Source organism: Roseomonas populi (assembly GCF_024594815.1).
Classification (GTDB): domain Bacteria; phylum Pseudomonadota; class Alphaproteobacteria; order Acetobacterales; family Acetobacteraceae; genus Roseomonas; species Roseomonas populi.
In genome coordinates this window covers 56,679-110,851 of the sequence record NZ_JANJOU010000009.1, presented here as the reverse complement: position 1 = coordinate 110,851, position 54,173 = coordinate 56,679, and the positions used below count along the sequence as shown (strand labels likewise).

57 protein-coding genes (2 of these 57 cut by a window edge) are annotated in these 54,173 nt (G+C 72.0%); 34 read left to right on the top strand and 23 right to left on the bottom strand.

What is annotated here, in order from left to right; all coding sequences use genetic code 11:
* The 12 genes in view from NRP21_RS12835 to NRP21_RS12780 are tightly spaced (at most 32 nt apart) and all read left to right on the top strand, a layout consistent with a single transcriptional unit that may run on beyond the window.
* Nucleotides 1-197: the end of a cytochrome c3 family protein gene (locus tag NRP21_RS12835; protein WP_257716599.1), read on the top strand. The gene continues 457 nt to the left of window position 1, outside the view; only the last 197 of its 654 coding nucleotides appear in the window; the start codon falls outside the window, past its left edge; its stop codon occupies nt 195-197.
* Nucleotides 194-2,995, top strand: coding sequence for a 4Fe-4S dicluster domain-containing protein (locus NRP21_RS12830; protein ID WP_257716598.1), 2,802 nt, complete (start codon nt 194-196; stop codon nt 2,993-2,995). The genes NRP21_RS12835 and NRP21_RS12830 overlap by 4 nt, the downstream gene beginning before the upstream one ends.
* Nucleotides 2,992-4,341 carry an NrfD/PsrC family molybdoenzyme membrane anchor subunit gene (gene nrfD / locus NRP21_RS12825; protein ID WP_257716597.1) on the top strand — a complete coding sequence of 450 codons (1,350 nt, stop codon included), beginning with the start codon at nt 2,992-2,994 and terminating at the stop codon, nt 4,339-4,341. Before NRP21_RS12830 ends, nrfD begins: the two co-directional genes overlap by 4 nt.
* Complete coding sequence (locus NRP21_RS12820; RefSeq protein ID WP_257716596.1) at nt 4,338-4,859, top strand: DUF3341 domain-containing protein; 522 nt, start codon at nt 4,338-4,340, stop codon at nt 4,857-4,859. The genes nrfD and NRP21_RS12820 overlap by 4 nt, the downstream gene beginning before the upstream one ends.
* Entirely contained in the window at nt 4,856-5,374 is a 519-nt protein-coding gene (locus NRP21_RS12815) for a c-type cytochrome (protein WP_257716595.1), read from the top strand. The genes NRP21_RS12820 and NRP21_RS12815 overlap by 4 nt, the downstream gene beginning before the upstream one ends.
* Complete coding sequence (locus tag NRP21_RS12810; RefSeq protein WP_257716594.1) at nt 5,371-6,429, top strand: hypothetical protein; 1,059 nt, start codon at nt 5,371-5,373, stop codon at nt 6,427-6,429. The genes NRP21_RS12815 and NRP21_RS12810 overlap by 4 nt, the downstream gene beginning before the upstream one ends.
* Entirely contained in the window at nt 6,416-6,880 is a 465-nt protein-coding gene (locus NRP21_RS12805; RefSeq protein WP_257716593.1) for a hypothetical protein, read from the top strand. The genes NRP21_RS12810 and NRP21_RS12805 overlap by 14 nt, the downstream gene beginning before the upstream one ends.
* The gene (locus NRP21_RS12800) at nt 6,877-7,659 is read left to right on the top strand and encodes a thioredoxin domain-containing protein (RefSeq protein ID WP_257716592.1); all 783 of its coding nucleotides are present in this window, start codon (nt 6,877-6,879) and stop codon (nt 7,657-7,659) included. Before NRP21_RS12805 ends, NRP21_RS12800 begins: the two co-directional genes overlap by 4 nt.
* Entirely contained in the window at nt 7,656-8,597 is a 942-nt protein-coding gene (coxB, locus tag NRP21_RS12795) for a cytochrome c oxidase subunit II (protein ID WP_257716591.1), read from the top strand. Before NRP21_RS12800 ends, coxB begins: the two co-directional genes overlap by 4 nt.
* Nucleotides 8,594-10,279 (top strand): cytochrome c oxidase subunit I, encoded by a 1,686-nt coding sequence (locus tag NRP21_RS12790; protein ID WP_257716590.1) that lies wholly within the window; start codon nt 8,594-8,596, stop codon nt 10,277-10,279. Before coxB ends, NRP21_RS12790 begins: the two co-directional genes overlap by 4 nt.
* Nucleotides 10,276-10,902, top strand: a complete 627-nt coding sequence (locus tag NRP21_RS12785) for a cytochrome c oxidase subunit 3 (protein WP_257716589.1) — start codon at nt 10,276-10,278, stop codon at nt 10,900-10,902. Before NRP21_RS12790 ends, NRP21_RS12785 begins: the two co-directional genes overlap by 4 nt.
* A 32-nt stretch (nt 10,903-10,934) precedes the next feature.
* Complete coding sequence (locus NRP21_RS12780; protein ID WP_257716588.1) at nt 10,935-11,267, top strand: cytochrome C oxidase subunit IV family protein; 333 nt, start codon at nt 10,935-10,937, stop codon at nt 11,265-11,267.
* A 3-nt stretch (nt 11,268-11,270) separates the two neighbouring features.
* Here the strand turns inward: NRP21_RS12780 and NRP21_RS12775 are convergent, their stop codons facing one another.
* The 3 genes from NRP21_RS12775 to NRP21_RS12765 all read right to left on the bottom strand — a co-directional run bounded on the left by NRP21_RS12775 (nt 11,271) and on the right by NRP21_RS12765 (nt 13,596).
* Nucleotides 11,271-12,728 carry a glycoside hydrolase 5 family protein gene (locus tag NRP21_RS12775; RefSeq protein WP_257716587.1) on the bottom strand — a complete coding sequence of 486 codons (1,458 nt, stop codon included), beginning with the start codon at nt 12,726-12,728 and terminating at the stop codon, nt 11,271-11,273.
* Nucleotides 12,729-12,772: 44 nt separating this feature from the next.
* Complete coding sequence (locus NRP21_RS12770) at nt 12,773-13,117, bottom strand: hypothetical protein (RefSeq protein ID WP_257716586.1); 345 nt, start codon at nt 13,115-13,117, stop codon at nt 12,773-12,775.
* A 119-nt stretch (nt 13,118-13,236) separates the two neighbouring features.
* Nucleotides 13,237-13,596 (bottom strand): hypothetical protein, encoded by a 360-nt coding sequence (locus tag NRP21_RS12765; protein WP_257716585.1) that lies wholly within the window; start codon nt 13,594-13,596, stop codon nt 13,237-13,239.
* 118 nt (nt 13,597-13,714) lie between these two features.
* On the opposite strand from NRP21_RS12765, the gene NRP21_RS12760 reads away from it, so the two are divergent.
* The 4 genes from NRP21_RS12760 (at nt 13,715) to NRP21_RS12745 (ending at nt 18,190) form a co-directional block, all read left to right on the top strand.
* The gene (locus NRP21_RS12760) at nt 13,715-14,368 is read left to right on the top strand and encodes a tetratricopeptide repeat protein (protein ID WP_257716584.1); all 654 of its coding nucleotides are present in this window, start codon (nt 13,715-13,717) and stop codon (nt 14,366-14,368) included.
* Nucleotides 14,369-14,384: 16 nt separating this feature from the next.
* Nucleotides 14,385-15,731 carry an outer membrane protein assembly factor BamB family protein gene (locus tag NRP21_RS12755; RefSeq protein WP_257716583.1) on the top strand — a complete coding sequence of 449 codons (1,347 nt, stop codon included), beginning with the start codon at nt 14,385-14,387 and terminating at the stop codon, nt 15,729-15,731.
* A 49-nt stretch (nt 15,732-15,780) separates the two neighbouring features.
* Complete coding sequence (der, locus tag NRP21_RS12750) at nt 15,781-17,139, top strand: ribosome biogenesis GTPase Der (RefSeq protein WP_257716582.1); 1,359 nt, start codon at nt 15,781-15,783, stop codon at nt 17,137-17,139.
* Nucleotides 17,140-17,218: 79 nt separating this feature from the next.
* Nucleotides 17,219-18,190 carry an FkbM family methyltransferase gene (locus NRP21_RS12745; RefSeq protein ID WP_257716581.1) on the top strand — a complete coding sequence of 324 codons (972 nt, stop codon included), beginning with the start codon at nt 17,219-17,221 and terminating at the stop codon, nt 18,188-18,190.
* Nucleotides 18,191-18,215: 25 nt separating this feature from the next.
* Here the strand turns inward: NRP21_RS12745 and NRP21_RS12740 are convergent, their stop codons facing one another.
* The 3 genes from NRP21_RS12740 to NRP21_RS12730 are packed head-to-tail and all read right to left on the bottom strand — an operon-like array spanning nt 18,216 to nt 20,982.
* Nucleotides 18,216-18,923, bottom strand: coding sequence for an SDR family NAD(P)-dependent oxidoreductase (locus tag NRP21_RS12740; RefSeq protein WP_257716580.1), 708 nt, complete (start codon nt 18,921-18,923; stop codon nt 18,216-18,218).
* Nucleotides 18,920-20,398, bottom strand: a complete 1,479-nt coding sequence (purF, locus tag NRP21_RS12735; RefSeq protein WP_257716579.1) for an amidophosphoribosyltransferase — start codon at nt 20,396-20,398, stop codon at nt 18,920-18,922. The genes NRP21_RS12740 and purF overlap by 4 nt, the downstream gene beginning before the upstream one ends.
* 5 nt (nt 20,399-20,403) lie before the next feature.
* A complete protein-coding gene (locus NRP21_RS12730) occupies nt 20,404-20,982 on the bottom strand; it encodes a CvpA family protein (RefSeq protein WP_257716578.1) in 579 nt (192 codons plus the stop codon).
* A gap of 257 nt (nt 20,983-21,239) precedes the next feature.
* Between NRP21_RS12730 and NRP21_RS12725 the strand changes: the two genes are divergently transcribed.
* Together NRP21_RS12725 and NRP21_RS12720 are read left to right on the top strand one after the other, a co-directional pair.
* Nucleotides 21,240-22,295 (top strand): NAD(P)-dependent alcohol dehydrogenase, encoded by a 1,056-nt coding sequence (locus tag NRP21_RS12725; RefSeq protein ID WP_257716577.1) that lies wholly within the window; start codon nt 21,240-21,242, stop codon nt 22,293-22,295.
* A gap of 116 nt (nt 22,296-22,411) precedes the next feature.
* Nucleotides 22,412-22,954: a DUF2726 domain-containing protein gene (locus tag NRP21_RS12720; RefSeq protein ID WP_257716576.1), complete on the top strand. Its 543-nt coding sequence runs from the start codon at nt 22,412-22,414 to the stop codon at nt 22,952-22,954.
* Between the two features lie 32 nt (nt 22,955-22,986).
* Here the strand turns inward: NRP21_RS12720 and radA are convergent, their stop codons facing one another.
* From radA to NRP21_RS12700, 4 genes are all read right to left on the bottom strand, one after another.
* Nucleotides 22,987-24,426, bottom strand: a complete 1,440-nt coding sequence (gene radA, locus NRP21_RS12715) for a DNA repair protein RadA (RefSeq protein ID WP_257716575.1) — start codon at nt 24,424-24,426, stop codon at nt 22,987-22,989.
* A gap of 87 nt (nt 24,427-24,513) precedes the next feature.
* On the bottom strand, nt 24,514-26,964 hold the full coding sequence (locus NRP21_RS12710; RefSeq protein WP_257716574.1) for a bifunctional diguanylate cyclase/phosphodiesterase: 2,451 nt from the start codon (nt 26,962-26,964) through the stop codon (nt 24,514-24,516).
* Nucleotides 26,965-27,090: 126 nt separating this feature from the next.
* Nucleotides 27,091-28,167 (bottom strand): SPL family radical SAM protein, encoded by a 1,077-nt coding sequence (locus tag NRP21_RS12705; RefSeq protein WP_257716573.1) that lies wholly within the window; start codon nt 28,165-28,167, stop codon nt 27,091-27,093.
* Nucleotides 28,157-29,212, bottom strand: a complete 1,056-nt coding sequence (locus NRP21_RS12700) for a spore photoproduct lyase family protein (protein ID WP_257716572.1) — start codon at nt 29,210-29,212, stop codon at nt 28,157-28,159. The genes NRP21_RS12705 and NRP21_RS12700 overlap by 11 nt, the downstream gene beginning before the upstream one ends.
* Before the next feature lie 110 nt (nt 29,213-29,322).
* Between NRP21_RS12700 and NRP21_RS12695 the strand changes: the two genes are divergently transcribed.
* The 4 genes from NRP21_RS12695 to NRP21_RS12680 all read left to right on the top strand — a co-directional run bounded on the left by NRP21_RS12695 (nt 29,323) and on the right by NRP21_RS12680 (nt 32,092).
* The gene (locus tag NRP21_RS12695; RefSeq protein ID WP_257716571.1) at nt 29,323-29,697 is read left to right on the top strand and encodes a hypothetical protein; all 375 of its coding nucleotides are present in this window, start codon (nt 29,323-29,325) and stop codon (nt 29,695-29,697) included.
* On the top strand, nt 29,694-30,509 hold the full coding sequence (locus NRP21_RS12690) for an ABC transporter permease (protein ID WP_408639620.1): 816 nt from the start codon (nt 29,694-29,696) through the stop codon (nt 30,507-30,509). Before NRP21_RS12695 ends, NRP21_RS12690 begins: the two co-directional genes overlap by 4 nt.
* A 32-nt stretch (nt 30,510-30,541) precedes the next feature.
* Nucleotides 30,542-31,180: a histidine phosphatase family protein gene (locus NRP21_RS12685; protein ID WP_257716570.1), complete on the top strand. Its 639-nt coding sequence runs from the start codon at nt 30,542-30,544 to the stop codon at nt 31,178-31,180.
* A gap of 105 nt (nt 31,181-31,285) precedes the next feature.
* The gene (locus NRP21_RS12680) at nt 31,286-32,092 is read left to right on the top strand and encodes a lipid-binding SYLF domain-containing protein (RefSeq protein ID WP_257716569.1); all 807 of its coding nucleotides are present in this window, start codon (nt 31,286-31,288) and stop codon (nt 32,090-32,092) included.
* Here NRP21_RS12680 and NRP21_RS12675 read toward each other — a convergent pair.
* Nucleotides 32,070-33,287, bottom strand: a complete 1,218-nt coding sequence (locus tag NRP21_RS12675; RefSeq protein WP_257716568.1) for an MFS transporter — start codon at nt 33,285-33,287, stop codon at nt 32,070-32,072. The genes NRP21_RS12680 and NRP21_RS12675 overlap by 23 nt on opposite strands.
* 119 nt (nt 33,288-33,406) lie before the next feature.
* On the opposite strand from NRP21_RS12675, the gene NRP21_RS12670 reads away from it, so the two are divergent.
* Nucleotides 33,407-34,141 carry an SDR family NAD(P)-dependent oxidoreductase gene (locus NRP21_RS12670; protein ID WP_257716567.1) on the top strand — a complete coding sequence of 245 codons (735 nt, stop codon included), beginning with the start codon at nt 33,407-33,409 and terminating at the stop codon, nt 34,139-34,141.
* A gap of 39 nt (nt 34,142-34,180) precedes the next feature.
* Here NRP21_RS12670 and NRP21_RS12665 read toward each other — a convergent pair whose 3' ends face one another.
* Entirely contained in the window at nt 34,181-34,822 is a 642-nt protein-coding gene (locus NRP21_RS12665; RefSeq protein WP_257716566.1) for a VOC family protein, read from the bottom strand.
* Entirely contained in the window at nt 34,819-35,664 is an 846-nt protein-coding gene (locus tag NRP21_RS12660; protein WP_257716565.1) for an NUDIX hydrolase, read from the bottom strand. The genes NRP21_RS12665 and NRP21_RS12660 overlap by 4 nt, the downstream gene beginning before the upstream one ends.
* Nucleotides 35,665-35,891: 227 nt before the next feature.
* Here NRP21_RS12660 and NRP21_RS12655 point away from each other — a divergent pair, with 227 nt between their 5' ends.
* The 4 genes from NRP21_RS12655 (at nt 35,892) to NRP21_RS12640 (ending at nt 39,469) form a co-directional block, all read left to right on the top strand.
* Nucleotides 35,892-37,760 carry an ABCB family ABC transporter ATP-binding protein/permease gene (locus tag NRP21_RS12655; RefSeq protein ID WP_257716725.1) on the top strand — a complete coding sequence of 623 codons (1,869 nt, stop codon included), beginning with the start codon at nt 35,892-35,894 and terminating at the stop codon, nt 37,758-37,760.
* 116 nt (nt 37,761-37,876) lie between these two features.
* Entirely contained in the window at nt 37,877-38,131 is a 255-nt protein-coding gene (locus NRP21_RS12650; protein WP_257716564.1) for a hypothetical protein, read from the top strand.
* Between the two features lie 135 nt (nt 38,132-38,266).
* Nucleotides 38,267-38,563, top strand: coding sequence for a 50S ribosomal protein L28 (gene rpmB, locus NRP21_RS12645; protein WP_257716563.1), 297 nt, complete (start codon nt 38,267-38,269; stop codon nt 38,561-38,563).
* A gap of 141 nt (nt 38,564-38,704) precedes the next feature.
* Nucleotides 38,705-39,469, top strand: a complete 765-nt coding sequence (locus NRP21_RS12640) for a sensor histidine kinase (RefSeq protein WP_257716562.1) — start codon at nt 38,705-38,707, stop codon at nt 39,467-39,469.
* On the opposite strand, the gene NRP21_RS12635 is transcribed toward NRP21_RS12640, so the two are convergent.
* Genes NRP21_RS12635 through NRP21_RS12615 form a run of 5 tightly spaced genes read right to left on the bottom strand, consistent with a single transcriptional unit; the run spans nt 39,454 to nt 44,627 of the window.
* Nucleotides 39,454-40,428, bottom strand: a complete 975-nt coding sequence (locus NRP21_RS12635) for an esterase-like activity of phytase family protein (protein WP_257716561.1) — start codon at nt 40,426-40,428, stop codon at nt 39,454-39,456. The two genes, NRP21_RS12640 and NRP21_RS12635, sit on opposite strands and share 16 nt — an antisense overlap.
* A gap of 25 nt (nt 40,429-40,453) precedes the next feature.
* Nucleotides 40,454-42,331: a cobaltochelatase subunit CobT gene (gene cobT, locus NRP21_RS12630; protein WP_257716560.1), complete on the bottom strand. Its 1,878-nt coding sequence runs from the start codon at nt 42,329-42,331 to the stop codon at nt 40,454-40,456.
* The gene (locus tag NRP21_RS12625; protein WP_257716559.1) at nt 42,328-42,975 is read right to left on the bottom strand and encodes a glutathione S-transferase family protein; all 648 of its coding nucleotides are present in this window, start codon (nt 42,973-42,975) and stop codon (nt 42,328-42,330) included. The genes cobT and NRP21_RS12625 overlap by 4 nt, the downstream gene beginning before the upstream one ends.
* 7 nt (nt 42,976-42,982) lie before the next feature.
* Nucleotides 42,983-43,987 (bottom strand): cobaltochelatase subunit CobS, encoded by a 1,005-nt coding sequence (cobS, locus tag NRP21_RS12620; protein WP_257716558.1) that lies wholly within the window; start codon nt 43,985-43,987, stop codon nt 42,983-42,985.
* Between the two features lie 49 nt (nt 43,988-44,036).
* A complete protein-coding gene (locus NRP21_RS12615; RefSeq protein WP_257716557.1) occupies nt 44,037-44,627 on the bottom strand; it encodes a J domain-containing protein in 591 nt (196 codons plus the stop codon).
* A gap of 104 nt (nt 44,628-44,731) precedes the next feature.
* Here NRP21_RS12615 and NRP21_RS12610 point away from each other — a divergent pair, with 104 nt between their 5' ends.
* Together NRP21_RS12610 and NRP21_RS12605 are read left to right on the top strand one after the other, a co-directional pair.
* A complete protein-coding gene (locus NRP21_RS12610) occupies nt 44,732-45,004 on the top strand; it encodes a BolA family protein (RefSeq protein WP_257716556.1) in 273 nt (90 codons plus the stop codon).
* Nucleotides 45,005-45,050: 46 nt separating this feature from the next.
* Nucleotides 45,051-46,160: a hypothetical protein gene (locus tag NRP21_RS12605; RefSeq protein ID WP_257716555.1), complete on the top strand. Its 1,110-nt coding sequence runs from the start codon at nt 45,051-45,053 to the stop codon at nt 46,158-46,160.
* Nucleotide 46,161: 1 nt separating this feature from the next.
* Here NRP21_RS12605 and NRP21_RS12600 read toward each other — a convergent pair whose 3' ends face one another.
* Nucleotides 46,162-46,707 (bottom strand): DUF2889 domain-containing protein, encoded by a 546-nt coding sequence (locus NRP21_RS12600; RefSeq protein ID WP_257716554.1) that lies wholly within the window; start codon nt 46,705-46,707, stop codon nt 46,162-46,164.
* A gap of 66 nt (nt 46,708-46,773) precedes the next feature.
* Nucleotides 46,774-48,492 (bottom strand): 3-dehydroquinate synthase, encoded by a 1,719-nt coding sequence (gene aroB / locus NRP21_RS12595; RefSeq protein ID WP_257716724.1) that lies wholly within the window; start codon nt 48,490-48,492, stop codon nt 46,774-46,776.
* Nucleotides 48,493-48,579: 87 nt separating this feature from the next.
* Here aroB and NRP21_RS12590 point away from each other — a divergent pair, with 87 nt between their 5' ends.
* Complete coding sequence (locus NRP21_RS12590) at nt 48,580-48,726, top strand: hypothetical protein (protein WP_257716553.1); 147 nt, start codon at nt 48,580-48,582, stop codon at nt 48,724-48,726.
* 14 nt (nt 48,727-48,740) lie between these two features.
* Entirely contained in the window at nt 48,741-49,628 is an 888-nt protein-coding gene (locus NRP21_RS12585) for a tyrosine recombinase (protein WP_257716552.1), read from the top strand.
* 4 nt (nt 49,629-49,632) lie between these two features.
* Here NRP21_RS12585 and NRP21_RS12580 read toward each other — a convergent pair whose 3' ends face one another.
* Together NRP21_RS12580 and NRP21_RS12575 are read right to left on the bottom strand one after the other, a co-directional pair.
* A complete protein-coding gene (locus NRP21_RS12580) occupies nt 49,633-50,370 on the bottom strand; it encodes an SDR family oxidoreductase (protein ID WP_257716551.1) in 738 nt (245 codons plus the stop codon).
* Nucleotides 50,371-50,377: 7 nt separating this feature from the next.
* Nucleotides 50,378-51,379, bottom strand: a complete 1,002-nt coding sequence (locus NRP21_RS12575) for a Bug family tripartite tricarboxylate transporter substrate binding protein (protein WP_257716550.1) — start codon at nt 51,377-51,379, stop codon at nt 50,378-50,380.
* Nucleotides 51,380-51,556: 177 nt separating this feature from the next.
* Between NRP21_RS12575 and NRP21_RS12570 the strand changes: the two genes are divergently transcribed.
* Nucleotides 51,557-52,513: an acetyl-CoA carboxylase carboxyltransferase subunit alpha gene (locus NRP21_RS12570; RefSeq protein WP_257716549.1), complete on the top strand. Its 957-nt coding sequence runs from the start codon at nt 51,557-51,559 to the stop codon at nt 52,511-52,513.
* A 25-nt stretch (nt 52,514-52,538) separates the two neighbouring features.
* Here NRP21_RS12570 and NRP21_RS12565 read toward each other — a convergent pair whose 3' ends face one another.
* Nucleotides 52,539-52,916, bottom strand: a complete 378-nt coding sequence (locus NRP21_RS12565) for a hypothetical protein (protein ID WP_257716548.1) — start codon at nt 52,914-52,916, stop codon at nt 52,539-52,541.
* A gap of 105 nt (nt 52,917-53,021) precedes the next feature.
* Between NRP21_RS12565 and NRP21_RS12560 the strand changes: the two genes are divergently transcribed.
* A complete protein-coding gene (locus tag NRP21_RS12560; protein ID WP_257716547.1) occupies nt 53,022-53,975 on the top strand; it encodes a LysR substrate-binding domain-containing protein in 954 nt (317 codons plus the stop codon).
* A 69-nt stretch (nt 53,976-54,044) separates the two neighbouring features.
* A protein-coding gene (locus tag NRP21_RS12555; protein ID WP_257716546.1) for an NAD(P)/FAD-dependent oxidoreductase crosses the window boundary here: on the top strand, nt 54,045-54,173 show its 5' portion. It continues 1,209 nt past the right edge of the window; only the first 129 of its 1,338 coding nucleotides appear in the window; the start codon lies at nt 54,045-54,047; the stop codon falls past the right edge of the window.

The following is a 54,173-nucleotide window of genomic DNA, read 5'->3' as shown; positions in this document are numbered from 1 at the left end:
GGCAAGTGGCGCCGCTGACCATGGGCTGGTGCCTGGACTGCCACCGCGACCCCGCGCCAAACCTGCGGCCGAAAGAAGCGATCTACGACATGGACTGGAGCGCGCCTGCGAACCAACGCCAGCAGGGGCAGAAGCTGATCCATGACTACCTGATCCGCACCGAAGGCCTCATCGACTGCTCGCGGTGTCATCGATGAACGCGCCGCCTCTCACCCGCCGCCAGGCCGCGCTGGCGCTGCTGGCCTCCGCCGTCAGCCTCACCTCCTGCGACAAGCCGGAGGAGGAGATCGTCCCCTATGTCGAGCAGCCCGACCGCGTGGTGCCGGGCGTGCCAATGCGCTTCGCCACCACGTTGACGCTGAACGGCTACGGGCGCGGCGTGATCGCCACCTGCTTTGAGGGCCGGCCGGTGAAGCTGGAGGGCAATGCCGCGCATCCCGCGAGCCTCGGCGGGACGGACGTGTTCCTGGAAGCGGCGATCCTCTCCCTCTACGACCCCGACCGCTCCCGCGCGGTGCGGCAAGGGCTGCGGATCGGGGCGCTGGAGAACTTCGTCTCGGCGCTGGAGCCGCGGCTGCGCGGTCTGGAGGCGCGGGGCGGGGAGGGGCTGCGAATCCTGACGGGGAACATCACCTCGCCCACGCTGCTGCGGTTGATCGGGGCGGTGAAGGGGCGCTTCCCGGCGATGCGCTGGCACACGCACGAAGCGCTGGGAGAGGAGAACGCGCGCGCGGGCGCGGCAATGGCCTTGGGGCGGCCGCTCTCCACCCTGCCGCGGCTAGATCGCGCGGCTGTCGTGGTGGCGCTGGATGCCGATCCGCTGGGGCCGGGGCCGGACCAGCCCCGCCACGCGCGGGGCTTCGCGGCGCGGCGGCAGGCGCGGAAGGCCGCTGCGGAAGGCTTCTCCCGCCTCTACGCCGCCGAGCCGGTGATGAGCCTGACGGGCGCCAAGGCCGACCACCGCCTGCCCGCACGGCCGGAGGAGATCGCGGCGGTTGCCTCGGCGCTGGCGGCGCGGCTGGGTTTGGACGTGCCCGCGCCCGAACTGCCCGGGCCGGCGCGCGGCTTCGTGGAAATGGCGGTGGCCGATCTGGCCGCGCATCCCGGTGAGGCGCTGGTGCTGGCCGGGCCGTGGCTGCCGCCGGAGGTGCAGGCGCTGGTGCATGCGGTGAACGCGCGCCTCAACGCGCCCGTGGAGTACCGGGAGCCGCCTGCGGAGGCGCCGGAGCCGCTCTCGGTGCTGGTGGAGGACCTGCGCTTCGGGCGAGTGGACACGCTGGTGGTGATCGGCGCGAACCCGGCGCATGACAGCCCGGCGGCGCTCGGCTTCGCCGAGGCGCTCGGGCGTTCCCAGGCCTTCACCGTGCATCTCGGGCCTTACTTCGACGAGACGGCGGCGCTGTGCCGTTGGCACCTGCCGGAGACGCATGTCCTGGAGGGCTGGGGCGATGCGCGGGCGACGGATGGCACGGCTTCCGTCACCCAGCCGCTGATCCGGCCGATCTACGACACGCGCTCCGCCATCTGGCTGTTGAACCTGTTGCTGGGCGACCGTGACACGGGCGACCGGGACGCCGTGCGCGCCACCTGGTCCGCCGGGCGCCCCTCGGGCGAGTTCGAGACGTGGTGGCGGCGCGTGCTGCACGATGGCGTCGTGGAGGGGAGTGCCGCGCCGACGGTGGCGCCGCCCGAGCCGCGCCTGCCGCCCCCGCGCGCGGCCACGCCGGGCTTCACCCTGCTGTTCCGCCCCGATCCCTCCGTGTGGGACGGGCGCTACGCCAACAATGCCTGGTTGCAGGAATGCCCGAAGCCGATCCTCAAGCAGGTCTGGGGCAATGCCGTGCAGATCGCGCCGGAGGAGGCGCGCGCCCTGGGGCTGAGCGCGGGCGACGTGTCCCGCCTGCGGCTGGACGGGCGCGTGGTGGAGGCCACGGTGCTTCTCCAGGGTGGGATGGCGCGCGGGGTGGCGGCGATCACCCTCGGCTATGGCCGCCGCCGGGCCGGGGCGATCGGGGATGGCCTGGGGACGGACGCCTACGCGCTGCGCCCGGCCGATGGCGCCTGGTCCGCGACGGGGCTGGTGCTGGAGGCGACGGGGCGAACGGCGGAGATCCTACGGCCGCAGGACGCGCACCGGATCGAGGCGGACGAGGCCGATCTTTTCCCGAGCCTGGAACTGGCCGAGTTCCGGAAGAAGGCAGAGGGGCCGCCGCACGAGGAGGAGAAGCTCCCGACCTTCTACGAGCCGAAGAACGGCGACACCTATGCCTGGGCCATGGTGATCGACAGCACGCTCTGCATCGGCTGCAACGCCTGCGTCATCGCCTGCCAGAGCGAGAACAACGTGCCGGTCGTGGGGCCGGATGAGATTTCGCGCGGGCGCGACATGCACTGGCTGCGGATCGACACCTATGAGTTGGGACCGGAGGAGAACCCGCGTCCGGGCTTCCAGCCCGTGCCCTGCATGCACTGCGAGACGGCGCCCTGCGAGCCCGTCTGCCCCGTTGCCGCCTCGGTGCATGATTCCGAGGGGCTGAACGTGCAGGTCTACAACCGCTGCGTCGGCACGCGCTTCTGTCAGGCGAACTGCCCCTACAAGGTGCGGCACTTCAACTACCGCGGCTACGCGGACGGGCAGGAATACGCCAACCTTGGTGCGCCAAGCATCGCGGCCCAGCGCAACCCGGAGGTGACGGTGCGCGCGCGCGGCGTGATGGAGAAGTGCACCTACTGCACCCAGCGCATCTCCGCCGCCCGCCGCGCGGCGGAGAAGGAGGGGCGCGCGATCCAGGAAGGCGAGGTGGCGACGGCCTGCCAATCCGCCTGCCCCTCCCGCGCCATCTCCTTCGGGGACAAGCGGAACCCGGGGTCCACCGTGGCGGCCTTGCGGGAGGAGCCGCAGCACCACGAGCTGCTGGGTCACCTGAACACCCGCCCGCGCACCACCTACCTGGCCGATGTCCGCAACCCCCGGCCGGAAGGAGGGGCGACGTGAGCGGCGCGACGAAAGGGCTGCTGCCGGAGGACGCGACCTACGGCTCCCTCGTCGGGACGGTGGCGGACCCGCTGCTGCGGCGGAAGGTCGGGTGGATCTACTGGAGCTTCTTCGCGGCGGCAGGCCTGGGCACGCTGGTCATGATCGTCTCCATCGCCTGGCTCTTCATCGAAGGCGTGGGCATCTGGGGCGTGAACACCAGCGTGGTCTGGGGCTTCGCCATCGCCAACTTTGTGTGGTGGCTGGGCATCGGGCATGCCGGCACCTTCATCTCGGCGGCGCTGCTGCTGACGCGTCAGCCCTGGCGCGCGGCGATCAACCGCTTCGCGGAGGTGATGACCCTTTTCGCTGGCAGCATCGCCGGGCTGTTCCCCATCCTGCATCTTGGGCGGCCCTACCGGGCCTACTGGCTGCTGCCCTACCCGAATACGATGGACCTCTGGCCGCAGTGGCGCTCCGCCCTGGTCTGGGATTGCGCGGCCATCTCCACCTACCTCATCTTCTCCCTGCTCTTCTGGTGGGTGGGGCTGATCCCCGATCTCGCCACCATCCGGGACCGGGCGCAGAAGCCGTCCGGGCGCTTCGTCTACGGCGCGCTGGCGCTGGGGTGGCGCGGGTCGGCGCGGCACTGGCACCTGCACGACGTGCTCTACCGCACTATGGCCGCCATGGCCTTGCCGCTGGTGGTCTCCGTTCACAGCGTGGTGGGCATGGACTTCGCCGCCAGCCTCATGCCGGGATGGCAGGAGACGATCTTCCCGCCCTACTTCGTCGCCGGCGCGCTGTTCTCAGGCTTCGGCATGGTGGTGGTGGTGGCGGCCCTGATGCGGAGCGGGCTGGGGCTGCAGGACGTGGTCACGCCCCGCCACTTCGACGCGATGGCGAAGATTGTCCTCGCCGGCTCCGTCGCCCTCTGGCTCGCCTATGGCACGGAATGGTTCAACGCCTGGTACAGCGGTGACCCGCTGGAGCGGGCGCATGTGGAGTACCTGTTCACCGGCCCCTATGCGCCGGCCTACCTGCTCCAGCTCTTCTGCAACCTGGTCGCGCCGCAGGTGCTGTGGTTCCCCGCCATGCGGCGGCGGATCTGGGTGGTGGTCGTCGTCACCCTCGTGCTGAACCTCGGCATGTGGCTGGAACGCATCCTCATCATCGTCAACACGCTCACCCACGGGCAGCTTCCCACCACCTGGGGGCTCTACATCCCCACGATCTGGGACTGGATGCTGCTGGGCGGCACCATCGCCTTCTTCGTGCTGCTGTTCCTGTGCTTCGCGCGCCTGCTGCCGGCCGTGGCCATGCACGACCTGGGCAAGCTGCTGCATGAGAGGCGGCAGGGCGAATGAGCGCGCCGATCGTCCTCGCCGAGTTCCGCGACCCCGACACGCTGGTGGAGGCAGCGCGGCGCGCGCGGGCGGCGGGGCTCAAGGGGCTGGACGCCTACACCCCCTTCGCGGTGGAGGGGCTTTCGGATGCGCTGGCCCTGGAGGCGCCGCGGCTGCGCCCGGCCATGCTGGGCGCGGCGGCGCTTGGGGCGGGGTTCGTCTACCTGATGTGCTGGTACAGTGGGGTGATCGATTACCCGCTGAACCTCGGGGCGCGGCCGCTGCACGCCTGGCCGGTCTTCCTCGTCCTCGCCTTTGAGGCGGGGATCCTGGCCGCCACATTCACGGGCATCGCGGGCTTCTTCATCGGCACGGGGCTACCCCGGCTGAACCACCCCGTCTTCGCCGCGCGGGACTTCGACCGGGCGAGCCAGGACCGCTTCTTCCTCTCCGTCTCGGACGAGGCGGCGGATGCGGAGCGGCTGAGGGCGCTGCTGGACGGGCTGGGGCCGATCTCCATCCGGGCGGTGCAGCCGTGATCCGGGTCGCGATCTTCCTGCCGCTTCTGGTGCTGGCTGCCTGCAAGCAGGAGATGAACCAGCAGCGGAAGGAGAACACCTACGCCCGCAGCGAGCTCTCCAAGAACGGCAGCGCCGCGCGGATGCTTCCAGAGGGCGCGGTGGCGCGCGGCGACCTGGAGCGGGACAGGATCGCGGCGAACCCGCCGCCCATCACGGCCGAACTGCTGGAGCGGGGGAGGGAGCGCTACGCCATCGCCTGCGTGCCCTGCCACGGCGCGGCGGGGGATGGGGACGGGATGATCGTGCGGCGCGGCTTCCCGCCGCCGCCCTCCTACCACACGCAAAGGCTCCGGGCCGTGCCGGCGCGCTACTTCTACGACGTGATCACGGACGGCTACGGCGTGATGTACTCCTACGCCGCCCGCGTGCAGCCGGCGGATCGCTGGGCGATCGCGGCCTATATCCGCGCCCTCCAGCTCTCCCGCCACGCCACCCTGGCCGAGGCGCCGGAAGCGGCGGGGAGACTGCCATGAGGCCGCTTCCCTGGCTTCGCGCCCATGCCGGGCACTCGGCGATGGCGGGCGGCGCCGCAGCGCTGCTGCTGGCGGTCTGGGCGCTGCTGGCGCCGGCCCGGGCGCCTCTGGCAGGCTGGCTGGTGGGGCTGGTCTTCTGGATCGGCATCGCGCTCGGCGCACTGGGGCTGCTGGCGGTGCGTGCACTGACGGGCGGGAAATGGGCGGGGTCGCTGCGCCCGGCGCTCGGCCCGGCGGCGGCCAGCCTGCCCTTTTTCCTGCTGGCCTGCCTGCCGCTGCTGTTCGGGCTGCACGCCCTCTATCCCTGGGCCGCCGATCCGGGGGTCGTGCCAGTGGAGGATATTCCCCGCCTCTACCTCAACGCGGACGGCTTCGCCCTGCGTACGCTGCTGGCACTGGCCGGGTGGTCGGTGCTGGGCTGGTGGCTGCTGCGGCGGCCGGGGGCGGTGGCGGGCGGGCTGGGGCTGGCCTTCCACCTCGTCGCCCTCACGCTGATCTCCGTGGACTGGATGCTCTCGCTGGAGCCGCGCTTCTTCTCCACCGCCTTCGGGCTGGCGACCTTCCTGATGCAGCTCCTCGCCGCGCTCGCCTGGGCCGCCGTGCTGCGGCCGGAGAGGGAAGGGGATGATCCCGGGCGCGCGGGGGACCTGGCCGGGCTCCTCTACTCGGCGGCGCTGGGCTCGCTCTACCTGGGCTTCGCGCAGTTCCTGGTCTCCTGGTACGGCAACCTGCCGGAGAAGGCGGCCTGGTTCCTGAAGCGGGAGGAATGGGGCTGGATCTGGCTCCAGGCGCTCGCCCTCGGCCTCGCGGCGGCGCTGCCGCTGGGGGCGATGCTGCTGGGGCGGGTGCGGCGCAGCCCGGCGGCGCTGGCGCGGCTGGGGCCGCCCGTGCTGCTGGGCGTCGCGGCGCACCAAGCCTGGATCGTGGCGCCGGCGGTCGGCCCCTGGGCGCTGCCGGCGGCGGCGCTGGGGCTGGTGGCGGTGGGCGGGCTCTGGGTGGGGCTGACCTACGGTCCGGTGGCGGCGCGGCTGGAGGCGAAGCATGGCCAGGCGTGAGCTGAACGAGCGCCGGCAGCGGGAATCGGTCCGGAGCTGGGTTGTGCTCGGCGTGGGCTTCGGCACCCTCGCCTTCCTCGGACTGACCCTGTTCGGGATCAGCTTCTACGTCCGCTGGATCGGCGCCCCGCCGAACGACCCGCCGCGCCCCGTGCCCTTCCCCGAGCCGCGCCTCCAGGCGGATTCGAGCGCGGACATGGACCAGTTGCGGGGCGAGCAGGCGCGGCAGGTGGAGGGCTACGCCTGGATGGACCGGAATCGCGGCCTGATCCGCATCCCCGTCGGGCGGGCGATGGAGATCCTGGCGGCCCGCGGCGCCGCCGGGCTGGACCCGCTGGAGGCCGCGCCGCCCGAGCCCCTGCCGGTGCGGCCGGAGGCGGTGCGGACCCGGGCGGTTCAGCTTCCCTCGGTGCAGCCCCTTGCGGCGCCGCCCCAAGGGGTGCGGCCATGAGGCGCCTCTTCCTCGCCCTGATGCTGCTGCCGGGTCTTGCGCTGCCCGCCCGCGCTGCGCTGACGGAGGCCGAGTTGGCCGAGACCGGGCTGAACCCGCCGCCCGGCGCCACAATGCCGCTCGATCTGGCCTTGCGGGACGAGACGGGGCGCCCCGCCACCCCCGCCGGGGTGCTGGATGGCCGCCCCGCCGTGCTGGTCCTGGCCGACTACAGCTGCGAGACGCTCTGCGGCACGGCGCTGGGCCTCGCCGCCTCCGCCCTGGCGGAGACGGGGCTGCGCCCGGGGGCGGACTACGCCTTCCTCGTCCTCGGCATCGATGCGCGGGACGGGCCGGAGAGGGCGGCGGCGATGAAGGCCACCTACCTCGCGAGTTTCCCGGAGATCATGGGCGCGGCGCGCTTCCTCACCGGCCCGGCCGCGGTGCTGGAGCGGGCGCAGGCCGCCATCGGCTACCGCGCGCGGCTGGACGTGGCATCCGACCGCTTCGCCCACCCGCTCGCCGCCCTCGTGCTGACGCCCGCCGGCACCGTCTCCCGCGTGCTGCCAGGGCTGGCGCTGGAGCCGGTGGCGCTGGCAGGCGCGGTGCAGGAGGCCGCCTCCGGCGGCGGGGGCGGATTGGTGGAGGCCGGCATCCGGCTGCTCTGCTACGGGCTGGACCCGGCGCGGGGGATCTACAACGCGCTGGTCAAGCGCGGGCTGGCCACGGGCACGGCGGGCACCGCGATCCTGCTGGGCGTCGCGGCGCTGCTGCTGGCGCGGCGGGGACGGCGCGCATGATCCAGTTCTGGCCCGCCACCGCCTCCGACCTCGCGCAGCGGGTGGACGGGCTCACGGGCGTGCTGCTCGCCATCTGCGGGGCGATCCTGCTGCTCGTCGGCTGCCTGCTGCTGGGCTTCTCCATCCGATACCGCCGCGGCTCCACCGCAAAGCGCGGGGCCTTGCCGGAGTTCATCAGCAGGGAGGTAGAGGTGGGCTGGACGGCCGCCACCCTCTTCCTCGCCCTCTTCCTCTTCGCCTGGGCGACGGGGATGGAGCTGCGCGCCAACCCGCCGCAGCCGGACGCGATCGAGGTCCACGTCCTGGCCCGCCAATGGATGTGGAAGACGCGCCACTCCAACGGCGCGCAGGAGATCGACGCGCTGCACGTTCCGCGCGGGGAGCAGGTGCGGCTGCTGATGACCTCGCAGGACGTGATCCATTCCTTCTTCGTCCCCGCCTTCCGCGCCAAGCAGGACGTTCTGCCCGGCCGGCTGACGGAGCTGCGTTTCACCGCGACCCAGACCGGAACCTACGACCTGTTCTGCGCGGAGTTCTGCGGCACGCTGCACGCCCGCATGGGCGGCAAGGTGACGGTGATGGAGCCGGAGGACTTCGCCCGCTGGCTGGCCGCACAGCCGCGCGGCGACGACCTGGCGCGGGAAGGCGCGGCGCTCTTCGTCTCCCTGGGCTGCGCCGGCTGCCACGGGGACCGGCGCGGCGGCAGCGCCACGGTGCGCGCGCCGCGGCTGGAGGGGGTTTACAACAGCCCCGTGCCCCTCTCCGACGGGCGCGTGGTGACGGCGGACGAGGCCTATCTGCGCGATTCCATCCTGCAGCCGAAGCGCGACGTGGTGGCGGGTTTCCCCGATGTCATGCCCTCCTTCGCCGGGCTGGTGCATGAGGAGGAGATGCAGCGCCTGCTGGCCTATCTGCGATCCCTGAAGGACGCGCCGTGAACCACATCGCCCCCGCCCTTCCCGCGCCCGACGCCATCCCGCACGAGGAGCCGAGCTACCTGACGGCGGAGCGCGGCATCGGCTCCTGGCTGCTGACCACGGACCACAAGCGCATCGCCCTGCTCTACATGGCGGCGCTGACGGCCTTCTTCTTCATCGGCGGCGCGGGTGCGGTGGCCATGCGGCTGGAGCTGTTCACGCCGAAGCCGGACGTGCTGACGGCCGATGGCTACAACCGGATGTTCACCCTGCACGGCACGGTGATGATCTGGTTCTTCCTCGTGCCCTCCATTCCCACCACCCTCGGGAACTTCCTGATCCCGCTCATGGTGGGCGCGCGGGACCTGGCCTTTCCCCGGCTGAACCTGCTGAGCTGGTACATCTTCGTCGGCGCGGGGCTCGTGCTGATCTACGCGCTGATCGCGGGCGGGGTGGATACGGGCTGGACCTTCTACACGCCCTTCTCCACCACCTTCTCCAACAGCTACGTGCTGCTGGCGGGGCTGGCGATCATCCTGGCGGGCTTTTCCTCCATCGCCACGGGGGTGAACTTCCTTGCCACCATCCACCTGCTGCGCGCGCCGGGGATGCACTGGTTTCGCCTGCCACTCTTCGCCTGGGCCATCTACGGCACCAGCCTGGTCATGGTGCTGGCGACGCCGGTGCTGACCGCCGTGCTGCTGCTGATCATCGCGGAACGCGGATTCGGCCTGCCGGTCTTCGACCCCGCGCGGGGCGGAGACCCGCTGTTGTTCCAGCACCTGTTCTGGTTCTACAGCCATCCCGCCGTCTACATCATGATCCTGCCGTCCTTCGGGGTGATCAGCGAGATCGTCACCTGCTTCGCCCGCCGCAACGTCTTCGGCTACGACTTCATGGTCTACGCGATCCTCTGGATCGCCATCGCCGGCTTCCTGGTCTGGGGGCACCACATGTTCGTCTCCGGCCAGTCCATCTACGCCAGCCTCGCCTTCTCCTTCCTCTCCTTCGTCATCGCCGTGCCTTCGGCGATCAAGGTGTTCAACTGGACCTTCACCCTCTACCGCGGGCAGATCACCTTCGAGGCGCCGATGCTCTACGCCATCGGCTTCATCGGGCTCTTCACCATCGGCGGGCTGACGGGGCTGTTCCTCGCCTCCATCCCGATCGACGTGCACGTCTCCGATACCTACTACGTCGTCGGGCACTTCCACTTCATCATGGTGGGCGGGGCTGTCAGCGCCTTCTACGGCGGCCTGTCCTTCTGGTGGCCGAAGATCACGGGGCGGAAGTACCCGATGACCTGGGCGCGCTTCGCCGCCATCCTGATGTTCTTCGGCTTCGGCTTCACCTTCTTCCCCATGTTCATCATGGGCTATCTCGGCATGCCCCGCCGGTATCACGTGTACCCGCCGGAGTTCCAGGTCTGGCACGTCATGTCCTCCGCCGGCGCGGTACTGCTGGCGGCGGCCTACCTGCTGCCGATGGGCTACCTCGCCTGGTCGATGATCTGGGGCGAGAAGGCGGAGGACGACCCGTGGAACGCGACAGGTCTGGAATGGAGCACCTCCTCTCCCCCGCCGCGCGACAACTTCCATACCCCGCCCGTGGTGGATGAAGGCCCCTACTTCTACCACCCGGAAGGCGAGGGGCCGGGCGACGACCATCGCGAGCCGCACAGCAACCAGGTGCGCGGGTCGTGAGCGGCGCGCTGCGCGAGCCCTGGCGCAGCCTGCGCCGCCAGAGGGAGGCCGCCGCCTTCGGCACCTGGATCTTCCTGGGCAGCGAGGCGATGCTCTTCGCCGGCCTCATCCTCGCCTTCGCCGTCATGCGGGCGCTGCACCCGGCAGGCTTCATCCTGGCGGGGCGGGAGACGGAGGTGGCACTCGGCACGGCCAACACCGCAATCCTTCTCACCAGCAGCCTGACCATGGCGGTGGCGGCGGAGGCGGCGCGGGCGGATCTGCGGCGGGCGACGCTGTGGGGGATAGGGCTGACGCTGGCGCTCGGCGCCGCCTTCCTGGCGGTGAAGGGCTTCGAGTGGTCCTCCGACCTGGAGAAGCACCTCTTTCCCGGCGAGGGCTTCGCGCTCGCTGAACCCTCGGCGCATATCTTCTTCGCGCTCTACTGGATCATGACGTCGCTGCACGCGATGCACATGCTCGGCGGCATGGGCGTGGTGGCCTGGCTGGGGTGGCAAGCCTGGCGCGGCGACCGGCCGCTGCAGAGCCCGGCCTTCGAGGCGGCAGCGCTCTATTGGCACCTCGTCGATATCGTCTGGATCGTCCTCTATCCGCTCCTCTACCTTGGTGGGCGCGCGCCATGAGGCGGGGCCTGGGGGAGGATGTGCCGCGGACCTTGTCAGCGATCCTCCAGCACGTGCTGCCGGTGTGGCTGGCGTTGCTGGCGCTGCTCGGGGCCTCGCTCGCGCTCGCTTACGCGCCGCTGCACGGGCTGAACGGGGTGGTCAGCCTCGGCATCGCCGCGATGAAGGCCATCCTCGTGGCGGTGTTCTTCATGAACCTGCGCCGGCCGGACCCGCTGCTGCGGCTGGCGGGCGGGGCCTCGCTCATCTGGATGAGCTTTCTCTTCGCCCTGACCTTCGCCGACCTCGCGGCCCGGGCGCCGGAGACCCAGCCCCAGGCGGGGCAGGGCACCGGCTCCGAGCCGCCGATGCGGCAGCCCTTCTGAGGCTCAGGCCGCCCGGATCGCCATGGCGAGGTCGCCGCTGGTGAGGAGGAGCGAGAGGCGCAGCCCCGCATCGTCCGCCTCGGCTTCCACCTGCCCGGTCTCGCGGCCCGCTTGGGTGTCAAAGAGCGTGGCGCGGTAGCGCCCGGGCGCCAGGCCGGGGACGCGGATGGTGGCGGCGACGGTACCGCCGGAAGCGACAAAGCGCCGCCCCTCCACCGCCTCGCCCAGTTCCTGCCGCAGCAGCCAGACCACCGCCTGGGACGCATCGCCGCAGCCGAAGGCGTGCACCGCGCCCGCCTCCACGGCGATCTCGTCGTTCAGGTTGCGGCGGAGGAAGCGCGGCCAGTCGATGAGCGGCAAGAAGCCCGAGAGCGCGCCCTGGGCGGCGCGCATCCCCGGCGTCAGCTCGTGCGGGCTGCGGTTCGGCCAGCGCATCCCGCCCCCCGCGCCGCCAGACGCGAGGTGCGCCCACTGGATGTGGCGGAAATACTCGTCGTCATAGGCCTCGGGCAGGGTGATGCCGTGGTCCTTGAAGGTGTGGATCGGCCCGTGCTCGGAATCGAAGAAGGGGCGAAGGTCGTTAATCTCGGCCAGCGCCTCCCGCGTCAGTCGCCCCGCGCTCACGGCGGGAGCCACCGTGTCCATCGGATCGTCGATGGTGCCTTCCTCGTAGAAGTGGCTGTTCGCGAAATCGAGGAGCGGGTGGCGGAAGATCGGCTCCACGATCCAGGGCTTCCAGATCAGCTCAGGCCCGAAGACCGAGACGCATTGCAGGTGCGCCCGCCCGTGCAGCCGGATTTCCAGATTACGCAGGAAGGGGCTGACATCATCGATGTAGTTGGGGAAGGCGTCGGGCCGGTTGTCGCCCTGGGCCGGGTGCATCTCGTTCCACAGGTCCCAGGCGAAGAGGGCGCCGCTGCCGCCCCAGCGCTCTGTCGCGAAGGCCAGGCGCGCCTTCACCAGCGCGCGCGTCTCCGGACAGACCATCAGCTGTGACCGGTCGGCGCAGGGCCCGCCATGGGCGCGGTTGTAGGGGTGCTGGTCGAAGCGGATCCAGGTGAAGAAGGTATCCATCGGCGTGAGCAGGATGTAGAGCCCCACCCGCTCGCACAGCGCGAAAAGGTCGTCCCACAGCTCCACCATGGCCGGGACGAAGTTGCCGGCGGGGCGCTCGAAGTAGTGTTCCTCGCCCTCCGCATACTCCAGCATCAGGCGCAGGCAGGTGACGCCGCGATCCCGCAGGCCGCGAAGGTGGCGCTCCACCCCAGGCAGGTCGCGGCGGCCGAGGAGGCCGGACAGCTCCCGCCAGGAGATGGCGTCGTTCTGGCCGATCGGCGTCCAGGGCTCGCCGGTATCGGTGACGAAGTAAGGAGCACCCGGCGCGCGCTCGATCCAGGGCAGGCCTGTCGCTACCCCCCCTGTCATCGTGGAGTCGGGGTGGAGCGATGCGCTGGTCAGCATGAATGGAATAGGCCGCAGCGTCCCGGTGCCGTCCAGGGGGAGGATCAGGCCGCCGCTTCCAGGTGGCGCGCGAAGGCGTCGCGGATCGCGGCCATGGCCTGGGCCGCATTCTCCGCATGGCGGCGGGCGGCCTTCTCGCTCGAATCCACCTCGTCCACGGCCTCGGCGGCGGCCTCAGCCGCCTCGGTGAAGCCGTCGCGCAGCTCCTCCAGCCAGTTCCGCAGGTCCTCCGCCTCGGCGCCCTCGCGCAGGTCGTCCACCACTGCGTCCACCTCCCGCACCATCCGGTCCGGGGTGGCGCCGCGCTGGAGCACGGTGGAGAGGCGGTTGAAGGCGGCGCGCGTCGGGGAAGGGGCGCGCCGGGGCGCCGCGGCGGGCGATCGGGCCATGGATCAGGTCTCGTCGGTTTGAAACAGGAGGATATGAAGGGGGGCGACCGGGCGCCGCGCAGGCCCTGGAGATGGGATTGAACCCGGGAAAATCAAGGTTCAAGCCCTTGTTTCGGCTCCTAGAGCAGTCGTTCCGGCCAGGGTTCGCGCGGAGTGCCGGGCCTGGCCTCCCCCACGTTCCGGGGCGGCGGGTTGCCCGGCACGGGGCCCGCCCAGCAATCCACCGCGCCGAGGCTGCGGGTGCAGCGGGGCTGCTCCACTTCCACTTCCTCCGGCCGGCAGTAGCGCTCCCCGGCGTCGAGATAGGCGATGGAGCAGTCCCGCCCGGAGACGCCGGAGATGACGAGGTCGGGCACGGCCCGGCCGGTGAGCATGAGGGAGACGCCGTTCGCGGCGGCGATGGGCACCACCGCCTCACACCCCGGCAGGGCGCCGAGGAGCAGCGGGAGGAGCAGGAGGAGGTGGGCGGGGCGCAACATGGCCCCATGAAACACGCGCCGGGCTTAACGCCCCGTGACGCGCCCGCTATACCCCGGCCCCGACTGCCCGTTGGCCGGGGCCGGTTCGCCGCGGCCCATAGGGGGAAAAGGAACCCGCGTGCCCGATATCTTCGACGAGGTGCAGGAGGATCTGCGCGCCGAGCGCGCCCGGCAGCTCGGGATGCGCTATGGCGGGGCTTTCGCCGCGCTGGCGCTGCTGGCTGTGCTCGCGGTCGGCGGCTGGCAGGGCTGGCGCTGGTATCAGAACCGCGAATCCGAGGCCGCGGCGGATGCCTTCCTCATCGTCCATCGGGAGACGGAGGCGCAGGGCGCCGACCTGAAGGCCGCCGCCGGCAAGTTCGATTCGATCGCGGCCCAGGCGCCGGGCGGCTATCGCACCCTGGCCCGGCTGCGCGCCGCCGCGCTGAAGTCCGAGACGGGCGACCTGCCCGGTGCGCTGGCCGAGTGGGACGCGGTGGCGGGGGACAGCTCCGCCGATCCCCTCTACCGCGACCTGGCGAGCCTGAACTGGGTGCTGCACGGCCTGGACACGCAGGACCCCGCCACCCTGGCCTCCCGCATCGCGCCGCTGGCGGGCGATTCCAGCCCCTGGCGCGCCTCCGCCCGCGAGCTGCAGGCGCTGGTGGCTGTCCGGCAGGGCAATACGGCGGAGGCGCGGCGCATCCTGCAGGGGCTGGCGGACGACGCGACGGCCCCGCAGGCGCTGCGCGACCGCGCCGCCCGCGTGATGGCGCAGCTTCCGAGTGCGTGAAAGGACCCGCGACGCGATGACCTCTCCCTCCCGCCGCGCGCTTCTCCTGGGCGGCGGCGCCCTCGCCCTCTCGGGCTGCGAGACGATCGACAGCATCTTCGGCGAGAGCAAGACCCCGCTTCCGGGCGAGCGCCTGCCTCTCATCCAGGCGGACCGCGACATCGAGGTGGATCCCGCCCTAGCCGGGCAGCCCGTGAGCCTGCCGGCCCCCACCGCCCTGGCGGAATGGCCCCAGGCCGGCGGCAACCTGGCGCACGACCCCGGCCATGCCCTGGCGGGCGAGGGGCTGCGCGAGGCTTGGCGTGCGGGCATCGGCACCGGCTCCTCCTACCGCCGCCGCATCACCAGCGGGCCGATCCTGGCCAACGGCACGGTTTTCACGGCGGATGCCTTCGGCACCGTCACGGCCTTCGATGCCGGCTCCGGCGGCAGGCGCTGGACGCGGGAGACGACGCCAGAGAAGGACAACGCGGGCGCGGTGGGCGCCGGCCTCTCCCTCAGCGACGGCACGCTCTACGCCGCCACCGGCATGGCGGAGGTGCTGGCGATGGATCCCGGCACCGGGGAGGTCCGCTGGCGCGCCTCTGTCCCCGCGCCGACGCGGGGCGGGATCACGGTCGCGGCGGGCCGCATCTTCGTGCCGACGGTGGAGAACCAGCTCCTCGCCCTCTCCACCGAGGACGGGCGCAATCTCTGGACCTACCGCGGATCTCCGGTGGGGGCCGTGCCGCTGGGCCTGCCCGCGCCGGCGGTGGAGGGCGAGACGGTGGTGGCCGGCTTCCCCTCCGGCGAACTGGCGGCGCTGCGCACCGCGGATGGCCGGGTGGTCTGGACGGAGAGCCTCGCCGCCAGCGGCCCGGACGGGCGGGCCGGGACGCTCGGCGAGCTATCCGGCATCTCCGGGCTGCCGGTGATCGATGATGGCCGCGTGGTCGCCACGGGCCAGGCCGGCAACACGCTGATGGTGGACCTGCGCGCCGGCCGCCGCCTGTGGGAGCGGGATGTCGGCAGCAGTCACACCCCCGCCGTGGCCGGAGACTGGATCTTCCTCGTCACGCCGGAGAACCAACTGGTGGCCATGGGTCGTGCCGACGGGCGCGTGCGCTGGCTGACCGTGCTGGACGAGCGCTCCGCCCGTGACCGCCGGCGCAACCCGGCCACTTTCGGCGGGCCGCTGGTGGCGGGCGGGCGCATCCTTGTGCCCTCCTCTCTCGGCGAGCTGCTGCTGGTGGACCCGGCGGAGGGCAAGGTCGCCGGCCGTATCCGCCTGCCCGGCGGTGCCTCCCTGCCGATGATCGCGGTGGGCGGGACCGTCTATCTCGTCACCGATGACGGGGTGCTGGTGGCCCTGCGCGGGGCCTGAACCCCACACCGAGCTTGACCCTGGCGCGTGGGCGGTGCTCTTGCCGCCCATGCTTCCCCGTATCGCCGTCATGGGCCGCCCCAATGTGGGCAAGTCCACCCTGTTCAACCGCCTCGCCGGGCGGCGCATCGCCATCGTGGACGACACGCCCGGCGTCACCCGCGACCGCAAGGAGACCGTGGCCCGCATCGCCGGGCGCGATGTCCTGCTGATCGACACGGCCGGGCTGGAGGAGGCGGCGCCCGACACCATCCCCGGCCGCATGCGCGCCTCCTCGGAAGCCGCGCTGAAGGCGGCGGACCTCGTTCTTTTCGTGGTGGATGTGCGGGCGGGCCTCACCCCGGCCGACCGGTCCTTCGCCCAGTGGCTGCGCCGCCACGGCAAGCCCGTGCTGCTGCTGGCCAACAAGGCGGAGGGGCGGGAGGGCGCCGCCCGCGCGCTGGAGGCCTATGAGCTGGGCCTCGGCTCCCCCCTGCTCGTCTCGGCCGAGCACGGCGACGGCATGGGCGAGTTGCACGACGAGATCCGCGAGGCTCTGCCGCCGGAGCCGCCCGAGGAGGATGAAGAGGACGAGGCGGACGAGAACCGCCCGCTGCGCCTGGCAATCGTGGGCCGCCCGAACGCCGGCAAGTCCACCCTGCTGAACGCCCTGTTGGGCGAGGAGCGGATGATCACCGGCCCCGAGCCCGGCCTGACTCGCGATTCGGTGGCCGTGCAGTGGAACGACGAGACGGGCAAGCCCGTGCGGCTCGTGGACACCGCCGGGCTGCGCCGCCGCGCCCGCATCACCCAGGCGCTGGAGCAGATGTCCACCGCCGCCACCATCGCCGCGCTGAAGGAGTGCGAGGTGGCGGTGCTGGTGATCGACGCCGTGCAAGGCATGGACGAGCAGGACCTGCGAATCGCGCGCCTGGCCGAGCGCGAGGGACGTGGCGTGGTGATCGCCTTCAACAAGTGGGACGCGGTGGAGGAGCGGAACGCCGCCCGCCGCCGGCTGGAGGACGTGCTGACCGCCTCCCTCGCGCAGTTGAAGGGCGTCTTCATCGTGCCGCTCTCGGCCGCCACGGGCAGGGGGGTGGAGAATTTGATGCCCGCGGTGCGGGAAGCCTACGCCCTCTGGAACCGCCGGATCCCCACGGGCGCGCTGAACCGCTGGTTCGAGCACGCGCTGGAGCGCCACGCCCCGCCGCTGGTGAACGGCAAGCGGCTGAAGCTGCGCTATGCCACCATGCCGAAGGCGCGGCCGCCGACACTGGTGGTGTTCGGCACGCGGGCGGAGCAGATGCCGGAGGATTACCGCCGCTATCTCACCAACTCCTTCCGCGATGCCTTCGACATGCCGGGCGTGCCGATCCGCCTGAACACGCGCGGCACGGAGAACCCCTACGCGGACGACGCCGAGGGCTGACCCGGGATGGCCGACGCGGGCGGGTGGCCTTCGGTTTCCGGGACGGGCTAGCCTGCGCCGGCCGCCGAGAGGATTCGCGATGCCCCGGATACGCTCCCTGTTCCGATCCCTCCGGCGGGGGCCCACGGCCGGGGAGCAGGCGCTGCTGCGCCGGATTACGGAGATGGACAACGCGCTGACCCGGCGGGCGCTTGCGGCGGAGGAGAAGCTGGAGCGCCTCTCCCGCCGGGTGGAGGAGGTCACCGCATACTTCGCGCAGCGCACCCATCCGCTGCACCACACCCAGTCCAACTACCTGGGCGACCACACGGCCCTCACGCTGCTGCACGGCCGGCACATGCTCTTCGTGGACACGCGGGGCATCGACATCGCGCCCCACCTGATGGTCCACGGCATCTGGGAGACGGGCTACACTGCCCTGTTCGAGCGGCTGGTGCGGCCGGGCGCGACCGTTCTCGATATCGGGGCCAATCTCGGCGTCTACAGCATCCTCGGCGGCGCGAAGGACGCCCGCGTGCACGCCTTCGAGCCGAACCCCCGGCTCTGCGAGCTGCTGCGCCGCTCCATCTCCGTGAATGGCTTCGCGGAGCGCGTGACCCTGCACGAAATGGCGGTGGGCGACACGGAAGGGGAGGTGCAGCTCGCCTTCAACATCGATTGGCCGGGCGGCGGGCATGTGCTGCCGCCGGGATCGACGGCGACGGGGCGGCCCTGCCGGGTGGCGGTGCTGGACCGGCTGTTCCCCGATCCCGGCTTCCGCCTGGACCTCGTGAAGATGGACGTGGAGGGGCACGAGGGGCACGCCCTGCGCGGGATGCGGGAACTGCTCGCCCGCTCGCCCGAGGTGCGGATCATGATGGAGTTCGCCCCGGGGATGATGGCGGCCCAGGGCGTGGGGCCGGCGGAAACGGTGGGCCTGCTGCGCGGCCTGGGCTTCCGCTTCTGGAACATCGGCTTCGATTCGGGCTTGACGCCGGTAGAAGCGGATGTGCTGGCCGCGGAGAGCGGGGCGGGCGTGCGCAACATCCTCGTCGCGCGGCAGGAGCCCTAGCGCCGCGCGACGGGACCCTGTCCGGCTAGGCTGCCCGGGCCGCCTCTCCGGGCAGGCAGAGCGCTGCGATGGCGGGCGCCACATCGGCCGGCTGGGCGATGCTGGCGGGGTCCTCGCCCGGCATGGCGGTGCCGCGCAGGCGGGTATTCACCGGGCCGGGATCGTGCAGCAGCACCCGCAGCGGGGTGGCCGCGACCTCCTGGGCCCAGGTCTGCACCAGGTGCTCCAGCCCCGCCTTGGTGGCGCCGTAGGCGCCCCAGTAGGGCCTGGGATGCCGCGCCCGGTCCGTGGTGAGGATTACGGCCCGCCCGGCGTCGGAGGCGCGGAGCGGTGGGTCCAGCGTGCGGATCAGGCGCCAAGCGGCGGTCATGTTCACCGCCACCACGTCGGCCCAGTCCTTCGGGGTGATGTGGGAGACGGGGGTGAGGGTGCCCAGCACGCCCGCCGCGTGAACCAGGATGTCCAGCCGCCCGAAGCGCTCCACGATGGAAGGCCCGAGCGGGTCCAGCTTGTCCCCGTCCTTCGCCAGGTCGAAGGGGAGGAGGGTGGCGGAGCCCCCGAGGGCCCGGACGGCATCGTCCGTCTCCTCCAGCCCGCCCTGGCTGCGGCCTGTCAGCACGAGGTGGGCGCCGAGGCGCGCCAGCTCCACCGCCGTGGCAGCGCCGATCCCGCGGGAGGCGCCGGTGACGAGGGCGACCCGTCCGGAGAGGGGCCCCTGGACCGGCTGGCTCATACGCCGTTCAGCGCCAGCAGGGCCGGCTCGCGCTCCTTGTGGCCGACGAGGTCGGTGAGCGGGATGGCGTAGTCGCCCGTGAAGCAGGCGTCGCAGTAGCCTGGGTCCTTCGCGTCCCGGCCCTTGCGGCCGAGCGCCCGGTAGAGGCCGTCCAGCGAGATGAAGGCGAGGCTGTCCGCGCCGATGATGCGCGCCATCTCCTCCACGCTGTGGTTGGAGGCGAGCAGCTTGTCCCGTTCCGGCGTGTCGATGCCGTAGAAGCAGGAATGCGTGGTCGGGGGGGAGGAGATGCGCATGTGGACCTCCGCCGCGCCGGCCTGGCGCATCATCTCCACGATCTTCTTGCTCGTGGTGCCGCGCACGATGGAATCGTCCACCAGGATGATCCGCTTGCCCTCGATGGCGGCGCGGTTGGCGGAGTGCTTCAGCTTCACCCCGAGGTGGCGGATGTTGTCCGTCGGCTCGATGAAGGTGCGGCCGACATAGTGGTTGCGGATGATCCCCAGCTCGAAGGGGATGCCCGCCTCCTGCGCATAGCCCATGGCCGCCGGCACGCCGGAATCGGGCACGGGGACGATCACGTCCGCCTCCACCCCGCTCTCGCGCGCCAGCTCCGCCCCGATGCGCTTGCGGCTCTCGTAGACGGGCGTGCCCTCCACCACGGAGTCCGGGCGGGCGAAGTAGATGTACTCGAAGATGCAGAAGCGGTTCGCGGTGTTGGCGAAGGGCTTCACGCTGCGGACGCCGGTGTCGTCGATCACCACGATCTCGCCGGGCTCCACGTCCCGCACGAACTCGGCGCCGACGATGTCGAGCGCGCAGGTCTCGCTCGCCAGGACCCAGGCGTTGTTCTGGTCCGCGCCCAGACGGCCGAGCACCAGCGGGCGGACGCCGTTGGGGTCGCGCACGCCCATCATGGCGCCATCGTGCAGCGCCACCAGGGAGTAAGCGCCGTCCACCTGCTTCAGCGCGTCGATCAGCCGGTCCTGCACCGTGGCATAGAGGGAGATGGCGATGAGGTGGACGAAGACCTCGGAATCCGTGGAGGACTGGAAGAGGCAGCCGCGGCGGACGAGCTGGCGGCGCAGTGCCAGCGCATTGGTCAGGTTGCCGTTATGCGCCACCGCCAGGCCGCCGAAGGCGAAGTCCGCGTAGAGGGGCTGGACATTGCGCAGCGCCGTCTCGCCCGCCGTGGCGTAGCGGTTGTGGCCCACCGCGGCACGGCCGGGCAGGGAGGCGATGACGCGCGCATCGCCGAAGATGTCGCCTACCAGGCCCAGGCCCTTGTGGGAGCGGAAGCCCTTCTCGCCATGGCTGACGATGCCGGACGCCTCCTGCCCCCGGTGCTGGAGCGCGTGGAGGCCGAGGGCGGTGAGCGCGGCGGCGTCCGGAGCATTCCAGACGCCGAAGACGCCGCATTCCTCGTGGAAGGCGTCGTCCTCGGTGTCGAACGGGTTGGTCGTGATCTCGGTCATGGCGATCAGATCCGGTTGCGCGCAGGGGGCCGCAACAGTTCCTCGGCGGTGGGTGCCCGGCCGCTGGGCGGATCGGGCAGGCGGGGGCGGTACTGGGCGGGCAGCTGCTCGTTGAGCCAGGCAGCCCCATCGGCGATGGAGGGCAGGAAGCGGGCCTGGCGGACCGGCTCCGGCCAGATGGACGTGTCCGGGACGAAGGCTCCGGCCGCGATATAGGCAACGAGGATGACGACTACACCCCGCCCGATGCCGAAGACGATGCCCAGCGCGCGGTCCACGCCCCCGATAATTGAATTCCGCACCAGCCCGGCAATCAGGGCAATCAGGATCTTCAGGACGATGAGAGTGACGATGAAGACGGCGGCGAGGGCGGCGACATCCACCAGCCAGGGCGCGGTGGCCGTCCACTTCTCCGGGAAAACGCCGTTGAAGGCGTGGCGCGTGCCTTCCAGCATGTAGAAGGCGAAGAGGATGGCGCCGATCCAGGCGCCCACGCCCAGCACTTCGCGGATCAGGCCGCGCATGTAGCCGATGACGCCGGATATGGCGACCACGGCGAGGAAAACAGCGTCGACCCAGGTCATCGGGGGCCGGATATAACGATGCTGCGGCGCGGCGTCACGCGGTAGCCGCCCCGGGCCTTGCGGGGGAGGCATGTTGCAGCGCCATGACGGCGGCGCGGCGGAACCGGAGCGTTACTGTATAACATATTGAAGGAACTATGTTTTTGCGCCGCCTCCCCCCTCGGCAGGGCGGTGCAGGCGCCCTATGTGGCGGCGGCGTCCAAGATCCATTGAACTGGCGGGGCCCGGCCCCGCTCGCCCTCCGAGGACCGATTCCCATGCTCCGCTGCACCGGCTACGCCACCGAGACGGCCCAGGCGCCGCTCGCCCCCTTCACCTTCGATCGCCGCGATCCCGGCCCGACCGACGTCCAGATCGACATCACCCATTGCGGGGTCTGCCACTCCGACATCCACACGGCCCGGAGCGAGTGGGGCCCCTCCCTCTACCCCTGCGTGCCCGGGCACGAGATCGTCGGGCGGGTGGCGGCCGTGGGCAGCGCCGTGACCCGCTTCAAGGCGGGCGACCTGGTCGGCGTGGGCTGCATGGTCGATTCCTGCCGGGAATGCGCCGCCTGCAAGGCCGACATGGAGCAGTTCTGCGAGAAGGGGATGACGGGCACCTACAACAGCCCGGACCCGCACACGGGCGGCCACACCCTCGGCGGCTATTCCAAGGCCATCGTGGTGGACCAGCACTTCGTCCTGCACGTGCCCGAGGGGCTGGACCCGGCGGCCGCGGCGCCGCTGCTCTGCGCGGGGATCACCACCTACTCCCCGCTGCGCCACTGGAAGGCGGGGCCGGGCAAGCGCGTGGGCGTGGTCGGCCTGGGCGGGCTGGGGCACATGGCTGTGAAGTTCGCCGTGGCCTTCGGGGCCCAGGTGGCGCTCTTCACCACCTCGCCCTCCAAGATCGAGGACGCGAAGCGGCTGGGCGCGCACGAGGTCATCCTCTCCCGCGACGAGGCGGCGATGGCGAAGGAGGCGGGCAGCTTCGACCTCATCATCGATGCCGTCGCGGCCGAGCACGACATCAATGCCTACCTGAACCTGCTGAAACTGGACGGGACGCTGGTGCAGGTGGGCGCGCCGGAGAAGCCGCTGCCCGTGCAGGTGTTCAGCCTCATCATGGGGCGGCGGAGCTTCGCCGGCTCCCTCATCGGCGGCATCGCCGAGACGCAGGAGATGCTGGACTTCTGCGCGGAGCACGGGATCGGGCCGGACATCGAGATGATCCGGATGGACGAGATCAACACCGCCTATGAGCGGATGCTGAAGTCCGACGTGAAGTACCGCTTCGTCATCGACATGGCCTCGCTCCCCGCGGCGGCCTGAGCGGACGGCCCCGGGGGAGGTTCATCCCTTCCTCCGGGGTCTCCCATCGCCGGGCGAACTTCCGGTAAGGGCATGCGCGATCCCGCCCGCACCGTGACGGACAGCCCTTCCCCGAGATGTTCCTGACAGATCGCGTCCTCATCACTGGCGCCCTCGCGCTCGCCGCGATCGTCCTTCTGCTGGTCGTCGCGCGCCGGCGCCGGGGGCGGCGCGTCGATCAGCTCGCGGCGGTGATGCACCGCGACGTGGTTTGGCAGAGCCGCCGCGTCCTCAATGCGGGCGAGGCCGCGGTCTATGAAAGCGCCTGCGCCATGGCGGCAGAGATCGACCCCTCCCTCCGGATCTGGCCGCAGGTCAGCCTCGGCGAGGTCGTTCGCACCGGGGGGCGCTCCGAGGCAGACCGCGAGGCCTTCCGCTGGATCAACAGCAAGCGCGCCGACTTCCTCGTGGTGGACGGGGAGGGGTGGCCGCTGGCCGTGATCGAGTACCAGGGATCCGGCCACGACCTGGGCAATGCGGCGGAGCGGGACGCCGTGAAGCGGACGGTGCTGTCGCGCGTTGGCATCCACTACATCGAGGTGCCCGCCCCGCTGGCGCGCAGGCCCCGCCAGCTCGACACCCTGCTGGACCGGGCTCTGCGAAAGGCAGTGGGCCCCTAGCCGGGAAGTGGTGACCCGGCGCAGCGGGAAGCCTACTCCGCTTCGGCCGGCTCCGGCTTCGGCTTCTCCTTTGGGCCGCGGCGTGGGCCAGCCGCGGCGGCGAAAGGGGCCACCAGATCGGCCAGGTGCCCCGTCTCGGTCAGCCGCAGCCCCTCGGGGGCGGAGAGGGCCCTTCCGCCCCGCGCCACACGCCGCGGCAGGGTGGCGGCCGAGAAGCCGAGCTTCGCCGCCTCCCGCAGCCGCAACTCCGTCTGCGCCACCTGCCGAATCTCCCCGGAAAGTCCGACCTCCCCGAAGAACACGGCGTCCGGCGGGCAGGGGCGGTCCGTCGCTGCGCTCACCAGCGCAGCCGCCACCGCCAGGTCCGCCGCCGGCTCGTTGATGCGCAATCCGCCGGCGATGTTCAGGTAGACGTCGTTCATGCCGAGCGTCATCCGGCAGCGGCTCTCCAGCACGGCCAGCAGCATGGCCAGGCGTCCGGAATCCCAGCCCACCACCTGCCGCCGCGGGCTGCCCCCGGCGGAGGGGGAGAGGAGGGCCTGGACCTCCACCAGCACGGGGCGCGTCCCCTCCAGCCCCGCGAAGACGGCGGAACCGGAGACGTTGCCCCGGCGCTCGGCCAGGAAGAGGGCGGAGGGGTTGGAGACCTCGGCCAGCCCTTGCTCGGTCATCTCGAAGACGCCGATTTCGTCGGTCGCACCGAAGCGGTTCTTGGTGGCGCGCATGATGCGGAACTGGTGGCCGCGGTCGCCTTCGAAATAGAGGGTGGCGTCCACCATGTGCTCCAGCACGCGGGGGCCGGCGAGGGTGCCCTCCTTCGTGACATGGCCGACGAGCACCAGGGCGAAGCCCTTGGACTTCGCCAGCCGCCCCAGCTCCGCGGCGCAGGCACGGACCTGGGAGACGGTTCCGGGGGCGGAATCCAGGCTGTCCAGCCAGACGGTCTGGATGGAGTCCATGATGACCAGCCCGGCGTCGCGCTCCTCCTCCAGGCTGGCGAGGATGTCGCGGAGGGAGGTGGCGGCGGCGAGGCCCAGCGGGGCGCCGGAGACGCCGAGGCGCAGGGCACGCAGGCGCACCTGCTCAATCGCCTCCTCGCCCGAGACATAAAGGGTGCGCTTGCCGGATTCCGCGACCCGGGCTGCCGCCTGGAGCAGGATGGTGGACTTGCCGATGCCGGGATCGCCGCCCACCAGCACCACGGAGCCGGGGACGAAGCCGCCGCCGAGCACCCGGTCCAGTTCCGCGATGCCCGTGCGCGTGCGGGGCGGGGGGGCGGCCTGGCCCTTCAGGGCCACGAACTCCACCTTGCGGCCGCCCAGCGCGGCGGTCTTGGCCGGGCCGGGGGCGCGGGCCTCCACCACCTCCTCGGCCAGCGTGTTCCACTCGCCGCAGCCCTCGCACTTGCCCTGCCACTTCGGGTGGACGGTGCCACAGGCTTGGCAGACGAAACGGTGGGTTGGTTTGGCCAAGGGGAGCCCATTCAGGAACGAAACGTGGACATTCCGGGATGTAGCGCGGGGAAGGGGCGGTTAGAAGGGGCCAGCCCAATGGCCGGATCAGGCCAGCCCGGCCGGCTGGCCCATCGGCCCGGGAACAAGCCCGGCACCGGCGGAATGAAAGAGGGCCGCCGACGGAACGGGCCGGCCGAGCAGGTATCCCTGCACCCGCGGGCAGCCGCGGCTGCGGAGCATCTCCAGTTGCTGCTCGGTTTCCACGCCCTCTGCCACCACGCTGATACCGAGGCTGCGACTTAGGGCGAGAACTGCCTCCACGATCGCCGCCGACTCCACGTCCCGGCCCAGGCCGCGCACGAAGGACTGATCGATTTTGATCTCGTCGAAGGGGAAGCGCCGGAGATAGCCGAGGGAGGAGTAGCCCGTGCCGAAATCGTCGAGGGAGAGGGCGATGCCCATCCTCTTCAGGGCTTGGAGGATCGTCAGGGCGCGCTCGGTGTCGTCGATCAGCAGCCCTTCGGTCACCTCCATCTTCAGCCGGTGCGGCGGCAGGCCAGTGCGCTCCAGCAATCCGGAGATGGCGGGCAGAAGGTCGGGCTGCCGGAACTGCGCAGGGGAGATGTTCACCGCCACCCGGCAGGGGATGGGCCACCTCATCGCCTCCGCACAGGCGGTGTCCAGCACCCAGCGGCCGAGCGGGAGAATGAGGCCGGATTCCTCGGCCACCGGCACGAATTCCCCGGGCGAGACGGCGCCGCGCCGCGGGTGATTCCAGCGCAGCAAGGCTTCCGCCCCCGTCATCTCCAGCGATTGCGTGTCAAATTGCGGCTGGTAGGCGAGGTGCAGTTCTCCCCGCTCGATCGCCGTCCGCAGGTCCCGCTCCAGGGCGCGGCGCTCCATCAGGCGCTGTTCCAGCGCGGCCTCGAAGAAGCAGAGGGTGCCAGGGCCCTCGCGCTTGGCGCGGTGCAGGGCGGTGTCGGCGTTACGCAGGAGGCGGGGCACGGTCCGGCCATCGGCCGGGAAGATGGCCACGCCGACGCTGGTGCTGACCTGAAAGGCCTGCCCCTCGATGTCGAAGGGCGCGGAGAGGGCCTGGATGATCCGCCTCGCGAGCGCGGCGGCGTCTTCCGGCGCGTCCAGGTCCGCCTGGACGATGGCGAACTCGTCGGCACTCAGCCGGGCGATGGTGTCCCCGCCGCGGACCAGCTCGCGCAGCCGCTCCGCCGCCTGCAACAGGAGCTTGTCGCCACCGTCATGGCCCAGCAGGTCGTTCACCGCCTTGAAGCGGTCGAGGTTGAGGCAGAGCAGGGCGATGCTGCGCCCCTCCCGCATGGCCGTCTCCAGCGCCTGGTTCGCTCGATCGGCCAGCAGGGTGCGGTTGGGCAGGCCTGTCAGCCCGTCATGATGCGCCAGGTAGCGGATCTGCGCCTCCGCCCGCTTGCGCTCGGTCGGGTCGCGCACGGCCACGGCATGGGCGGGCGGCGCCTTCCCCCGGTCCTCCGTGTCGGGTTCCTCGATGATCCGGGAAAGAATCTCGACGGCGATGCGGCGGCCGCTCCCGACGGTCAGTTCCACCTCCAGCGCCGGGGCGGCGTGGTCCGGCAGGGCGGCGTCGCGCAGCCGCGCGGCGGCCTCGGCCGGAAGGATGCCCGAGATGTCCTGTCCGACCAGCGCCTCCGGCGGCCGGCCGAGGAGCCGCGCCAGGGGCTCGTTCACGTCCAGGATCTTGCCGCCGCGATGGATGAACAGGCCGTCGGAGGTGTTGTTCACCAGCCGGCGCAGCCGGGCGGCTTCGCGCGTGCCCTGGCCCCACAGCTTCTCCTCAAGCGCCACGCTGATGTGGCTGACGACCGCCACGGTGCCCACCACCGCGGCCACGGTGATGGCGAGGACCCGCTCGTCCACGCCGGCATGGGCCGCCCACAGGCCGCCGTGCGGCACCATGGTCGCGCCGGCCATGCCAACGAAGTGCAGGCTGATGATGGAGGCCGCCAGCAGGCCGCTGGCGAGCAGGCGCCGCGGCCTGTCGTCCAACCGGCAGGAGAGCCCTGCCGCAGCCAGCCCACCCCCGAGCAGGATGGAGATCGCGATATGCACCGGGGAGAACTCGATGTGGCCGGGCAGGAGAATGGCGCTGAGGCCCATGTAGTGCATGGCGCCCACGGTGAGCCCGAGCACCGCGCCGGCCACCTGGGCGCGCATCCCCGCAGACCTGTTCCTGGACTGCCCGATGCCGGGGATCTGCCCGATCTGGAAGGCGATGGCCGCGCCGACGATCGCGACAAGGGCGGAGAGGGCGGTGAGGCCCGGCGCGTAGCTGATGGGAATGCCGGGCTGGAGGGCGAGCATGGCGATGAAGTGCGTGGCCCAGACGCCGGAGCCGTAGACGACGCCCGCGCCGAGGTTCCAGAACTTGCGGTGCCCCGGCTTTACCGACCCGGCCCGCCGGACGAGGTTGGTGCAGACCAAGCACGCCATGAAGCACACCGCGGTCGCCAGCACGAGCAGCGCCGGGTTGTGGTCGTACTGAAGGCACCCCAAGGCGTGCAGCATCGGCTCTTTTGCCCAATCTCCCGCGGACACAACGGTTGGGAAGTTCATACAACCATAGATTGCAGAGATTAAATTCGCAAAGTCGTGTCCCGGTGACCTGCCCGCTGGGGACGGCTGGCGGCCGGTTCAGGTGAAGTAGAGCACCCGTGCCCCCGGCAGGTGGCGGGCGACGCTGGCCTCGAGTTCCCGGCGCAGATCGGCCATCAACGCCTTGGGGAAGACGTACTTGGCCGAGCCGAACTTCGTCAGCTTCCGGGTCCGCTGCTCCGGGTCCATCTCCAGCTCGCTGCCGGGATACCAGCCCTGCAGGACCTCCCGCGACCCCTCCGTGAAGCGGTGGGTGATGAGCTCGACCGTCAGGTCCGGGTCCGGGGCGCCGTCCAGGGCGGCGGCGCAATCGGCCAGCAGGGCGTCATAAGCCTCCCGCCAGTCCGGCAGGTTGAGGATGGGAGCGACGGTAAGGCCGATGCGGTAGCCGGCCATGGCCGCCCGCCGCATGGCGTGCAGGCGGTTCCGCACGCGCGGCGCTCCGCCCTCGAAGCGCTCCGCCCCGCGCGCGTTGACGGAGAAGCGGATGCGGGTGCGGCGTCCGTGCGGCAGGTCCAGCAGCGGGCCGATGCCGTCGTACTTGGTCGTGAAGCGGAGCTGGGTCTCGGCCTTCCAGCTCCCGAAGAAGCGGATCGTCTCGGCCAGGCTGCCGGTGATGTGCTCGATGCCCAGGGGATCGGTGTAGCAGGAGGCCTCGTAGGTCGTGCCCTCCGCCGCGCGGGCGGCGTTGCGGGAGGTGACCGCGCCCTGGCCGAGCAGGGGCGGCAGGGCGGCCAGGATCTCCGGCAGATTGGCGTAGGCGCGGATGATGGGTGGACCGGCGAGGGAGCCTGCCAGGTAGCAGTAGCTGCAATGGGCCGGGCAGCCCTCGGCGAGGTCGAAGCGCCAGTCGGCGCTGGGCGGGATGGGTTGCGGCTTGCGCCGGCTGGGGGAGGCGACGACGACGGCCATGGTGGTCTTGGCGTCGCGATAGGTGTCGGGCAGGCCGCTCAGGCGATCGGCCTTCAGCCGCACAACCTCGGCGCCCAGGGCGGCGGCGCGCTCCGCCATCGCCTCGCCCTGCGGCCAGCCGAAGGCGGAGGGGGTGATGAGGAGGCGCTTCGGCTTCCACAGCGGGTGGGCGCGGGCGGGCGCTTCCAGCACGTCAGAAGGCATATCGCACCCGGCAATAGGGCATGCGGGCGGCCAGCAGGTCCTTGAAGCGCTGCAGCCAGCGGCCCTTCCAGCCCGTGCGGTAGCGCAGGTTCACCCCGCCGCTCTCGGAGACCTTCTCCTCCTGGATGTCCGGGCGCCAGAGAAGCTCCTCCGCCTTCGGGTGCCAGGCGAGGTTGATCTCGTGCAGCTCCCTGTTGTGGGTGAGCATGATGATCTCGGCCGCGAGTTGGTCCTTCACCGCGGCGGGCAGGATGTCGTCCAACTCCTCAAACAGGGCGCCCCATTCCGCCTCCCACCCCTCGCGCAGGACCACGGGGGAGAAGTTCAGGTGCATCTCGTATCCCGCGCGGTGGAGCTCCGGGATGGCGGCGATGCGCTCGGCCATAGGGGAGGTGCGGACATCCAGCAGCTTGCCCAGGGCGGGTGGCATGAGGGACATGCGGATGCGCGTGCGCCCCTGCGGGTCGTAGTCCAGCAGGTCGCGGTTCACCCATTTGGTGGCGAAGCTGCCCTTGGCGTTCGGCAGGGTGCGGAACAGGGCGATGATGTCGCGCACATTGTCGGAAATGGCGGCGTCCACGGAAAGGTCGCCATTCTCGCCGAGGTCATAGACCCAGTCCTTCGGGTCCACCTGGTTCGGCTCTGCCTTCGGGCCCTGCTTCGCGGCGTGGCGCGCGGTGGCGGCCAGAATGCCCTCGATATTGGCGAAGACGGTGATCGGGTTCGCGTGCCCCTTGCGCCGCGCGACGTAGCAGTAGGCGCAGGCCATGGCGCAGCCATTGGAGGATGAGGGCGCGATGAAGTCCGCGCTGCGGCCGTTGGGGCGGAAGGTCAGGCCCTTCTTCACCCCCAGCACCAGCGCGCTCTTCTTGGCCGCGAGATAGTCGCCGGGATCGCCCTCCCGGAGCTCCGGGATGCGCCAGTGGGATTCCACAGGGATGCGCTCGGCGTCCGGGAAGCGGGCAAGGATCTCCCGGCCGCGTGCCAGGACCTCGGCGGCTGGCTCGACGTAGATCCGGGCGATGTCGAGGGGGAGATCAGCCATCCGGTGGTGATGTGGGGATCGCGGGCGCACCTGCCCAGGTTTGCCCGGACGGCCTGTTGCCGGCGGCGGCGTCCTGGGGCTTCTTGGGGCCGTCTATCGGGAGGGCCACCATGATCATCTGGCGCGGCTGGGGTATTCTGACCGTCGTGATCCTGGCTTTGGTGGGAGGGGGCGCAACCCTGGCCGCCGGCAAGCTCCTGGAATCCTACGGCGCCAATGTCGGCTACGGCTTTGTCCTCGGGCTAGTTGCCGCGGCCACGGCAAACTGGATCGTCGGCAATCGCCTCAACGGCCGCCCGGTGCGGGAACTGGTGGATGCGCAAACCGGGGAGCGCGTGGTTCTTCGCACCTCGCACTCGCTGTTCTTCATCCCGATGCAGTGGTGGTCCGTCCTCATGATCCTCGCGGCGGTGGTCGCCCTCTCGGCCATCCTCTTCGGCCACGACAGCGGGGTGAAGCCGCAGCCCTGGACGGGAATGAAGTGACCGCCCCCGCGATCCGCGCCTCGGCCCGCCGGATCTGGGGCGTGGTGTACCGCCACCTCGCCCTGTTCCGCCGCTCCTGGCCGCGCGTGGTGGAGCTGATGTACTGGCCAGTCCTGCAGATGGTCGTCTGGGGCTTCGTCACCGCCTATGTCGCGGGGGTGCAGCAGAACACGGCGAGCATCGCCGCCGGCGCCCTGCTCGGCGGCGTGCTGCTGTGGGAGGTGGCGCTGCGGAGCCAGATGGGCTTCGCCATTTCCTTCCTGGAGGAGATCTGGTCCCGCAACCTCGGCCACATCTTCGTCTCGCCGCTCCGCCCCTGGGAGCTTGTGGCCGCGCTGGTGGGGATGAGCGCGATCCGTATGCTCGCCGGCGTGCTGCCGGCCGTGCTGCTGGCCTGGCTTCTCTACGGCTTCGGCCTCTTCGCCCTCGGCCCGGTGGTGGTGCTGTTCTTCGCCGCGCTCATGATCATGGGCTGGGCCGTGGCGCTAGGGGTTACCAGCATGATCCTGCGCCACGGCGCGGGGGCGGAGACGCTCGCCTGGTCCGTGCTCTTCGGGATCGCCCCCTTTTCGGCGGTGTTCTATCCCGTCTCCGTGCTGCCGGCCTGGCTGCAGCCCGTGGCCTATGCCATCCCCGCGGCCCATGTGTTCGAGGGGATGCGCGCCGCCCTGTTGGATGGGCGGATCGCCTGGGGGCACCTGGGCCTGGCCTTCGCGCTGGACCTTGTCTGGCTGGGCCTCGGCGCCTGGCTCTTCATGGCTCAGTTTCGGCGTGCGCGGGAACGGGGCGCCCTGCTGAGCATCGGGGAGTAGCCGTGCTGGCGCGGGAAGGGTAAGGCGGGGCCATGCCGGACCCGACCAGGATCTTCCTCATCCGCCACGCCCTGGTGGAGCCCTCCGCACGCCTCACCGTCTATGGCTCGAACGACGTGGCGCTGTGCCAGGAGACGCTGGCCCGGGAGCGGCCCGCCCATGCCTGGCTGGCCGGGCGTCTGCCACCCGAGGCGCGCTGGTACTGCACGCCGCTGGCCCGCACCCGCGCCACCGCCATGGCGGTCTTCGCCGCGGGCTACCCGGAGAGAGAGCTGACGGACCTGCCCCACTTCGTGGAGCAGTACCTCGGCGAATGGCAGGGACTGACGCACGAGCAGTTCACGGCGGCGCTGCGCGACCCGCCCCACCCCTTCTGGAACCACGGCGCGGACGAGCGGCCGCCGGGTGGGGAGAGCCTCTCGGACGTGGTGGCCCGCGTGGGCCCCACGCTGGAAGCGGTGGCGGAGGAAAACGAGGGCGGCGACGCCGTGATCGTCGCCCATGGCGGCTCCATCCGGGCGGCGCTGGCCCATGCCTGTGGCCTCACGCCCTATCAGGCGCTGCAGTTCAGCGTGAAGAACCTCTCCCTCACCCGGCTGGAGAAGGAGAACGGCCATTGGCGCGTGGGCGGGGTGAACGAGGAGCCGCCGATGCCGCAGCCCCCCGGCTGAGGACGGGGGCCAAACCTCCGAAGGGCCGACACGGCGTCGCCCTGGTCTCGCCACGGTTGGCGGTATAGGCTGCCTGTCGCGACAAGGGGTTGGGGGAAGAACTTCATGCGCCGCAAGATCTTCGCGCTCGGTGCCCTGGCCGCCCTGGCCCTCGGCGCCCTGCCGCGCGCCGCCTGGGCGCAGCCGGTGGAGCAGCAGGCGCTGGTGGACAGGGCTACCCTGACCGTGACGGAGATGCTGACCCAGGGAGACCCGAACTCTCTGCACGACGCCACCGGCTCCCTGGCCCGTGCCCGGGCCGTGATCATCTGCCCCCGCATCTTCCGGGCCGGCTTCCTCTTCGGCGGCCAGGGCGGGGATTGCGTGCTGACGGCGCGGGACGGCGCCGGCTCCTGGTCCTCGCCGGCCTTCTACACCATCGGTTCGGCCAGCTTCGGCCTGCAGATCGGCGTGCAGGACATGCAGGTGATGATGATCATCCTGACCGAGCGCGGCCTGAACGCGGTGCTGGACAGCCAGTTCAAGTTCGGCGCGGACGCCGCCATCGCGGTGGCGACCATCGGCGCCGGCATCGCGGGCGCCACCACCGCGGCGGTGGGGGCGGACATCGTGAGCTACGCGCGGGCGCGCGGCCTCTACGCCGGCATCTCGCTGGAGGGCTCGCTCCTCTCCAGCCGGAACGATTTCAACACCGGGTATTACGGACGGTCCGTCGCCTCCCGGAACATCGTGATCGACATGGCCGCCCATAACCCGGCGGCCGATTCGCTGCGCGCGGCGCTGATGCGCTTCAGCGCGCCGGGCGGCGGGATGGCGCCGCCGCCGATGATGGCGCCGCCCCCGGGCCAGATGGGCATGCCCCCGATGCAGCCGGCGCCGAGCGGATCGGTCACGCGGGAGACGCTGCGCTAGCCGGCAGATCTCGTAACCCCGGCGCGGGGGAGGCGAGAATCACCGCCGCCTGCGCCGCGAAGCCGAGGGTGGAGGCGAGAAGGCAGGCCTCCACGCCCCAGCGCGCCGCCAGCAGCGCCCCGAGCGCCGCGCCCAGGGGCCGCGCGCCGTAGGTGGCCGTCATCACCGTGGCCGAGACCCGGCCGAGCATCGCGCCGGGCGTCACCGCCTGCCGCAACGCGGCGGTGTGGATGGTCCAGAGCACCGGCCCCGCCCCGAAGAGGAAGAGGGACACCCCGGCCAGGGCCGGGGAGGGCAGGGCGGCGGTGGCCAGCATCAGCAGGGACGCCAGCAGGGCCGAGAGGGGCCCCACCACGATCAGCGCCCCCAGCGGTGCCCGCGCCGCGAGCCAGGGCGAGGCCAGCGCCCCCGCCACCATCCCGGCGCCGAAGAGACCGAGCGTGAACCCCACCCCCGCCGCGGAGAGGCCGAGGTTCCGCACGGCATGGACCACGAACCCGGCCTGCAGGACGAACCAGGCCGTGTTGAACAGCACCGCCGTGGCGAGGATGGGCCGAAGCAGGGGATGGAGGAGCACGAAGCCGACACCCTCCCGCAGTTCCCGCGCGGGGTGGCGGCGGGCGGGGGCCGCGCGGGGCGGCTCCTTCAGCCCGGCCAGGGGCGCCATGGCGATCAGGGAGAGCCCGATCGCCAGCCCGTAGGCCGGACCGGTTCCCAGCCACCCGATCAGCGCCCCGCCGAGAGCCGGGCCCGCCGCGAAGGCGAGGCTGCGGCCGAGTTCCAGGGACCGGTTCGCCATGGCCAGCCCCGCCCGCGGCACCAGGGCCGGCAGGATGGCGGGCGCCGCAACGCCCTGCGCCACCGTGCCCGCCGCCCCGAGGGCGCCGAGTGCGGCCAGCCCGGCCAGGCCGAGATGCCCCGTGCCCGCGAGAGCGAGGATGGCGAGCAGGGCCGCGGCCCGGAGCGCCTCTGCCCCGATCATCAGGCGCAGGCGGGAGGCGCGGTCGGCCAGCACGCCGGCGGGCAGGGCCAGCAGCAGGAAGGGCAGGGTCTGGGCGGCCTGGAGCCAGCCCGTCTCCTCGGCCCCCGCGCCGAGGGCGAGCACCGCCACCAGCGGCGCGGCCGCCAGCGCGACCTGTTCGGACGCCTGGGCGGCGAGGTTGGAGAGGGCGAGGCGGCGGACGGCGTTCGGCATGGGTCCCCCGTGCCCGATCTGCGCGGGCCGCGCCCCCCGCCCGTTGCGCCGCAATGCCGCCGCTTGCGCCGGGGCGCCGGGGCGTCGCATGAGGGTGAGGACCCCGCCGGAGCACCGCGATGAGCGCCAGGATCATGCTGCTGACCGGCGCTAGCCGGGGCATCGGCCACGCCACGGTGAAGCGCTTCCAGGGGGAGGGGTGGCGCATCCTCACCGTCTCCCGCCAGCCCTTCTCGGAGGAGTGCCGCTGGCCGGGTGCCCGCTGGGGGCATATCCAGGCCGACCTGTCCGACCCCGCCCAGGTCCAGGTGATGATCGAGGATGTCCGTTCCCGCCTGCCCGAGGGAAAGCTGCACGCCCTGGTGAACAATGCCGGCATCTCGCCGAAGGGGGAGGGCGGCTCCCGGCTGGGAGCGCTGGACACGGACCACGCGGCCTGGACCACCGTGTTCAACGTGAACCTCTTCTCCACCGCCGCCCTGGCGCGCGGGCTGTTCCCCGAGTTGAAGGCCGGGGGCGGCAGCATCGTGAACGTCACCTCCATCGTGGGATCGCGGGTGCATCCCTTCGCGGGGGCCGCCTATGCCTGCTCCAAGGCCGCGGCGGCGGCGCTGACACGGGAGCTGGCCTATGAGTTCGGCGCCCACGGGATCCGGGTGAACGCCATCGCCCCCGGGGAGATCGACACGGCCATCCTCTCCCCCGGCACGGAAGACATTGTGGAGCGGCAGATCCCCATGCGGCGGCTGGGCACGGCGGAGGAGGTGGCGGAGACGATCCTGTTCCTCTGCTCCCCGGCCTCCTCCTACGTGAACGGGGCGGAGATCCACATCAACGGCGGGCAGCACGTCTGACACCGGCAGGGATGGCGGCGGCCTTCCCTGGTGTGGCGATCAGAAGAGCGTCCGCGGGCCAGCGGGCGTGTCGATGACGGCCTGGAGGCGAGGCCCGGGCCCGGGCCGCAGAAGCGGTGCGCCGCTCAGGCCGATACCCTGGTGGAGGTCACGCACGCTCGCGGGATCGGGGTGGTCGAGGGTGAAGGAAGCCAGCCGCGCCCCCTGGTCCGGCATGGCCGGCGCCGGGCAGCCGCGCGAGCCCCAATCAATGATGCAGGGCAGGGCGCCACCGGCCGGAAGGGCGCCATCGGGCCGCAGCGCGAAGCGCCAGCGCCGGTCGCCCCGCGAGACGGAGACGGCTTCCCCCAGCAGCGCCCCGCGACGCGCCAGCAAAGGATCGAGATCGCCGGTGCGGGCGACCCAGGCACGAAGGCGGCGCCCCTCCTCCCAGTCGGCGCGCCGGGCGGCGGTGTCGTCCAGCCCGAACCAGCGCGGGCGCCCGGGGGCGGGGGCCGTGGGATCGATGGCGATCACCTCCAGGAAGGCGTCCTCGCCGAGGCGGAGCAGGCGGTTATGGGTGCCCATCTCCGGATGCGCGCCGCCCGGTGCCATCTCGATCCCCAGGCACTCCCGGACATGCGCCACGCCCTCCTCCAGGCCGGGCGCGACGACCACGAGGTGATCGAGAAGGAGCGTCACCCGAGTTGGTCCAGCCCCGCCCGCAGCACCCCATCCGGGTCCTCCACCAGACCTTCCCGGATGAAGAGGTCGATGAGGACGAGGTTCACGTTGAACTTCACGTCGTCCGTGTCCCGTACCCTCTCCAGCACCTTCTGGACCGGCCACAGCTCGAACCGCTCGACCTCGTCGTCATTGGGCTCCGGGATCACGTCCTCGGGCATGTCGAGGTCAAAGAGGTTCAGGATGTCCCGCCGCATCCCCTCCTCGGTCCGCATCACGTAGGAGACGCGGCCGACAAAGCGAGCCTTCACCGCCAGCGAGGCGGGGATGGAGGCCTCCTCCTCCGCCTCCTTGGCCAGGCAGCGGTCCGGGTCCAGCCCGGCGGGGATGCCGCCGGCCACCACGTTGTCCAGCTTGCCCGGCGCGATCGCCTTGTCCTTGGCCCGCCAGCCCACCCAGAGGTGCAGCCCATCCGGCCGGCGCACCAGCCCGTTCACGTGGACGCCCTGGCTGACGATGCCCATGGCCGGCAGCACGCCGCGGTCCACCGTGGCCAGCACCGGGCCGGCGGGATGGGCGCGCACGTCGAACTCCTCCCCCCGGATGCGGCCGAAGCCGGACTTCGCCAGGGCCTGGGCGATTTCCGCCAGGGCGCCGGTGCGGGCGGCCACGCCCCGCAGGCCGGCGGCGAGGGAGACGCCCTCCGGCCCGAAATGGACGAGCTTCGGCAGGAAGGTGAGGGCACGGGCGGCCTCGGCATCCAGCCAGCCCACCTGCTCATCTCCGATTCGGAAGGGCAGGTAGCCAGCGGGGGAGGGGATGTTGTTGCAGGCCGCGATGTGCCGGGCGAAGGGGTTCATGCGTCCATCCTGCCCTGCCCCGCGTGATCCGGCACCCCCGCATGCAACTCTGCGGCTGGCGTCCGGCGAGGGAAGGCCCCATCTCCTTCCGTGAACGCCACCCGCACGGGTCGGCACCGCCATACCGGACCGCCCCGGCGCGCCGCCGGCCCCCAGGCTGAGACCTGCGGGGCCGCCCGAGCCTGCCCCCGCGGCCCGCGCCCCGGAGTTCCCGCGTGCCTGATTCCATGGTCCCTCCCAGTCCGCCCGCCGCGCCGCGCGGCACCTGGCAGACGCTGAAGAGCCTTGCCCCCTATCTCTGGCCGAAGGGGGAGACGGGGCTGCGCGTGCGCGTCGTGGCCGCCCTGGCGCTGCTGCTGGCGGCGAAGGTCGCCAACATCCTCGTGCCCATGGCCTATGCCCGGGCGGTGGACGCGCTGACGCCGCATGTCGGGCAGGGGGCAGCCACGGCCGGGGCGATCATGGCCGTGCCGGTGGCGCTGGTGGTGGGCTACGGCCTGCTGCGCATCGCCTCCTCGGCCTTCGGGGAGCTGCGGGACGCGGTGTTCACGAAGGTGCAGGCCCGGGCGGGCCGGCGGATCGCGCTGCAGGTCTTCACCCACATGCACGCCCTGTCCCTGCGGTTCCACCTGGACCGGCAGACGGGCGGCCTCTCCCGCGTGATCGAGCGGGGGACGCGGGGGATCAACTTTGTCCTCGACTTCATGCTGTTCAACATCATCCCCACCATCGTGGAGATCCTGCTGGTCGCGGTGATCCTGTGGCGGATGTTCAGCTTCTCCTTCGCGGCCGTCACCCTCGGCACCATCGCCCTTTACGTCGCCTTCACCCTCGTCTTCACCAACTGGCGCCTGCAGTTCCGCCGGAAGATGAACGAGACGGACCAGGAGGCGAACACGCGGGCCATCGACAGCCTGCTGAACTACGAGACGGTAAAGTATTTCGGGAACGAGCGGCACGAGGAGCGGCGCTACGACGCCTCCCTCTCTCGCTACGAGCAGTCCTACATCCAATCCGAGGTGTCGCTGAACTGGCTGAACATCGGCCAAGCGGCGATCATCGCCATCGGCCTGACCGCCGTGATGCTCATGGCGGCCCAGGGTGTCGCGCGCGGCACGATGACGGTCGGCGACTTCGTGCTGGTGAACACCTACCTCATCCAGCTCTACCTGCCGCTGAACTTCCTGGGCTTCGTCTATCGCGAGATGAAGCAGGGGCTGGTGGACATGGAGGCCATGTTCACCCTGATGCGGGAGGCCCGCGAGGTGTCCGACCGCCCCGGCGCCCCCGCCCTGCCGCCCGGCCGCGGCGAGGTGCGCTTCGAGGATGTGCGCTTCGGCTATGGCCGCAACCGGGAGATCCTGCACGGCGTGAGCTTCACCGTGCCGCCGGGCCGGATGCTCGCCATCGTCGGGCCCACGGGGGCGGGCAAGTCCACCATCTCCCGCCTGATGTTCCGCTTCTACGACGTGTGGGACGGGCGCGTGATGATCGACGGCGCCGACATCCGCGACGTGACGCAGGAGAGCGTGCGGGCCGCGATCGGCGTGGTGCCGCAGGACACGGTGCTGTTCAACGACACCATCGCCTACAACATCGCCTATGGCCGCCCCGGCGCCAGCCAGGAGGAGATCGAGCAGGCGGCGAGGCTGGCCCAGGTGCACGACTTCGTCATGCGCCTGCCGGAGGGCTACCAGACCCGGGTGGGCGAGCGCGGGCTGAAGCTCTCGGGCGGCGAGAAGCAGCGCGTGGCCATCGCCCGCACCATCCTGAAGGACCCGCGGATCCTGATCCTGGACGAGGCGACGAGCGCGCTGGACACGCGCACGGAGCAGGAGATCCAGTCCGCCCTGCGCGGCGTGGCGCGGGGCCGGACCACGCTGGTGATCGCCCACCGCCTCTCCACCGTGGTGGAGGCGGACGAGATCATCGTCCTCGCCGATGGCCGGATCGCCGAGCGCGGCACCCATGCCCAGCTCGTTGCGGCCGAGGGCATCTATGCCGGCATGTGGCGCCGACAGGCCCAGGCCGTGGCCCTGGCCGAGGCGGCGGCCGCGACGCGGGAGGATGCCGCGCCCGTTCCCAGCCCGGGCTGAGCCCAGCGGGGCGTTTGGCCCTTCCCCCACCGGCCCGGGCGGTTATACCGCCCGGGTCTTACCCTTCCGCCCCCCGCTGACCATCTGGGGGCAACATTTGATAGGAGTGCCCGGGAATGTCCCTGGATCCGAAGGGAATGGCCCCGGAAGACCTGAGCCACGCCGGCTCGGTGACCGACAAGGCCATCGAATACATGATGGAGCAGGGCATCGCCCCGATCTCCATCGCCTCCGCCCTGCTGGGCGGCGCGCTGGGGCTGATGGCGCGGGAAATGGACGACAAGGCGATCGCCAACGTCCTCCGCAGCGCCCTCGGCTCCGTCGAGAGCGGGGAGTTGCAGGCCATGCGGGCCGAGAAGCCCGTCTCCTGACCTGCCACGCCTTTTTCCGTCGGGGTTGACTCCGGGGCGCCCGGAGGCCATACGCGCCCCTCTTATCCGAACACAAACCCGTGCCCCGTGCCCTTCCGCATGGCCGCGCGGCCCGAAGACCCAGGGGTTTCCACCATGTCCCGCCGCTGCGGCATCACCGGCAAGGGCGTCCTGACGGGCAACAACGTCAGCCACGCCAACAACAAGTCCCGCCGGCGCTTCCTGCCGAACCTCCAGCACACCTCCTTCTTCTCGGACGTGCTGGGCACCTCCATCCAGCTTCGCCTCTCCACCCGCGGCATCCGCACGGTTGAGCACAATGGCGGCCTGGACTCCTTCCTGCTCGGCACGCCGGACCGCGCGCTGACGGTCGAGGCGAAGGTGCTGAAGCGCCGCATCGAGAAGGCGCAGGCGAAGAAGGCCGCCGCCTGAGGCGGCTTTCCGCCTGAGGGTATGACGTTTCGCGGCGCGGGGGATCTCCCTCGCGCCGTTGTCATGTCCGGTGTCCGCCCTGCCGTCCATCGGGGCAGGGGCGTTAACCGGACGGCAGGGCCGCCATGCCAGCCTTCCGGCATGGATATTCCCACCATCATCCTCGCGGCCGGCGCCGTGCCGGCCCTCGCCATCCTCGCCTGGCGGCTGCTGGAGCGCGCCTGGAGCGCCGAGGCGCGGGAGGCCCAGGCGGCGCTGCGATTGGACGCGCGGGGCCGCTCCCTCGGCCTCGTCGCGCGGGAGCTCGAGGCCTCCGGGCTCACGCTGCTCGGCCTCGCTGCCCGGATGCCCCAGGAACTGGTGCCCGGCGCCGAGGCGGAGGGGCGCCGCCTGCTCACGCTCGCGGACGAGGTGGCGGACCATCTTGCCGCCGCGCCGGGCCCCCGCAGCCTCAAGGAGTGCCGCCTTCCCCTTGGTCCGCTGCTGCGGGAAGCGGTGGGGAGCGTCAGCCTCTCCCTCGGCGAGGGGGCCCGCTGCTGGCACGTGGCGCCGGAGGCCGAGGAACTGACGGTGCTGGCGGATCGCCGTGCCCTGGGCCGCGTCCTCTCCCAGTCCCTGGCCCGGGCGGCGCGGGAGACCCGGGCCGGGGACCGGATCGCGCTGCGCCTCGTCCGCGCGGCGGAGACGGTGGCGCTGGTGATCGAGGATGAGGGCGCCGGATTCCCCCGGGAAGACCTTTCGGGCGGGGAGGGGACGCGGGGCCTCTCCCTCGGCCTCTCCGCCGCGCGGGAGCTGATGCGGGCGCATGGCGGGGAGCTGACGCTGGAAGCCGCGCCCGGTATCGGCGCGCGCACCTGGCTGACCCTACCCCGCGCGAGGGTGCTGGAGGGTCAGGCGGCGGCCTGATCGGCCCAGCCGAGCACCATCAGCAGCGTTCGCTGCAGGGGAACCATCTGGTTGTCGTCCGAGATCACGGCCACGAGGTCCCGGCCGTTGTGGCGGAAGGCGCTGATCCCCTCCCAGTTATCGCTGGGCAGGGGCGGTTCGAGCTGCGCCACCTCGGTTCCCTGCAGCAGGGTGGGCGCGGCCGGAGGAGGCGGCAGGCGCGCGATGCTTGCACTGAAGCCCTCGGTCCAGGTGAAGTGCCGCTCCAGCACCAGCGCGCCGCCATCCGGCAGGGGGCAGAGGTCGCTGGGGTTATGCCAGGGGCGCGGGCGGTAGGCGAAACGGTGCCACCGCCCGGGGCCGCCGATCCAGGCCATGCGGGCGCCGGGATCCTCCTCCGAGGGAGGCAGGCTCTCGGCTATGACCAGCCAGCGCCCGTCCGCCAGCACGCCCACGGCCTCCAGCGAGCCGTTAGCGGCCGCCGCCTCGATGCCCGGCGGGTTCTGCATCGGCTCGGCGGCTGAATCGAGGTCGCGGTAGCGCCAGATGCGGTGCTCCCGCTCGTACCCGACGAGCCAGGTGCCATCGGGCAGGCGGGCGAGGCTTTCGGCATCGCCCACCATCTCGCGGGGCATGGCGCGGCCGGCCGTGTCGCGCAGCGGGCCGGACCGCGCCGCCTCCAGCCCCAGCGGCGTGCCGTCCGCGGCCAGGACCAGCCGGGCCCGGGCCCAGCGGCTGCGGTCGGAGACCGTGGTGAGGGTCAGGTCCGGGCCGACATGAAGGCCAGAGAGCCCGTCGGCGCCGAGTTGGCCTGCGTCGATCCGCAGCACGCCCAGCGGGCGCAGCGGCAGGTTTGGGCGCTCCGGCGGCAGAGGGACGGGGTAGCTCAGCAGCCCCGGCCGCCCTGCGCAGGCGGCCGCGCCCGTCAACGTGGCCAGGGCCGCGCGGCGGCCGATCCGCCTGTGCCTCAGCCCCGCCAAGTACCCGGCTACCTGGGGCCGGGGGTCACACCATCACCGGAGCGCGCTCGGACGCGGCGCGCTGCCAGGCCATGGCGGCGTCCTCGTCGAACAGCTCGGCCAGCTTCTTCATCATGGTGCCGCCCAGCTCCTCGGCGTCCACGATGGTCACGGCGCGGCGGTAATAGCGGGTCACGTCGTGGCCGATGCCGATCGCGATCAGCTCCACGATGTCTCGGCCCTCGATGTCGTGGATCACCTTGCGCAGGTGCCGCTCCAGGTAGTTGCCGGGGTTCACGGAAAGGGTGCTGTCATCCACCGGCGCGCCGTCCGAGATCACCATCAGGATGCGGCGCTTCTCCGGGCGGGAGAGGAGGCGCTTATAGGCCCAGTCCAGCGCCTCGCCGTCGATGTTCTCCTTCAGCAGCCCCTCGCGGAGCATCAGGCCGAGGTTCTTGCGGGCGCGGCGCCAGGGGGCATCGGCGGCCTTGTAGATCACGTGTCGAAGGTCGTTCAGCCGGCCGGGGTTGCGGGGCTTGCCGTCCTGCACCCAGCGCTCACGGCTCTGGCCGCCCTTCCAGGCGCGGGTGGTGAAGCCCAGGATCTCCACCTTCACCGCGCAGCGCTCCAGCGTGCGGGCCAGGATGTCGCAGCACATGGCGGCCACGGTGATTGGCCGGCCGCGCATGGATCCGGAATTGTCGATCAGCAGGGTCACAACGGTATCGCGGAAATCCGCCTCGCGCTCCCGCTTGTAGGTCAGCGAGTGGGTGGGCGAGGCGACGATGCGGGCGAGGCGCGCCACGTCGAGCAGGCCTTCCTCCAGGTCGAACTCCCAGGCGCGCTGCTGCTGCGCCAGGAGGCGGCGCTGCAGGCGGTTGGCGAGCTTGGAGACCACGCCCTGCAGGTGGGAGAGCTGCTGGTCCAGCTGCTGGCGCAGCCGCGCCAGCTCCTCCGGGTCGCAGAGGTCGTCGGCCGAGACCTCCTCGTCGAACTGCTTGATGTAGGCGCGATAGGCCGAGACATCGTCGGTGACGGGCACTTCCTTGCGCTGCTGCGGGCCGCCCGGGCGGTCCTCGCCCTCGGCGGCGGCGCCGTCCTCCTCCTCGTCCTCGCCGGCCTCTTCCTCGCCGGCCTGGCCCTCGGTCTGCTCGGGCTGGGCGCCCATCAGGCTCTCGGATTCCTGGGGCTTGCTCTCGCCCTCGCCGGACTGGTCCTGGGCGCCGGAGGTCTCGCTGCCCTCATCCTCCTGGTCCTGGGACTCCTCGCTCTCGGCCTCCGCCTCGGCCTCGGCGAGGTCCAGGGCGGCCAGCAGCTTGCGGGCGGCGCGGCCGAAGGCGTCCTGGTCCTCGGCGCTGTTGGCCATCTCGGCCAGGGCTTCGTCGGCACGCGGGCCCAGCGTATCGCGCCACAGGTCGGCCACGCGGCGCGCGGCCTCGGGCACGGGCTCGCCGCTCAGCTTCTCGCGCGCCAGCAGGGACAGCGCCGCCGTCAGCGGCAGCTGGTCCTTGCGGGTCATGCGGTCATAGCCCTCCGCCTCCGCCTGCTCGGCGTAGCGGGCGCGGAGGTTAGCGGCGACGCCGGCCATGTGGCGGCCGCCGACAGCCTCCACCCGGGCCTGCTCCAGGGCGTCAAACACCTCCTTCGCCTCGCGGCGGCCGGGGGTGCGGGCGGAGTGGGTGGCCTCGTCGTGGTGGCGCAGCTTCAGGGCCACGGAATCGGCGGCGCCGCGCAGCTTCGCCATCTCGGTCGGCGGCAGGGCGCGGGTGGGCAGGGGCAGGCGGGCGCGCTTGCCGGCCAGGCCGGAGGGGCCGGGCTGGAAGGCGACCTGCACCTCGGAGGAGCGCGCCATGGCGCGGATGGCGCCGGCGGTGGCCCGCTTGAACTCTTCCTGCCGGGTGGTGTCCTTGTTGCTGCCGCTCATGACGCTTGCCGCTCGGGCGCGGCTCCCTTGCGAAGGGAGGCCTGCCGCGCGGGGCGGGCCTCGATGGCGGAGAGATAGCGGGTGATGCTGGGCCCAGGCTTCAGCAGGCCCCATTGCACGACCCAGGCGAGCAGGCCGCCGAGCTGTATGTCGGCCGCCGTGAACTGTGCCCCGCAGAGCCAGGGGCCCCTTCCCAGCGCGGCCTCGACCCGGGCAACGGCCTCGGGGAAGGGCGGCCAGCCCAGCGCACGGGCCGGGGCTTCCTTCGCGCGGGGGAATGCGGCGTCGGCCATGGCGGGCTCGAGCACGCCGGGGCCGTAGGCCATCCAAAAGGCGTAGGCCGCGCGGCCCGGGGTGCCGATCGCCGGCGCGAGGAGGGATTGCGGCAGGGCATCCGCGACATAGGCGGCGATGGCGGCGGCTTCCGTCACCACCACGCCCTTCCAGTCGCCATCCGGGCCGTGGTCCACCAGGGTGGGCAGCTTCCCGGCCGGGTTCAGGGCCAGGTAGTCCGGTGCCTTGTTGGTCGCGACCTCGATGCTGTGCCAGGACAGCTCGTAATCCGCCCCCGCCTCCTCCAGCAGCCACAGGCTGCCGGCGGAGCGGGAGTTCGGCGCGTGGTGCAGAAGGAAGCGCGCCGCCATGGCGGGATTACCGCTTCACGTAGAGACCCGTCGGGATCTCCTCGTTGAAGCAGCGCTGGTAGTACTCGGCCACGGTGGACCGCTCCGCCTCGTCGCACTTGTTGAGGAAGGAGAGGCGGAAGGCGAAGCCGACATCGCCGAAGATCTTCGCGTTCTCCGCCCAGGTGATGACGGTGCGCGGGGACATGACGGTGGAGATGTCGCCGGCGATGAAGCCCGCGCGGGTCAGGTCGGCCAGGGCCACCATCGCCTCGATCTGCTTACGGCCCTTCGAGTCATTCTCCGCCACGCCCATCTTGGCGGCGACGATGGAGGTCTCCTGCGCGTGGGGCAGGTAGTTCAGGGTGGCCACGATGTTCCAGCGGTCCATCTGGCCCTGATTGATCTGCTGGGTGCCGTGATACAGGCCGGTGGTGTCGCCCAGGCCCACCGTGTTGGCGGTGGCGAAAAGGCGGAAGCCCGGATGCGGGCGGATCACGCGGTTCTGGTCCAGCAGGGTCAGCTTGCCCTCGACCTCCAGCACGCGCTGGATGACGAACATCACGTCCGGGCGGCCGGCGTCGTACTCGTCGAACACCATGGCGCAGGGGTGCTGCAGGGCCCAGGGAAGGATGCCTTCCTTGAACTCCGTCACCTGCTTGCCGTCCTTCAGCACGATCGCGTCCTTGCCGACGAGGTCGATGCGGGAGATGTGGCTGTCCAGGTTCACGCGCAGGCAGGGCCAGTTCAGGCGGGCCGCCACCTGCTCGATATGGGTGGACTTGCCGGTGCCGTGGTAGCCCTGGACCATCACGCGGCGGTTGAACGCGAAGCCCGCGAGGATGGCGAGGGTGGTGTCGCGGTCGAACTTGTAAGTGGGGTCGATCTCCGGCACGTGCTCCGTGCGCGCGGAGAAGCCGGGAACCACAAGGTCGCTCTCGATCCCGAAGACCTCGCGCACGGACACCTTCGTGTCGGGCATGTCGATCGTGGCCGTGGAACGGCTTTCGGAGATGCTGGCGACGTTGCTCATGGACGGGTCCGGTTCCGTGGAAAGGTGATGGGCGGCGGGCCTTTCGGTCTCAGGCCGCCTGGCTCGGCTGCGGGGCAAGCGTCGCGAGGCGCTTGCGGATGAGGCTGTAGGCGCGGTTGATGTCCTTCAACCGCTCCTCGGAGGATTTGTCGCCGCCATTCGCGTCCGGGTGGTAGCGCTTGGCAAGGTCCTTGTAGCGGGCGCGCAGCCCGTCCTCGTCGATGGGCCAGCCGAGGCCGAGGACGTCGAGGGCGGCGCGCAGCTCCGGCGGCGCTTCCCTTGCGGTCTTCTTCGGCGTCGGCTTGGTGTCGGCGAAGAGGCCGAGCGGGTCACGCAGCCCCTCGGGCCCGATATGGGCCTGCCCGCCCAGCCTGCCCAGGGGCCAGGTGGGGCGCTGCCAGCCAGAATCCTCGCGCAGGTTCTTCTCGATCTCCTCCGGGCTCATGCCGCGGTAGAAATCCCAGGCCTGGTTGTAGGCGCGGACGTGCTCCAGGCAGAAATGATAGTAGTCCCGCAGGCGGGAGCGGTCGCGCGGCGCCCGGAACTCGCCGGGAGCCTCGCAGCCGGGGGCCTCGCAGCTCCGGATGGAGCTGCCGGGGGGGACGGTGGATCGGAGTGGTGCGGTGCCGCGTCGGGCCATGATGGGGACCTTATGGGCGCGGACGCCCGCTCGGGCAAGGCACGAAACGTCCCTTCCCATATGCCCTTAACCCATGGAAAATGCCCTTGAATGAGCACCAACAAATGAGCAGCCGCGCAGAGCGCCTCCGCGCCACCCTTCTGCACGCCTTCCCCGGCGCGGAGGTGGCGGTGCAGGACGACAGCCACCGCCATGCCGGCCATGCCGGCGCGCGGCCCGGCGGGGAGACGCACTATTCCGTGCGCGTGGTGGCGCCGGGCTTCGCCGGCATGACCCGCCTGGCCCGATCCCGCGCCGTGCACGCCGCGCTGGAGGCGGAGTTCGGCGGAGGGATGCACGCGCTGGCGCTGGAACTGCGGGCGCCGGGCGAGGCCTGAAACGCCCGCCGCCCTGTCCGGGACGCTGTTCGAGGACGCGGAGCTGGTGCTGCGCGCCCTGCCCGGCGACCCGGCCAAGCCCACCATCGTCACCTTCGGCGACGCGCAGCAGCGGCCCGAGGCCGGTGGGTTCTGGGGCGAGGCGGTGGTGGCGCGGATGGGCTGGCCGGGCTTCGGCTTCGTCGCGCGGCGCCCGAACTGGTTCCCCGCCGCTTCCGTGGAGGCAGCGGCGGGCGCGCTCCGCGGCCGCCTCGGGCCAATTGCGGTCGGCTACGGGTTCAGCATGGGTGGCTACAGCGCGCTGAAGTACGGGCGGCGGCTCGGCCTCAGCCACGCGCTCGCCCTCTCTCCCCAGGCCTCCATCGCGCCGGGGGACGTGCCGCGGGACCACCGCTACCGCGCGTTCTACAGCCCCGCCCTGCACCGGGACATGCGGGTGCGGCCGGGCGACGCGCCGCCGGTGAGCTGGGCGGTGTACGACCCGTTGCAGGGGGATGACGCGGCCAACATCGCCCTGCTGGCGCAGCCCGGGCTGCGGCCGGTCCCGATCCGCGGGATCTATCACGGCACCATCCGCCTTCTGGCCGGGCAGGCGGAGCTGGAGGCCGGGCTGCGCGCACTGCTGGCGGAGGACATGCCGGCCCTCCGCCGCCTGCTCCGGGAGAGGCGCCGGGCCATGCCCGCATCCCGCGGCGTGCTCGGGGCCGCGCGGCTGGGCCAGGGCCGGGTAGCCGCGGGCGAGGCGCTGCTGGAGGTGGCGCGGCAGAAGGGCATGAGCGCGGCGGAGGAGGTGGACGCGCTGGCCCAGGCCGTTGCCGACTGGCAGGTCCACGGTGGTGCCGGGGCTGCCGCCGCGCTCCGGGCGCGCCTGCTGCAACTCCGGGATCTTCCTGCCGGGCGCCCGTACCATGTGCGGGGCAACGCCCTCCTGGCCCTCGGCGCGCCGGAGGAGGCCCTGGACAGCTTCCGCCACGCGGAGGCGGGCGGGGTTGGGCCGATGGCCTTGCGCGGCCAGCGCCGGGCTGCCCGTGCCCTCTGGTTCAGGCGCGCCGGGGCGCTTCGCTGGCCGCTTCGGCCGCTGCTCTGGGCCGCGGCGCTGATTCAGGTGGAGGCGGGGCGGCGTCTCCCGGCTTTCCGCCGGAAGGGGCGCGGCTAGCTCAGCCCGGCCCGAAGCGCCGCGCCAGGATTGGGCTGTCCGGCGCATAGGCGAGGCAGGTGCCGATCATGCGCTTCCGGGCGGCCTCCGCGGCCTCCGGACTCTCTGCCTCCTTGCGGCGGCGGACGGGGTAGATGGTTTGGAAGGCAACGGTCGCCATCTGCGCCAGCATCTCCCGCAGGTGGGTGCAGCCGGCGGAGCCGCCCACCCGCTCCTTCACCGCGCGGGTGAAGCCGGGGCCGATCCGCAGCCCGGCCAAGGCAGCGAAATTGGGCGCGGCCTGCGGGCAGATGGCGTAGGGGGAGAAATCCGTCGCGGCCTCGCAGGCGACGATCGTCAGCTCCTCGTCCACTGTCAGGCGCAGCCACATGCCATGCAGCGGCTCGCCGGGCTCGATGGTGCCGCGGTCCAGGCCGGAGAAGGCGTAGCTCTTCGTGTCCTCCAGGTGCCCCTCGATATCGAAGAGCCCGTCGGTGCGCCGGTAGCCGTGCATGGTGATGGCGCGGCGGTGCAGGGGTTCCCGGTCGGCGGGGGCTGAGAGCGGCATGATGCGGTGCAAAATAGGCGGTGGCCGGGCGATCGGCCAGGGATAGAACGAGAGGGGTGGGTTGCGTCAGGCCGCCCCCTCGTCCCGCAGCAGCGCCTCCACCGCCTCGGGCGGGACATCGGCCGTGGTGAAGGCCTGCCCGGCGCCGCGCAGCAGCACGAAGCGCATGGCGCCATCCCGCACCTTCTTGTCCTTCCTCATGCGCCCGATCAGCGCCTCCGCGGAGAAGACGCGGGGCAGGTCGCTGATCCGGGCGGGCAGGCCCACAGCGGCCAGGTGCTCCATCACCCGCCCCGGCCATTCCTGGGCGCAGTGGCCGAGCCGCGCGGAAAGGGCGGCGGCGAGGCCGAGGCCGACCGCCACCGCCTCCCCGTGCAGAAGGGTGCCGTCGTAGCCGCACTCGGCTTCCAGGGCATGGGCGAAGGTGTGGCCGAGGTTGAGCAGGGCGCGGCCGCCATCCTTCGCCGTCTCGAACTCGTCCTCCACCACCACGCCGGCCTTCAGGCGGCAGGATTCCAGCACGGCGTGGCGCAGCGCCTCCGGGTCGCCGGCCATGGCGGCGGGGCCGCAGGCCTCGCACCATTCCCAGAGCGGGCCCTGGAGAAGGCCGTGCTTCGCCACCTCGCCCCAGCCCGCCCGCAGCTCCCGCGCGGGCAGGGTGCCGAGGGCGCCGGTATCGGCCAGCACGATGCGGGGCTGGTGGAAGGCGCCCGCCAGGTTCTTGCCCGCCCGTAGGTTCACCCCGGTCTTGCCGCCAACGGAACTGTCCACCTGGGCCAGCAGCGTGGTGGGGATCTGAACGAAAGGCAGGCCGCGGAGGGCAACAGCAGCCGCGAAGCCCGCCAGGTCCCCCACCACCCCGCCGCCGAGGGCGATGATGGTGGTGCCGCGATCGGCGCCGGCGGCCAGGACCTGCTCCAGCACCTCCTCCAGCATCTCCATGCGCTTGGAGCCCTCGCCGGGGGGCACCGTCACCTCCGCGCGGATGTCGAAGCCGCCCTCCTCCAGCCCGGCCCGCAGGGTGGCGCCGTGCAGGGCATGGACGATGGCGTCGGAGACGACTGCGACCCGGCGTGTGGGCAGGTGGGGCGAGAGCAGGCCGCCGGCCCGGGCCAGCAGCCCGCTGCCGACCACCACCTCATAGGGATTCGTGGAGAGCGCGACGGGCAGGCGCGCCGGGCGCTGCCAGCCGGTGATGGCGCGCTCCGCCCGAACCGTCGTCACCTCCGGAGTGTCCTCGCCGCAGTCGATGGCGAGGTCGGCCTCGGCATAGAAGGGGTAGCGGGCGGCCATGAGGCCGCGCAGCACCTCCTCCGGATCCCGCCCGATGAAGAGGGGGCGGTTGCTGCGCCCGGCGATGCGGCGCTTCAGCACGGGGATATCCGCCCGGATCCAGAGGGTGACGGCCCCGGCCTCCCGCAGCGCCCGGCGGGTGCGGGGATCGACATAGGCGCCGCCGCCGGTGGCGAGAACCACGGGCGGGCCGGCGGCGATGCGGGCGATCACCCGGCGCTCCCCATCGCGGAAATGGGCTTCGCCGTAGCGGGCGAAGATTTCGGCCACCGTCAGGCCGGCGGCGTTCTCGATCTCCGTGTCCGCGTCCAGGAAGGGCAGGCCGAGCCGCGCGGCGAGGCGGCGGCCGACGGCGGACTTCCCCGCGCCGGGCATGCCGACGAGCACGATGCTCCGCCCGGGCGGCGGCGGCGCGGCGGGGATGGGGGGCGCTTCGGCGGCCTTCTCGGGGGCCGGTTGGGAAACGAGGGGATCGGCGAGGTTGCGTGACACGGCGCGCAACGCTAGCACACCCCCGCCGCCGCGTCCTCCGGGTGGCCCACAGCCCGGTCGCCGCGTTTTGGGGAAGCCGATTACCTGATGTTCCGACGCCCCCTCCTGCTCCTCGTGCTGCTTCTGCTCGGCGCCCTGATCGCGGCGCTGCTGGCCGTGGGTGCCTTCCCGCCCGGCGTCTCGCAGGAGCCGGTGGAGCGCGTGCTGCCGAACGAGCGCTTCGGCACCCGCTAGCCCCCGGCCGGCACATGGACCGGCATGTCGAGGCCTTCCTGGAGATGCTGGCGGCCGAGCGCGGGGCCGCGCGCAACACCCTGGCCGCCTACCAGGCCGACCTGGAGGACGCCGCCGGCTTCGCGTCCCGCAAGGCCGGGGAGACGCCCGGGGCGATGAGCGCGGAGACGCTGCGCCGCTACGTCACCGGGCTGACCGATGCCGGCCTTTCCCCCCGCACCGCGGCCAGGCGCCTCTCCGCGCTGCGCCAGTTCCACCGCTTCCTGGCGCGGGAGGGCGTGCGGACGGATGATCCGACCGAGGCGCTGGACAGCCCGCGCAAGCCCGCCCTGCTGCCCCGCCCGCTGCGGGAGGCGGAGGTGGAGGCGTTGATCGCCGCGGCCGGCCGCCTGCCGGAACGCCGGGCCCCCCTGGCCGTGGCGGTGTGCGAGCTTCTCTACTGTTCCGGCCTGCGGGCGAGCGAGCTGGTGGAACTGCCGGCGGCCGCGCTGCGGGCGGATTCCCCGCTCGTGGCGGTGCGCGGCAAGGGCGGGAAGGAGCGGCTGGTGCCGGTGAGCGCCCGCGCGCGGGAGGCGGTGCAGGCCGCCCGGGCAGGGGCGCCGGAGGGCTCGCGCTGGCTTTTCCCCTCCCGCGGGGCCTCCGGGCACCTGACGCGGCAGACGCTGAACAACCTGCTGCGGGAGGCGGCGCTGGCGGCGGGCATCGACCCGGAGCGCGTCTCGCCCCACGTGCTGCGCCACTCCTTCGCCTCCCACCTGCTGGGGCGGGGGGCGGATCTGCGGAGCCTGCAGGTGCTGCTGGGCCACGCGGACATCGCCACCACCCAGATCTACACCCAGGTGCTGGAGGAGCGGCTGCGCGCGCTGGTGGAGGAGCACCACCCGCTGGCGCGCGGGGGCTGAGGGCCTACCGGCCCCCGGTCATCGGGATCAGTGCCCCGGTCATGTAGGCGGCCTCGCCCGAGAGGAGCCAGAGGATGGCCTCCGCGCATTCCTCCGCCGTCCCGACGCGCCCCATCGGGATGGACGGCCCCATGGTCGCCAGGCGATCGCCGAGGCCCGCAGCGGCATGGATCTCCGTGTCGATCAGCCCGGGCAGGATCGCGTTCACCCGGATGCCCTCCGGCCCCAGCTCCCGCGCCAGGCCGACCGTGAGGCTGTTCACCGCCCCCTTGGCCGCCGAATAGGCGGTCCATTGCCCGCCGCCGCCATTGGTGGCGGCAATGGAGGAGAGGTTCACGATCGCGCCGCCGGCGCCGCCGTGCCGGGTGGACATGCGCCGTACCGCTGCCTGAGTGCAGAGGAAGGTGGCGGTGACGTTCACCTCCAGGATGCGGCGGATGGTCGCCGCGTCGTAACTCTCCGTCCGGGTGGCCGGGCCGGTGATGCCGGCATTGTTCACCAGCCCCGTCAGCGGCCCGAAGGCCCGGTCCGCCTCGGCGAAGAGGGTGTTCACCTCCGCCTCCTGCGAGACATCGGCGCGCACCGCGATGGCCCGCCCGCCGCCGTCCAGGATGTCGCGCACGACCTCGCGGGCTCTCTCCTCCCTCTCGGCGAAGTTCACCACCACGGCGTGGCCGCGCCGGGCCGCGAGCCGGGCGGCGGCGGCCCCGATGCCGCGGCCGGACCCGGTGATGACGATCACGCCCACTCTATTCCACCTGCAGCCGGAGTTCCGCGACCAGCGGCCGCACTTGCGCGACCTGCTCCGCCACCGCCTGCCGCAGTTCCGCCGGGGGCGATCCCACGGGTTCCGCCCCCACCTCGGCGAGGCGGCGCCGGAGCTCGGGCTGGGCGGCCGCCTGGGCGATCTCGCGCTGCAGGCGGGCGATCACCGCCTCCGGCGTACGGGCCGGGGCGAAGAAGCCGTTCCAGCCGCGCAGCTCCATGTTGGGGAACCCCTGCTCCCGCACCGTGGGTACGTCCGGCAGCGCGGAGGATCGCTGGGCCGCCAGGGTCGCCATGGGCTTCAGCGCTCCGCCCCGGACATGCGGCAGGGCGGTGGAGAGCTGGTCGCCTCCGAACTGGATGCGGCCCGCCACCATCTCCTGCACCAGCGGCGCGGCGCCGCGGAACGGGACGTGCTCCATGTTGATGGCGGCGTCCCGCTTCAGCACCTCGCCCGCAAGGTTCATAATGCTGCCGGGGCCGGTGGAGCCGTAGAACAGCCCGGCCGGCTGCGCCTTGGCGAAGGCGACGAACTCCTTCAGGTCCCTGGCCGGCACCGATTGCGCGGCGACGAGGAGCATCGGCACGTTCGCCGCCAGGGAGACGGGGGCGAAGTCGCGCTCGATGTCGTGCGGCGACCGGTTGGCCAGCTGCAGGGCCGTGGTCGTCGAGGTGAAGGTCAGGTTGTGGAAGAGGAGGGTGTAGCCGTCCGGCGCCGCCTTCGCGACGACATCCGCGCCGACCGAGCCGCCCGCCCCGGCGCGATTCTCCACCACCACGGGCTGTCCCAGCCCCTCGCTCATGCGCTGCGCGAAGACGCGCGCGAGCATGTCGGTGGTGCCCCCAGCGGAGAAGGGGACGACGACGCGGATTGGTCGGTCGGGGAAGCCTCCCTGGCCTCCTGGCTGCCCTTGGGCGATGCGCGGCAGGACAAGGGGTGAGGCCAGGGCTGCGCCGAGTAGGGCGCGCCGGGTCGCTTGCGTCACAGGACGGTCCTCCGGGAAATCCGCCATGTCGGGCCGGCGGTTGGATGGAAGCCTAGGGCCGCCGCGCAGATGACGGCAAGGACATGTGCCGGACCGGCGGCTGCCTCCCGGTGCCCGGCCCTTTTCCCCCGGACCACCCCCTGCTATCCCCCCCGCGCCCTCGGACCGGACCCCTGGATGCGCCACTTCCTCGACTTCGAGAAACCCCTTGCCGAGCTGGAAGGCCAGATCGAGGAATTGCGCCGCACCACCGATGCCGGTGGCATCGACGTGGCGGACGAGATCGGCAAGCTGCGCGACAAGGCGGAGAAGCTGCTGGCCGCCACCTATGCCAAGCTCACCCCCTGGCAGAAGGCACAGGTGGCGCGGCATCCGGACCGGCCGAAATGCCTGGCCTACATCGCCGGGCTGATCGAGGACTTCACGCCCCTGGCCGGGGACCGCGCCTTCGCGGACGACCAGGCGATGGTGGGCGGGCTGGGGCGCTTCCGCGGCCGCAACGTGATGGTGCTGGGCATCGAGAAGGGCACGGACACCGAAAGCCGCATCGCGCACAATTTCGGCAGCCCCCGGCCGGAGGGCTACCGCAAGGCCCGCCGCCTGATGGAGCTGGCCGGGCGCTTCAACCTGCCCATCCTCACCTTCGTGGACACCGCCGGCGCCTTCCCGGGCGTGGAGGCGGAGGCGCGCGGGCAGGCGGAAGCCATCGCGCGCTCCATCGAGGCGGGGCTGGAGGCGCCGGTGCCCTTCATCGCCACCATCATCGGGGAGGGCGGCTCAGGCGGGGCCATCGCCATCGCCTCGGCCGACCGGGTGATGATGCTGGAGCACTCCATCTACAGCGTGATCAGCCCGGAGGGCTGCGCCAGCATTCTCTGGCGCGACGCCGCCCAGGCCGCGACGGCGGCCGAGGCGCTGCGGCTGACGGCCGAGGACCTGAAGCGTCTCAACCTCGTGGACAGCGTGGTGCCGGAGCCGATGGGCGGCGCCCAGCGCGACCCGGCGGGGATGATCGCGACCGTGGGCGATCGGATCGAGGCCTGCCTGGAGCCGCTGTTGGCCCTGGACGGCGCCACGCTGCGCGCGCGGCGCCGGGAGAAGTTCCTGGAGATGGGCCGCACCGGCTTGGTTTGAACCGGGCCGGTCCAGCCCGCCGGGATCACCAGCCGCGGTGGTAGTGCCGGCCCCCGCGGTAGTAGCCGCGATCCCGGTAGTAGCCGCGGTGCCGGTAGCCCCGCCGCGAGCTGCTGGCGATTGCTGCGCCCGCCACCGCGCCCACCACGCCCGCCGCCACGGCCGTTCCGACGGCGGCGTTCTGCTGCGCCTGGTAGGTCTCCGCGTTCGCGGCGGGGGCCAGCGCCTGGTAGTCCTGACAAGCCTGCACGCTGCCCTGCTGGCAGGCGTAGCCGGCATAGTCCGCCTGTTGCTGGTAGGGGCCGGGCCCCACCGGCGCGCAGGCCGCCAGCCCGGCCAGGATCACGGTGCCCGCGGTGAGCAGGGCGGTGCTGCGGAAGCCTGCGCGGCGTGGATCGCTCATCCGTTCCTCCGGGAAGATTCAAGGCGCCAACGCTGCGCCGGCGGAAGGGTTCCCTGGTCGTAAAGCCGGCTTGACGCACCGCCGGCCGCGCCACGACCCTGGCGCATGGCAGCGCGTTCCCTGGAATTCCGGCACCTCGAGGTCTTCCGTGCCCTCATGCGCACGGGAACGGCGACGGGGGCGGGGGCGCTCCTCGGCGTGTCCCAGCCCGCCGTAAGCCGCCTTCTCGCGCAGACCGAGGCCCTTGCGGGCTTTCCCCTGTTCGAGCGCGTGCGCGGGCGGCTGGTGCCCACCGCCCTGGCCCACGCGCTGCACGAGGAGGCGGAGCGGGTCTTTATCGGGATCGAGGAGATATCGGCCCTTGCGGAGCGCCTGTGCCGCCGGGCGCCGCGCCGCGTGGTGGTCGCCTCCGTGCCGCTCCTCACCCTCTCGGTCCTGCCTCGGGCGGCCCGCGCCTGGGGCGAGTTGCGGCGGCCGGAGGCGCTGGCCGTGCATTCGCGCACGGTGGGTGGGGTGCTGGGCATGGTGGCCACGCGCCAGGCGGATCTGGGCCTTGTCACCGGCGCGCCGCCGGTGCCGGGGGTGCGGAGCCTTCTGCTGGCGCGGGCGCGGGCCTTCTGCGCCATGGCCCCGGGCCACCGCCTGGCGGCGCTGCCGCTGGTTCAGGCTGCCGACCTGGACGGGGAGGCCTACATCGCCCTCTCGCGGGAGGAGGGGCGGCAGGCGCTGGTGGACGCCGCGCTGGACGGCAGCGGCGCACACCCCGTGGAGGTGGCGGAGTGCCGCATGACCTCCGGCGCCGCCGCCATGGCCGCGGCGGGGGCGGGGGTGACGGTGGTGGACGCCTTCGCCGCCGCGCCCTTCCTGCCCGCCGGGCTGGTGCTGCGGCCCTTTGAGCCGGCGGTGACGGTGGAGTACCGGCTACTCTGGCCCGAGGAGGCGCCGGACAATTTCGGCCGGGCGTTGCTGGTGCAGGCGATCCGCGCCGCCGTCCGCAGCGTGAAGGCCGAGGTGGACCGGCACCTTCGCGGGGCCGGGGCCGTGAAGGCGGGGGCATAAGCCGGGCCCTGGCACTATACCAATTTGGTATGGGGCGGCGGGCAGCGAGGGGTGTCACGCTGCTGTCGCATGAGCGACGCCATCTTTGCCCCCGGATTTGTCGAGCGCCCCTACTGGTGGGAAGCGGCACCGCCGCCGCCGCCCGCCAGTGCTGCCCTGCCGGATGAGGTGGAGGCGCTGATCGTCGGCGGCGGCATC

What these genes read in the sequence shown, in the direction of transcription:
- NRP21_RS12830 (WP_257716598.1), top strand. Translation starts at nt 194, where the DNA reads ATGAACGCGCCGCCTCTCACCCGCCGCCAGGCCGCGCTGGCGCTGCTG.
- NRP21_RS12820 (WP_257716596.1), top strand. Translation starts at nt 4,338, where the DNA reads ATGAGCGCGCCGATCGTCCTCGCCGAGTTCCGCGACCCCGACACGCTG.
- NRP21_RS12810 (WP_257716594.1), top strand. Translation starts at nt 5,371, where the DNA reads ATGAGGCCGCTTCCCTGGCTTCGCGCCCATGCCGGGCACTCGGCGATG.
- NRP21_RS12805 (WP_257716593.1), top strand. Translation starts at nt 6,416, where the DNA reads ATGGCCAGGCGTGAGCTGAACGAGCGCCGGCAGCGGGAATCGGTCCGG.
- NRP21_RS12800 (WP_257716592.1), top strand. Translation starts at nt 6,877, where the DNA reads ATGAGGCGCCTCTTCCTCGCCCTGATGCTGCTGCCGGGTCTTGCGCTG.
- coxB (WP_257716591.1), top strand. Translation starts at nt 7,656, where the DNA reads ATGATCCAGTTCTGGCCCGCCACCGCCTCCGACCTCGCGCAGCGGGTG.
- NRP21_RS12775 (WP_257716587.1), bottom strand. Translation starts at nt 12,728, where the DNA reads ATGCTGACCAGCGCATCGCTCCACCCCGACTCCACGATGACAGGGGGG.
- NRP21_RS12770 (WP_257716586.1), bottom strand. Translation starts at nt 13,117, where the DNA reads ATGGCCCGATCGCCCGCCGCGGCGCCCCGGCGCGCCCCTTCCCCGACG.
- NRP21_RS12765 (WP_257716585.1), bottom strand. Translation starts at nt 13,596, where the DNA reads ATGTTGCGCCCCGCCCACCTCCTCCTGCTCCTCCCGCTGCTCCTCGGC.
- NRP21_RS12755 (WP_257716583.1), top strand. Translation starts at nt 14,385, where the DNA reads ATGACCTCTCCCTCCCGCCGCGCGCTTCTCCTGGGCGGCGGCGCCCTC.
- der (WP_257716582.1), top strand. Translation starts at nt 15,781, where the DNA reads ATGCTTCCCCGTATCGCCGTCATGGGCCGCCCCAATGTGGGCAAGTCC.
- NRP21_RS12745 (WP_257716581.1), top strand. Translation starts at nt 17,219, where the DNA reads ATGCCCCGGATACGCTCCCTGTTCCGATCCCTCCGGCGGGGGCCCACG.
- NRP21_RS12740 (WP_257716580.1), bottom strand. Translation starts at nt 18,923, where the DNA reads ATGAGCCAGCCGGTCCAGGGGCCCCTCTCCGGACGGGTCGCCCTCGTC.
- purF (WP_257716579.1), bottom strand. Translation starts at nt 20,398, where the DNA reads ATGACCGAGATCACGACCAACCCGTTCGACACCGAGGACGACGCCTTC.
- NRP21_RS12730 (WP_257716578.1), bottom strand. Translation starts at nt 20,982, where the DNA reads ATGACCTGGGTCGACGCTGTTTTCCTCGCCGTGGTCGCCATATCCGGC.
- NRP21_RS12725 (WP_257716577.1), top strand. Translation starts at nt 21,240, where the DNA reads ATGCTCCGCTGCACCGGCTACGCCACCGAGACGGCCCAGGCGCCGCTC.
- NRP21_RS12720 (WP_257716576.1), top strand. Translation starts at nt 22,412, where the DNA reads ATGTTCCTGACAGATCGCGTCCTCATCACTGGCGCCCTCGCGCTCGCC.
- NRP21_RS12710 (WP_257716574.1), bottom strand. Translation starts at nt 26,964, where the DNA reads ATGCTGCACGCCTTGGGGTGCCTTCAGTACGACCACAACCCGGCGCTG.
- NRP21_RS12705 (WP_257716573.1), bottom strand. Translation starts at nt 28,167, where the DNA reads ATGCCTTCTGACGTGCTGGAAGCGCCCGCCCGCGCCCACCCGCTGTGG.
- NRP21_RS12700 (WP_257716572.1), bottom strand. Translation starts at nt 29,212, where the DNA reads ATGGCTGATCTCCCCCTCGACATCGCCCGGATCTACGTCGAGCCAGCC.
- NRP21_RS12695 (WP_257716571.1), top strand. Translation starts at nt 29,323, where the DNA reads ATGATCATCTGGCGCGGCTGGGGTATTCTGACCGTCGTGATCCTGGCT.
- NRP21_RS12685 (WP_257716570.1), top strand. Translation starts at nt 30,542, where the DNA reads ATGCCGGACCCGACCAGGATCTTCCTCATCCGCCACGCCCTGGTGGAG.
- NRP21_RS12680 (WP_257716569.1), top strand. Translation starts at nt 31,286, where the DNA reads ATGCGCCGCAAGATCTTCGCGCTCGGTGCCCTGGCCGCCCTGGCCCTC.
- NRP21_RS12675 (WP_257716568.1), bottom strand. Translation starts at nt 33,287, where the DNA reads ATGCCGAACGCCGTCCGCCGCCTCGCCCTCTCCAACCTCGCCGCCCAG.
- NRP21_RS12670 (WP_257716567.1), top strand. Translation starts at nt 33,407, where the DNA reads ATGAGCGCCAGGATCATGCTGCTGACCGGCGCTAGCCGGGGCATCGGC.
- NRP21_RS12660 (WP_257716565.1), bottom strand. Translation starts at nt 35,664, where the DNA reads ATGAACCCCTTCGCCCGGCACATCGCGGCCTGCAACAACATCCCCTCC.
- NRP21_RS12655 (WP_257716725.1), top strand. Translation starts at nt 35,892, where the DNA reads ATGGTCCCTCCCAGTCCGCCCGCCGCGCCGCGCGGCACCTGGCAGACG.
- NRP21_RS12650 (WP_257716564.1), top strand. Translation starts at nt 37,877, where the DNA reads ATGTCCCTGGATCCGAAGGGAATGGCCCCGGAAGACCTGAGCCACGCC.
- rpmB (WP_257716563.1), top strand. Translation starts at nt 38,267, where the DNA reads ATGTCCCGCCGCTGCGGCATCACCGGCAAGGGCGTCCTGACGGGCAAC.
- NRP21_RS12640 (WP_257716562.1), top strand. Translation starts at nt 38,705, where the DNA reads ATGGATATTCCCACCATCATCCTCGCGGCCGGCGCCGTGCCGGCCCTC.
- cobT (WP_257716560.1), bottom strand. Translation starts at nt 42,331, where the DNA reads ATGAGCGGCAGCAACAAGGACACCACCCGGCAGGAAGAGTTCAAGCGG.
- NRP21_RS12625 (WP_257716559.1), bottom strand. Translation starts at nt 42,975, where the DNA reads ATGGCGGCGCGCTTCCTTCTGCACCACGCGCCGAACTCCCGCTCCGCC.
- cobS (WP_257716558.1), bottom strand. Translation starts at nt 43,987, where the DNA reads ATGAGCAACGTCGCCAGCATCTCCGAAAGCCGTTCCACGGCCACGATC.
- NRP21_RS12615 (WP_257716557.1), bottom strand. Translation starts at nt 44,627, where the DNA reads ATGGCCCGACGCGGCACCGCACCACTCCGATCCACCGTCCCCCCCGGC.
- NRP21_RS12610 (WP_257716556.1), top strand. Translation starts at nt 44,732, where the DNA reads ATGAGCAGCCGCGCAGAGCGCCTCCGCGCCACCCTTCTGCACGCCTTC.
- NRP21_RS12600 (WP_257716554.1), bottom strand. Translation starts at nt 46,707, where the DNA reads ATGCCGCTCTCAGCCCCCGCCGACCGGGAACCCCTGCACCGCCGCGCC.
- NRP21_RS12590 (WP_257716553.1), top strand. Translation starts at nt 48,580, where the DNA reads ATGTTCCGACGCCCCCTCCTGCTCCTCGTGCTGCTTCTGCTCGGCGCC.
- NRP21_RS12585 (WP_257716552.1), top strand. Translation starts at nt 48,741, where the DNA reads ATGGACCGGCATGTCGAGGCCTTCCTGGAGATGCTGGCGGCCGAGCGC.
- NRP21_RS12570 (WP_257716549.1), top strand. Translation starts at nt 51,557, where the DNA reads ATGCGCCACTTCCTCGACTTCGAGAAACCCCTTGCCGAGCTGGAAGGC.
- NRP21_RS12565 (WP_257716548.1), bottom strand. Translation starts at nt 52,916, where the DNA reads ATGAGCGATCCACGCCGCGCAGGCTTCCGCAGCACCGCCCTGCTCACC.
- NRP21_RS12560 (WP_257716547.1), top strand. Translation starts at nt 53,022, where the DNA reads ATGGCAGCGCGTTCCCTGGAATTCCGGCACCTCGAGGTCTTCCGTGCC.